Source organism: Stenotrophomonas sp. 21LCFQ19, from assembly GCF_056861425.1.
On the sequence record NZ_JBSPUF010000011.1, the window covers coordinates 114,617 to 171,859 of the forward strand.

General features: G+C 59.3%; 54 protein-coding genes (2 of these 54 only partly in view). 31 read left to right on the forward strand and 23 right to left on the reverse strand.

Translation table 11 applies throughout. The features are described 5' to 3' along the window. From AC13FW_RS13455 to AC13FW_RS13490, 8 genes are all read left to right on the forward strand, one after another. A protein-coding gene (locus AC13FW_RS13455) for a GntR family transcriptional regulator (RefSeq protein ID WP_482989397.1) crosses the window boundary here: on the forward strand, nucleotides 1-80 show its 3' portion. 718 nt of this gene lie to the left of the window's left edge; the window shows 80 of its 798 coding nt (coding positions 719-798); its start codon lies beyond the left edge, outside the window; the stop codon is at nucleotides 78-80. Next, nucleotides 77-1,372, forward strand: coding sequence for a 3-isopropylmalate dehydratase large subunit (locus tag AC13FW_RS13460; protein WP_482989398.1), 1,296 nt, complete (start codon nucleotides 77-79; stop codon nucleotides 1,370-1,372). Before AC13FW_RS13455 ends, AC13FW_RS13460 begins: the two co-directional genes overlap by 4 nt. Beyond that, complete coding sequence (locus AC13FW_RS13465; protein WP_296248532.1) at nucleotides 1,369-1,866, forward strand: LeuD/DmdB family oxidoreductase small subunit; 498 nt, start codon at nucleotides 1,369-1,371, stop codon at nucleotides 1,864-1,866. The genes AC13FW_RS13460 and AC13FW_RS13465 overlap by 4 nt, the downstream gene beginning before the upstream one ends. After that, entirely contained in the window at nucleotides 1,863-2,720 is an 858-nt protein-coding gene (locus tag AC13FW_RS13470; RefSeq protein ID WP_482989399.1) for a hypothetical protein, read from the forward strand. The genes AC13FW_RS13465 and AC13FW_RS13470 overlap by 4 nt, the downstream gene beginning before the upstream one ends. Nucleotides 2,721-3,525: 805 nt before the next feature. Beyond that, complete coding sequence (locus tag AC13FW_RS13475; protein WP_482989400.1) at nucleotides 3,526-4,260, forward strand: hypothetical protein; 735 nt, start codon at nucleotides 3,526-3,528, stop codon at nucleotides 4,258-4,260. A gap of 226 nt (nucleotides 4,261-4,486) precedes the next feature. After that, a complete protein-coding gene (locus AC13FW_RS13480) occupies nucleotides 4,487-6,412 on the forward strand; it encodes a CocE/NonD family hydrolase (RefSeq protein WP_482989401.1) in 1,926 nt (641 codons plus the stop codon). Between the two features lie 487 nt (nucleotides 6,413-6,899). Then, nucleotides 6,900-7,151, forward strand: a complete 252-nt coding sequence (locus tag AC13FW_RS13485; protein ID WP_296248526.1) for a hypothetical protein — start codon at nucleotides 6,900-6,902, stop codon at nucleotides 7,149-7,151. A gap of 179 nt (nucleotides 7,152-7,330) precedes the next feature. Further along, a complete protein-coding gene (locus AC13FW_RS13490) occupies nucleotides 7,331-7,636 on the forward strand; it encodes a BON domain-containing protein (protein WP_482989418.1) in 306 nt (101 codons plus the stop codon). 127 nt (nucleotides 7,637-7,763) lie between these two features. Here AC13FW_RS13490 and AC13FW_RS13495 read toward each other — a convergent pair whose 3' ends face one another. Then, nucleotides 7,764-10,034: an Ig-like domain-containing protein gene (locus AC13FW_RS13495; RefSeq protein WP_482989402.1), complete on the reverse strand. Its 2,271-nt coding sequence runs from the start codon at nucleotides 10,032-10,034 to the stop codon at nucleotides 7,764-7,766. Between the two features lie 419 nt (nucleotides 10,035-10,453). Between AC13FW_RS13495 and AC13FW_RS13500 the strand changes: the two genes are divergently transcribed. After that, entirely contained in the window at nucleotides 10,454-10,732 is a 279-nt protein-coding gene (locus AC13FW_RS13500; protein ID WP_482989403.1) for a hypothetical protein, read from the forward strand. A 92-nt stretch (nucleotides 10,733-10,824) separates the two neighbouring features. Beyond that, nucleotides 10,825-11,052 carry a hypothetical protein gene (locus AC13FW_RS13505; protein ID WP_482989404.1) on the forward strand — a complete coding sequence of 76 codons (228 nt, stop codon included), beginning with the start codon at nucleotides 10,825-10,827 and terminating at the stop codon, nucleotides 11,050-11,052. A gap of 68 nt (nucleotides 11,053-11,120) precedes the next feature. On the opposite strand, the gene AC13FW_RS13510 is transcribed toward AC13FW_RS13505, so the two are convergent. The 7 genes from AC13FW_RS13510 to AC13FW_RS13540 all read right to left on the reverse strand — a co-directional run bounded on the left by AC13FW_RS13510 (nucleotide 11,121) and on the right by AC13FW_RS13540 (nucleotide 18,740). Continuing rightward, nucleotides 11,121-12,515 (reverse strand): MipA/OmpV family protein, encoded by a 1,395-nt coding sequence (locus tag AC13FW_RS13510; RefSeq protein ID WP_482989405.1) that lies wholly within the window; start codon nucleotides 12,513-12,515, stop codon nucleotides 11,121-11,123. 6 nt (nucleotides 12,516-12,521) lie between these two features. After that, nucleotides 12,522-13,913, reverse strand: a complete 1,392-nt coding sequence (locus tag AC13FW_RS13515; RefSeq protein WP_482989406.1) for a DcaP family trimeric outer membrane transporter — start codon at nucleotides 13,911-13,913, stop codon at nucleotides 12,522-12,524. Nucleotides 13,914-13,943: 30 nt separating this feature from the next. Next, a complete protein-coding gene (locus AC13FW_RS13520) occupies nucleotides 13,944-14,078 on the reverse strand; it encodes a hypothetical protein (RefSeq protein ID WP_482989407.1) in 135 nt (44 codons plus the stop codon). A 305-nt stretch (nucleotides 14,079-14,383) separates the two neighbouring features. Continuing rightward, nucleotides 14,384-15,628 carry an arginine deiminase gene (arcA, locus tag AC13FW_RS13525; protein WP_282269453.1) on the reverse strand — a complete coding sequence of 415 codons (1,245 nt, stop codon included), beginning with the start codon at nucleotides 15,626-15,628 and terminating at the stop codon, nucleotides 14,384-14,386. Nucleotides 15,629-15,964: 336 nt separating this feature from the next. Next, nucleotides 15,965-17,392, reverse strand: a complete 1,428-nt coding sequence (locus AC13FW_RS13530; protein ID WP_482989408.1) for a basic amino acid/polyamine antiporter — start codon at nucleotides 17,390-17,392, stop codon at nucleotides 15,965-15,967. 110 nt (nucleotides 17,393-17,502) lie between these two features. Further along, nucleotides 17,503-18,150, reverse strand: a complete 648-nt coding sequence (locus tag AC13FW_RS13535) for a response regulator transcription factor (RefSeq protein ID WP_482989409.1) — start codon at nucleotides 18,148-18,150, stop codon at nucleotides 17,503-17,505. A gap of 323 nt (nucleotides 18,151-18,473) precedes the next feature. Then, a complete protein-coding gene (locus AC13FW_RS13540; protein WP_482989410.1) occupies nucleotides 18,474-18,740 on the reverse strand; it encodes a hypothetical protein in 267 nt (88 codons plus the stop codon). Here AC13FW_RS13540 and AC13FW_RS13545 point away from each other — a divergent pair. Continuing rightward, nucleotides 18,739-19,041, forward strand: coding sequence for a hypothetical protein (locus AC13FW_RS13545; protein WP_482989411.1), 303 nt, complete (start codon nucleotides 18,739-18,741; stop codon nucleotides 19,039-19,041). The genes AC13FW_RS13540 and AC13FW_RS13545 overlap by 2 nt on opposite strands. 402 nt (nucleotides 19,042-19,443) lie before the next feature. After that, complete coding sequence (locus AC13FW_RS13550; RefSeq protein WP_482989412.1) at nucleotides 19,444-20,952, forward strand: sensor histidine kinase; 1,509 nt, start codon at nucleotides 19,444-19,446, stop codon at nucleotides 20,950-20,952. Nucleotides 20,953-22,121: 1,169 nt separating this feature from the next. Here AC13FW_RS13550 and AC13FW_RS13555 read toward each other — a convergent pair. Further along, nucleotides 22,122-24,182: a hypothetical protein gene (locus AC13FW_RS13555; protein ID WP_152906988.1), complete on the reverse strand. Its 2,061-nt coding sequence runs from the start codon at nucleotides 24,180-24,182 to the stop codon at nucleotides 22,122-22,124. Between the two features lie 464 nt (nucleotides 24,183-24,646). Between AC13FW_RS13555 and AC13FW_RS13560 the strand changes: the two genes are divergently transcribed. Next, a complete protein-coding gene (locus AC13FW_RS13560) occupies nucleotides 24,647-26,695 on the forward strand; it encodes an SIR2 family protein (protein ID WP_482989413.1) in 2,049 nt (682 codons plus the stop codon). After that, complete coding sequence (locus tag AC13FW_RS13565; RefSeq protein WP_224328837.1) at nucleotides 26,688-28,442, forward strand: hypothetical protein; 1,755 nt, start codon at nucleotides 26,688-26,690, stop codon at nucleotides 28,440-28,442. The genes AC13FW_RS13560 and AC13FW_RS13565 overlap by 8 nt, the downstream gene beginning before the upstream one ends. Before the next feature lie 172 nt (nucleotides 28,443-28,614). Here AC13FW_RS13565 and AC13FW_RS13570 read toward each other — a convergent pair whose 3' ends face one another. The 7 genes from AC13FW_RS13570 to AC13FW_RS13600 all read right to left on the reverse strand — a co-directional run bounded on the left by AC13FW_RS13570 (nucleotide 28,615) and on the right by AC13FW_RS13600 (nucleotide 36,295). Next, the gene (locus tag AC13FW_RS13570) at nucleotides 28,615-29,391 is read right to left on the reverse strand and encodes a hypothetical protein (RefSeq protein ID WP_180883154.1); all 777 of its coding nucleotides are present in this window, start codon (nucleotides 29,389-29,391) and stop codon (nucleotides 28,615-28,617) included. Nucleotides 29,392-29,620: 229 nt separating this feature from the next. Then, nucleotides 29,621-30,439 (reverse strand): IS3 family transposase, encoded by an 819-nt coding sequence (locus AC13FW_RS13575; protein WP_224328700.1) that lies wholly within the window; start codon nucleotides 30,437-30,439, stop codon nucleotides 29,621-29,623. Further along, nucleotides 30,439-30,753, reverse strand: a complete 315-nt coding sequence (locus AC13FW_RS13580; protein WP_224328838.1) for a DUF1153 domain-containing protein — start codon at nucleotides 30,751-30,753, stop codon at nucleotides 30,439-30,441. The genes AC13FW_RS13575 and AC13FW_RS13580 overlap by 1 nt, the downstream gene beginning before the upstream one ends. A 243-nt stretch (nucleotides 30,754-30,996) precedes the next feature. Next, nucleotides 30,997-32,298: a TniQ family protein gene (locus AC13FW_RS13585; protein ID WP_224328839.1), complete on the reverse strand. Its 1,302-nt coding sequence runs from the start codon at nucleotides 32,296-32,298 to the stop codon at nucleotides 30,997-30,999. Nucleotides 32,299-32,305: 7 nt separating this feature from the next. Next, nucleotides 32,306-33,328: a P-loop NTPase family protein gene (locus tag AC13FW_RS13590; protein ID WP_224328840.1), complete on the reverse strand. Its 1,023-nt coding sequence runs from the start codon at nucleotides 33,326-33,328 to the stop codon at nucleotides 32,306-32,308. Nucleotides 33,329-33,383: 55 nt separating this feature from the next. After that, nucleotides 33,384-35,777, reverse strand: coding sequence for a transposase (locus AC13FW_RS13595; RefSeq protein ID WP_224328841.1), 2,394 nt, complete (start codon nucleotides 35,775-35,777; stop codon nucleotides 33,384-33,386). Nucleotides 35,778-35,986: 209 nt separating this feature from the next. Beyond that, complete coding sequence (locus AC13FW_RS13600; protein WP_171956733.1) at nucleotides 35,987-36,295, reverse strand: hypothetical protein; 309 nt, start codon at nucleotides 36,293-36,295, stop codon at nucleotides 35,987-35,989. A gap of 267 nt (nucleotides 36,296-36,562) precedes the next feature. Between AC13FW_RS13600 and AC13FW_RS13605 the strand changes: the two genes are divergently transcribed. Beyond that, a complete protein-coding gene (locus tag AC13FW_RS13605; RefSeq protein WP_224328842.1) occupies nucleotides 36,563-36,955 on the forward strand; it encodes a hypothetical protein in 393 nt (130 codons plus the stop codon). Nucleotides 36,956-37,359: 404 nt separating this feature from the next. Here the strand turns inward: AC13FW_RS13605 and AC13FW_RS13610 are convergent, their stop codons facing one another. Continuing rightward, nucleotides 37,360-37,815, reverse strand: a complete 456-nt coding sequence (locus AC13FW_RS13610; protein WP_482989414.1) for a hypothetical protein — start codon at nucleotides 37,813-37,815, stop codon at nucleotides 37,360-37,362. Between the two features lie 37 nt (nucleotides 37,816-37,852). After that, a complete protein-coding gene (locus AC13FW_RS13615) occupies nucleotides 37,853-38,323 on the reverse strand; it encodes an NIF family HAD-type phosphatase (RefSeq protein WP_171956731.1) in 471 nt (156 codons plus the stop codon). Nucleotides 38,324-38,846: 523 nt separating this feature from the next. On the opposite strand from AC13FW_RS13615, the gene AC13FW_RS13620 reads away from it, so the two are divergent. From AC13FW_RS13620 to AC13FW_RS13680, 13 genes are all read left to right on the forward strand, one after another. Then, complete coding sequence (locus tag AC13FW_RS13620) at nucleotides 38,847-39,131, forward strand: helix-turn-helix domain-containing protein (RefSeq protein WP_224328844.1); 285 nt, start codon at nucleotides 38,847-38,849, stop codon at nucleotides 39,129-39,131. Nucleotides 39,132-39,435: 304 nt separating this feature from the next. Next, nucleotides 39,436-39,624 carry a hypothetical protein gene (locus AC13FW_RS13625; RefSeq protein WP_021204008.1) on the forward strand — a complete coding sequence of 63 codons (189 nt, stop codon included), beginning with the start codon at nucleotides 39,436-39,438 and terminating at the stop codon, nucleotides 39,622-39,624. A 280-nt stretch (nucleotides 39,625-39,904) separates the two neighbouring features. Continuing rightward, nucleotides 39,905-40,330 carry a hypothetical protein gene (locus AC13FW_RS13630; protein WP_224328845.1) on the forward strand — a complete coding sequence of 142 codons (426 nt, stop codon included), beginning with the start codon at nucleotides 39,905-39,907 and terminating at the stop codon, nucleotides 40,328-40,330. A gap of 736 nt (nucleotides 40,331-41,066) precedes the next feature. Then, nucleotides 41,067-42,260 (forward strand): acetyltransferase domain-containing protein, encoded by a 1,194-nt coding sequence (locus AC13FW_RS13635; RefSeq protein WP_482989415.1) that lies wholly within the window; start codon nucleotides 41,067-41,069, stop codon nucleotides 42,258-42,260. Between the two features lie 167 nt (nucleotides 42,261-42,427). Then, nucleotides 42,428-43,222, forward strand: a complete 795-nt coding sequence (locus AC13FW_RS13640; RefSeq protein WP_224328847.1) for an SDR family oxidoreductase — start codon at nucleotides 42,428-42,430, stop codon at nucleotides 43,220-43,222. A gap of 23 nt (nucleotides 43,223-43,245) precedes the next feature. Beyond that, nucleotides 43,246-43,587: a carboxymuconolactone decarboxylase family protein gene (locus AC13FW_RS13645; RefSeq protein ID WP_224328848.1), complete on the forward strand. Its 342-nt coding sequence runs from the start codon at nucleotides 43,246-43,248 to the stop codon at nucleotides 43,585-43,587. A gap of 94 nt (nucleotides 43,588-43,681) precedes the next feature. Continuing rightward, entirely contained in the window at nucleotides 43,682-44,245 is a 564-nt protein-coding gene (locus tag AC13FW_RS13650) for a TetR/AcrR family transcriptional regulator (RefSeq protein ID WP_224328849.1), read from the forward strand. A gap of 112 nt (nucleotides 44,246-44,357) precedes the next feature. Continuing rightward, nucleotides 44,358-45,041 carry a DsbA family oxidoreductase gene (locus AC13FW_RS13655; RefSeq protein ID WP_224328850.1) on the forward strand — a complete coding sequence of 228 codons (684 nt, stop codon included), beginning with the start codon at nucleotides 44,358-44,360 and terminating at the stop codon, nucleotides 45,039-45,041. Between the two features lie 117 nt (nucleotides 45,042-45,158). Continuing rightward, nucleotides 45,159-45,713: an OsmC family protein gene (locus tag AC13FW_RS13660; RefSeq protein ID WP_224328851.1), complete on the forward strand. Its 555-nt coding sequence runs from the start codon at nucleotides 45,159-45,161 to the stop codon at nucleotides 45,711-45,713. A 75-nt stretch (nucleotides 45,714-45,788) separates the two neighbouring features. Continuing rightward, nucleotides 45,789-46,910 carry an alkene reductase gene (locus AC13FW_RS13665; RefSeq protein ID WP_224328852.1) on the forward strand — a complete coding sequence of 374 codons (1,122 nt, stop codon included), beginning with the start codon at nucleotides 45,789-45,791 and terminating at the stop codon, nucleotides 46,908-46,910. Between the two features lie 40 nt (nucleotides 46,911-46,950). Then, complete coding sequence (trxA, locus tag AC13FW_RS13670) at nucleotides 46,951-47,280, forward strand: thioredoxin (RefSeq protein ID WP_224328853.1); 330 nt, start codon at nucleotides 46,951-46,953, stop codon at nucleotides 47,278-47,280. A 57-nt stretch (nucleotides 47,281-47,337) separates the two neighbouring features. Beyond that, nucleotides 47,338-47,703, forward strand: coding sequence for a thioredoxin family protein (locus AC13FW_RS13675; protein ID WP_224328854.1), 366 nt, complete (start codon nucleotides 47,338-47,340; stop codon nucleotides 47,701-47,703). A 115-nt stretch (nucleotides 47,704-47,818) separates the two neighbouring features. Further along, nucleotides 47,819-49,261, forward strand: a complete 1,443-nt coding sequence (locus tag AC13FW_RS13680; protein ID WP_224328855.1) for a dihydrolipoyl dehydrogenase — start codon at nucleotides 47,819-47,821, stop codon at nucleotides 49,259-49,261. 91 nt (nucleotides 49,262-49,352) lie between these two features. Here the strand turns inward: AC13FW_RS13680 and AC13FW_RS13685 are convergent, their stop codons facing one another. From AC13FW_RS13685 to AC13FW_RS13695, 3 genes are all read right to left on the reverse strand, one after another. Further along, nucleotides 49,353-49,895 (reverse strand): HEPN domain-containing protein, encoded by a 543-nt coding sequence (locus tag AC13FW_RS13685; RefSeq protein WP_224328856.1) that lies wholly within the window; start codon nucleotides 49,893-49,895, stop codon nucleotides 49,353-49,355. 228 nt (nucleotides 49,896-50,123) lie between these two features. Next, complete coding sequence (locus AC13FW_RS13690) at nucleotides 50,124-50,609, reverse strand: isochorismatase family protein (RefSeq protein WP_224328695.1); 486 nt, start codon at nucleotides 50,607-50,609, stop codon at nucleotides 50,124-50,126. A 10-nt stretch (nucleotides 50,610-50,619) separates the two neighbouring features. Further along, nucleotides 50,620-51,489 (reverse strand): MBL fold metallo-hydrolase, encoded by an 870-nt coding sequence (locus tag AC13FW_RS13695; RefSeq protein WP_224328694.1) that lies wholly within the window; start codon nucleotides 51,487-51,489, stop codon nucleotides 50,620-50,622. A gap of 99 nt (nucleotides 51,490-51,588) precedes the next feature. Between AC13FW_RS13695 and AC13FW_RS13700 the strand changes: the two genes are divergently transcribed. Continuing rightward, nucleotides 51,589-52,554 (forward strand): helix-turn-helix domain-containing protein, encoded by a 966-nt coding sequence (locus tag AC13FW_RS13700; RefSeq protein WP_224328693.1) that lies wholly within the window; start codon nucleotides 51,589-51,591, stop codon nucleotides 52,552-52,554. 299 nt (nucleotides 52,555-52,853) lie between these two features. Next, a complete protein-coding gene (locus AC13FW_RS13705) occupies nucleotides 52,854-53,210 on the forward strand; it encodes a hypothetical protein (RefSeq protein WP_224328699.1) in 357 nt (118 codons plus the stop codon). An 841-nt stretch (nucleotides 53,211-54,051) separates the two neighbouring features. On the opposite strand, the gene AC13FW_RS13710 is transcribed toward AC13FW_RS13705, so the two are convergent. Beyond that, nucleotides 54,052-54,894, reverse strand: a complete 843-nt coding sequence (locus AC13FW_RS13710; RefSeq protein ID WP_414608845.1) for a hypothetical protein — start codon at nucleotides 54,892-54,894, stop codon at nucleotides 54,052-54,054. Nucleotides 54,895-54,909: 15 nt separating this feature from the next. Beyond that, nucleotides 54,910-55,746: an OST-HTH/LOTUS domain-containing protein gene (locus AC13FW_RS13715; protein WP_224328697.1), complete on the reverse strand. Its 837-nt coding sequence runs from the start codon at nucleotides 55,744-55,746 to the stop codon at nucleotides 54,910-54,912. Nucleotides 55,747-56,618: 872 nt separating this feature from the next. Between AC13FW_RS13715 and AC13FW_RS13720 the strand changes: the two genes are divergently transcribed. After that, nucleotides 56,619-57,243 carry the 5' portion of an abortive infection family protein gene (locus AC13FW_RS13720; protein ID WP_224328696.1) on the forward strand. 107 nt of this gene lie beyond the right edge of the window, so 625 of the gene's 732 nt are visible here — the first part of the coding sequence; it begins with the start codon at nucleotides 56,619-56,621; the stop codon falls past the right edge of the window.

The window sequence follows — 57,243 nt, forward strand, 5'->3', positions numbered from 1 at the left end:
AAATCCAATACCGCCCGGACCAGCTGCGCTACCAGATGCGCATGGACTACGAAACCGATCACCCGGAGGCGAGCGCTTGAGTACCACCGTGAGTGCAGGCCCGGCTGCAACCCTTGCAGAAAAGATCCTCGCCCGCGCATGCGGACGCGAGGCGGTGCGTGCTGGTGAGATCCTCACCGCCAGACTCGACCTGCTGATGATGCATGACTCCGGCGGTCCGCGCCGGGTCGCCTCACGGTTGGAAAAGCTTGGTGCCAAAGTGTGGGACCCGAACAAAGTCGTGGTGGTCTCCGACCATTTCGTACCGGCGGTGGACATGGAAAGCGCCGACATCCTCGCACTCACCCGCAAGTGGGCGCAGGCACAGGGTGTTACCCACTACGACATGCTCGGCATCTGCCACGTGGTGCTGCAGGAACACGGCCATGTGCAACCAGGCATGTTCTGTGTCGGCGGTGACTCACATTCGCCAAGCGGTGGCGCCTTTGGCGCCTTCATGGTCGGCATGGGCGCCACCGATATCACGGGCGCATTGGTCACCGGCGAAGTCTGGCTGCGCGTGCCACAGACTACCCGCGTGCAGTTGGACGGCGTACTCGGCCACGGCGTCAGCGCCAAGGACGTGATGCTGATGCTGTGCGGCCAACATGGCATGGGCAACGAAGGCCAGGTGTTCGAATACGGTGGCAGCGCGGTGCAAGCGATGCCGATGCACGAGCGCCTGACCCTGTGCAACATGGCCGCCGAACTCGGCGCCGAAACCGGTATCGTCGAACCGGACGCAACCACCCTGGCTGCGCTGGAGCGGGCCGGCAAGCCCTTCCACGGTGAGCTGGCGCAGTGGCGCAGCGATACCGGTGCCAACTACCTGCACCACTACCGCTATGACGCCACGCAGATCGCGCCGCATGTGGCCGCGCCGCACAGCCCGGCAAACAGCCGTCCGGTCGGCGAACACGGCAAAGTGCATATTGACCAGGCATACATTGGCGCCTGCACCGGCGCCAAACTCACCGACCTGCGCATGGCTGCCGAAGTATTGAAGGGCCGCAAGGTCGCCAAGGGAACGCGCCTGCTGATCGCACCAGCCTCGGTGGCGATGACGGCACAGGCGGCAGCCGAAGGCACCCTGGCGACGCTGACCGAAGCCGGTGCCATCCTGCTGCCGTCCGGCTGCGGCGCCTGTGCCGGCATGGGCGCGGGCATGCTCAGCAGCGGTGAAATCTGCATGTCCACCACCGCGCGCAACTTCAAGGGCCGCATGGGCTCGGCCGAGGCACAGGTCTACCTGGGCTCGCCATACAGCGTCGCTGCAGCTGCGGTGAAGGGCGAAATCTGCGATCCGCGAGAGCTGCTGGGAGAGAAGGTTTGAACGTCCGTGGCAAGGCCTTCGTGTTTGGCGACCGCATCGATACCGATGTGCTGGCGCCCGGCCCCTATATGCGCGAACCGATGAGCGTGCTCGCCAGCCACTGCCTGGAAGCGGTGGATCCGGCATTCGCCAGCGAGGTGCGCCGCGGCGACATCGTGGTCGGCGGCGACTCCTTCGGCATCGGTTCCTCGCGCGAGCAGGCGGTACAGGCGCTGGCCGAGCTTGGCGTGGGTGCCATCATCGCCAAATCGTTCGCACGGATCTTCTATCGAAACGCGCTCAATCTAGGCGTTCCCGCGCTGGTTTGTGCGACGCTTGAAGCATCGCGCGGCGACGAACTGGAAGTACGGCCGGTGGAGGGACGCATCATCAATCACAGCACGGGTCGCGAATTCGACTGCGAGAAGATTCCCAACGAGTTGATGGCCATCGTTGCCGGCGGCGGGCTGATGCCGTGGCTGGAGCGCAAGCTGGCGGCGGAGCGGCGCACATGAACGCGCCGCATTTAAAACAGGGCATCATCCACGCGACCCTGATTGCACCGGACCTGCGGCAGGTCTGCGATGCCTATGTCACGCAGTTGGCTATGCAGGTGCGGCAGCGCGGGACACTGAGCTCCGAGGATGCCGCCGCACTTGATCTGACGGACCTGATCGGCGCGCCGCTGGCCTGGCTGGCCAACAGCGCAGGCGAGCCGGTGCTGCGGGTGATTGAAGACCCACAGGCAATCGTTGCCGAACCCATGTTCCGCCATGGCTGGTTGTCGCTGGAAGTGCTGGTTGGCGATATCGATTCGCTGGCCGCCGGCTTGCAGCCGCCATTCAAGGTTCTGGGTCCAGCCGCCAACCTGGAGCTGAGCGATGCCATCCGCGCCGCGCAGGTGCTTGGACCGTGCGGCGAACTGCTCTACCTCACCCAGATCAAGGCGCCGGTGCCGCCGTTCGACCTGCCGATGACGGACGCGACGGTTGCAAGCACCTTCATCGGAGTGATGACCACGCCGGATCGTGATGCCTCGCAACGTGCCTGGTCTGCGTTGCTGGGCGCCAAAGGCTGGGCCTTCGATACAAAAATCACCGTGCTCAATCGTGCCTATGGCAAGACCTTGGACGGACGCTACCCGGTGGCGGTGGTGCCGATGCCCGGGCAGTGCATGGTGGAGATTGACCAGGTGGATCTGCCTGTTGTCTCCAACGTGCGATATGCAGGGCAGTACAGTTTGGCGCTACGTCTTCCGGCAACGAGTGACAACATGCTGCTCGCTGTTGGTTGGCAGGTGTCGGTTGTCGGTGAACAACGGAGCCTGCGCGGACCCGCCGGGGAGCATGTTCAACTGCTCGCGGGGTAGTCGCCGATACTACACATCAACACGATCGCTTCGCCTGCGCTGTTGCGGGCTGAGCCACGTCATGGCTGCGGCATGCCAATAAGGGTGGCTTTCTGCAGTTAACGAAGTTTCCCTACCATTGAGCCAACGTTCGACCAGCCGTCGCTGTGGCAATTTCCTGAATCCAAACAAGTCTCTGAAGTCATAGATTCCTTTCAGCCCTATTCGTGGGTTCGGAAAGGCTCTCTCATGTGCTTATGGATCAGAGCAAGCGCGTTTCTTTTGGTTCTCATACCAGCAACAGCATCCGCCAGATGCCCAACCGTGCGCCCGGTATCTGCGTCGATTCCCAACACTCCTTTGTTCCTCGCACCCGCAGCGAGCCCGCTCCCTGGTTATGACGCTCCCGAAAACTTCAGCGTCTATGATGCGCCAACTCTGATGATATGACGCGAAAGCTTGCTGCTCTCGAGAAGCTCAACGGCATCAGGCCAAAGGGTTCACTCTGGCTGGTCCGCTACGGTCACGGAGACTGGCAGTTGTGGCAGGTAACCAATCCCCTCTTCTCGGACAAAGGACTGATGCCTGCCAGCCCATGCATGAGCGCAAGCTGATTCTTTGATGTGTCCTCCTGATGACCTGCAGAAGATCACTTATGCGAGCGTGCCTTTTCTCCGTGTTTCTTACCTGCATCCTTGCCTGCCTGGCAATCTTGCTCGGCGTCCACCACCAACATGTCGGGGACATGCAGACTGCTGCTCCAGCGGAGGTAGCGGCATCGGATGGATTGAACGTCGCACCCAGCTCCCCCCCCAAGGACGGGACGGTGCAGCAAGTGCAATCAAGCGCAGATCCGGCAGACAACTCAGCTTCGCAGGTATCAATTGCCAACATCGACAGAGTGATGGAAAAGGAGAATCTGGCAGATATATGCGGTTACACAAAACAACATCACAGCACGTCCTTTGAAGAAATCGCCAAGCGCAGCCGGTCACCGACTACGCGGACATTGGAATCTGCCTACATACTTGACGCCTATGCTTCTTCGCACTGCGCCCGGTCACGCGCGCAACCGATGAGAAACTCACCTCCTTTCGATGACAGCGTAAGGACATTGGCCCACAACGGCGATTCGGAAGCCAGACGCATGGTCTTTGCAAGCGATGTGCTTGGTGATGAGCAATCCTCCCACCAAGCCCAGGAGCGCGCCCTCATGATCCTGGACGAACTGATGGCAACCACAATGCACGCTTCAATGTTCGAGCACGCAGGGGTATTGCTGGCATCCCACGCGGCAACCGAACCTCTGTTGGCCGCTGACGGAGCCGCAATGGAGCCAGAGCAGCGCCTTTCTGCAGGAACAGTTGGCACCCTCATCGCCCGCTGCCGGATCTTCGGCGGCTGCGCTCCAATCAGCGTTCTCACACTGCGCGCCTGCATGCCAGACTTGTGTACGGCGGAGGGCATGGATGGGTATCTACAGCAGATTCTCAGCGCCAACGAGATGGAGAACAGTCATCGCCATGCTGATGATCTTGTGGCCAGGCGCCAGACGCGCTGATGCAGTTCACGACCTCGCCGCTCGATCTGCGACCGTCAAGGGATCGACAACGAACCTGCCTGCGGCACCTCACCGTTGGCGCCGAGGCCTGTTGACCTGACAGAGTCAGGCAGTTGAGGATCAAGTGCATATTGTCTCTGTTGGGCAGCCCATGACCTTTGCCATGTGTAACCCGCACTACACAGGCATAGCGTCAGCGTTCACCCAGGCACTTGAGGTAGGCGCAATGCGGACCCTGACGCTGGCAGCAGCCATCGCTACCATCACCTGCCTGGGCATGACGATGCCGGCCAGCGCGCAGGTAGCGCCGATGACGCCGGACATCACCGGCAAGAAATTCGTCGCCCCGCTGCCAGCCCGCGACTTCGACAAGCGCGAGGTGATGATCCCGATGCGCGACGGGGTCAAGCTCTATACCGTCATCATGATCCCCAAGGGTGCGCACAACGCACCGATCCTGTTCACGCGCACGCCGTACAACGCGGCCGGCCGGGTTGATCGCACACCGGGCGCGACGCGCCTGGTCGATGCCCTCGCCCAGGGCGACACGGTGTTCGCCGACGACGGCTATATCCGCGTGTTCCAGGATGTGCGCGGCAAGTACGGCTCGGAAGGCGACTACGTGATGACGCGGCCACCACGTGGTCCACTCAACCCAGGCAAGATCGATCACAGCACCGATGCCTGGGACAGCATCGACTGGTTGGTGAAGCATCTGCCCGAGTCCAACGGCAAGGTCGGCATGCTCGGTTCCTCCTACGAAGGCTTCACGGTGGTGATGGCCTTGCTTGATCCACACCCTGCACTGAAAGTCGCCGCGCCGGAAAGCCCGATGATCGACGGCTGGATGGGCGATGACTGGTTCCAGCACGGCGCCTACCGGCAGGTGAACCTTGGCTACTTCAGCGGGCAGATGACTGCACGCGGTGCCGGCGCGAAAATCGCCATGCCGACCGGCGACGACTACAGCAGCTTCCTGCAGGCAGGCTCGGTTGGTGCCTTCGCCAAGACCTTCGGGCTGGAACAGATACCAGCCTGGCACAAGGTCAGCGAGCATCCAGCCTACGACGCCTTCTGGCAGCAACAGGCACTGGACAAGCTATTGGCCAGGCTACCGGAGATCAGTGTTCCCACCATGTGGGAACAAGGCCTGTGGGATCAGGAAGACATCTATGGTGCGCATACCGCTTGGGCTGCGCTGGAGCCCAAGGACCACGACAACACGCGCAACTTCCTGGTGATCGGGCCGTGGCGGCACAGCGGTGCCAATTACAACGGCAGCTCGCTGGGCGCACTGGACTTCAATGGCGACACCGCCCTGCAGTGGCGACGCGATGTGCTCAAGCCGTTCTTCGATCAATACCTCAAGGACGGTGCGCCGGTCGCCAACACGCCGCCAGTGTGGGTATACAACGCCGGCAGCAACCGTTGGGATACCTACAGCAAGTGGCCACAGAGCTGCCCGCAAGGCTGCACCGCCAACGCACGCAGACTCTATCTCAACACCGATGCGCACCTGGGCTTCAACAGCGCCACCAACACTGCGCAGTATGCAGAGTACGTTTCCGATCCGGCCAAGCCTGTTCCCTTCGTGCCGCGCCCGGTCAACATGGGTGATCGTGATGTCTGGACGACTTGGCTGGTGCGCGATCAGCGCTTCGTCGATGGCCGCACCGACGTTCTCACCTATACCGGCCCGGTGCTGGACAAGCCGATGAAACTGGCCGGCATTCCGAAGGTACAGCTCAGCGCATCCACGTCCGGCAGCGACAGCGACTGGGTGGTCAAGCTGATCGATGTCTATCCAGATCAGTATCCCGACAACCCGAAGATGGCCGGCTACCAGCTGCCGCTTGCGGTGACCATCTTCCGCGGCCGCTACCGTGAGAGTTTCAGCCAGCCAAAAGCAATCACGGCGGATGCACCGCAGACCTACAGCTTCGATCTGCCCAACGTGAACCAGACCCTGCAACCGGGGCACCGCTTGATGGTGCAGTTGCAGTCCAGCCTGTTCCCGCTCTACGACCGCAATCCGCAAAGCTATGTGGACAACATCTTCTTCGCCCAACCCGGCGACTACCGAAAGGCCACGCAGCGCATCTGGAACAGCAGCGAGCATCCGAGCTACATCACGCTTCCGGTTGTTGAGTGATGGTGTTGGCGTAGACGCCTTGTGGACGACGATCGTGTTGCAGGGCCCGAACGACGACCGCGCATAGCAATCTGGTGATGCCGGATTCGGCTGCAACGGAAGCAGCGCGAGCTTCGCGGCTTACGCCGCTCCCACAGGCAGCTGTTGGCTCCTGTTTCGCTGCCGTTGCTCATGGCCGTGCTATAGCAATAGTCGGCATCACTGCCTGCAATGCAATGGAGCATGTATGAAGCGCAGGAGGCTCAGCCAGCGCAGCATCATACTGATCGGCATCGCCGTCCTCGCCGCCGTCATCGCGTTGTCGGTCGTGCCTTGGTGATTGTTAACGCTGCGTGGCACAACGCGACGCAGCACACAGCAACGCCACAATGCAGTTCGCGTAATGCGCAGCATTATCCGTTTATGCGTATTCACGCATTGCTGCCTGTTCACGATCCCGGCTATAGCTGTACAGCCAGATCAGGGGATCACCTACCGGAGAAGTCCATTGGACAAGATCAAGTTTTTCCTTGAAGGGCCCGGTCGCCAACGTCGATTGGTGACCCTGCTGGCTACCGAATCCAGGAATATCGCCAAGGGCAGCAGCGATGGCCGCCGCGTCGCCACCATGGGGCTTAGCGATGTCTGCTTCCACACGATGGTCGATGAGCACGGCAACATCGCCAAGCAGATCGATTTCGATGGCTACCGTTTCAAGTTCCGTGACTCCAACCTGCCCTGGGATCTGATGATCGCCTGATCCGCGATGCGCAGCAGGACTCCTGCGTTACGCGACCTTTGCGTTTCCTGCACCTGCTCATCACCGGATACAGGCATCCGCTTAATCGCCCGGGGTGCAAGCTGCAGTTGGAGCATCGTTGCTCTGATCGGAGACACGACATGGATACCCGCAAGATGAAGCAACTGCTGTTCGCAGGCATGATCGCCCTTGGCTGCGCAGGCACTGCCCTCACCGTGCAGGCCGCAGGTCAAACCGCCGAGGGTCATGAGTCCGAACAGCCCGGCACCGATACCTGGATCACCACCAAGGTGAAGGCCGAGTTGCTGACAACCAAGGATGTGTCCGGCATGGAGATCAAGGTGGAGACTGTCAACGGCGTGGTGGCATTGAGCGGCACCGTCGCCAGCAAGGTCGAAGCGGACCGCGCCATTGCCGCTGCCAAGGCCATCAAGGGCGTGAAGAGTGTGGACAGTTCGGCGTTGATGGTGGCTGCCGCGCGTTGATGCGCTGGCAAGGGCACAATCCTTCGCTTGATCGAATACACGGAAAACGGCACCTTGCGGTGCCGTTTTCCTGTTTCATTACAGCCTGCCGGTCGTCTTCGCCGAGGGCAACAGCTCGCAGCACGCCTCAGATCAGTTCAACACGAACCGTATCCTGCACCAACAACTCGGCATCCATACCAGAGTGCTGATAGACAACGTAAGAAGCACCACCGATGTACTGCTTGCCCATTGAAGCCCAGTCGCCGAGGTCCGGGCCACCGGCACCAAGCAGATCATCCAGCCTGACCACGTCGCCAGCGTTTCCCTTCACCATCATCTGCACAGTCTGCTTCGCACCTTGGTGGAACAGGTCAACCTGGCCATTGGCAAGCACATCCTGCAACGACAGGCCCAAGCTGTTGTTGCCGGTGCCGGTGATATCGAAAATCTCGATCGAATCGATCCTGTCCTTCAACGTCGCAAGATCCAATTGCTGATTGGCGCCAGTAAGCTTGATCGTGTCCACACCCGCGCCACCGGAAACCCCGCCACTGCTGGCCGCCATCAGGTTGGCGACATTGGCCAGCGAGAACACGTTGTCCTCGTCACCACCATGATAAGCGCCAAGCTTGCCATCGATCGACTGGTTGGTGAGCACATTGAGCTCACTGGCACCGCTGCGTATCTGGAAATCATCCAGACCAATCCAGTCCCACGAACCAATACCCGTGTAGCCCGGCACCTTGTAGCCGGTGCTCACCACCATGTACGAGAAGTCCTGCCCGGCAGGCGCCTTGAATGATGCATTCAAGGAGTTTGGCCAATACGCAGACAGCGACAACTGCCCGACCAACGCGCCACTGGCCGTGTAAAACTTGACCACCGAGGGATCGAAGTAACCGGCCTGCAGGTTGGTCACAAGGAACGAGAGCTCGGAAACCGGACCTTCGGTGAAATCGATGCGGGTGCGCCCGGTGACGCCGATCTTCATGCCGGTATAGACCGCAGGGTCGTAGCTGGTCAGCCCGGTGACTGCATCAGGTGTCTGCCATACATCATGATCGACCTCGGAGGTGATCCGCAGCCCGTTGTACGTGGTGCTTTGCCCCGTGTTGAGGTTGACGTAGCCGGCACTGTTGAAGTCGATGAGCTTGTTGTCGCCCATGTCACGGTACTTCGAGCTGTTACCCGCCTTGTCGATGATGGCGGCCATGACATCACCATTGGCGACAGAGAATCCAGGCGCGATCCGCACGCTTCCCGCAGCCACCTCCTTGATGGTGAGTGCGTGTTCGAAGCGCTGTCCATCCAGTACCACACTAACGATATCGCCAGCGGACACGCCTGCCGGTTTGAAGGCCACGGTCAAGTAAATACCGTCGACGCTGAGCTTTGTCGGTGCATCCGGCGCCAGGGTATCGAGAAACACATCTCGCGATTCCACTTCACCGCTGCGCCCCGCGTCATTCACAACCTTGGTCTGGATCGACCAGTCGCCGATGTGGCTGTTGTTGTCCTGCGCGACCCAGCTGAGGCCACTCACCGACGCCACGCTCCAGCTCATGCCGCCATCGGTGGAAACCAGCAGGCGCTCATCGGCAGCCAGCTGTGCGCTGAGTGAACCCTGCATCAGGCGTCCCGCACTGCCGTCGTTGGTGAGCCAGTCACTGCTGCTCGCGCCCGAATCCTTGCCCATCGCGGCGACGGTGGCGATCTGCGTGGGCACAGCTGCCTTGACCATGATGGTGTGCTTCTCCGAAAGGTCGGACGCATTGCCAGCCTGGTCGGTCATTACAGCTTCGAACTCATGCTGACCATCGGCAAGCTCGACATCGGGTGTGAATACCCAGCTGCCATCGTCGGCAACCAATGCCTCACCAATCACCTGACCGTTGTCGATGATGGTGACGGTAGCGCCAGCCTCACCCTTGCCCGACAATGTAGGCCGGGTGTCATCCGTGCCGCCGCCATTGCCAATCGCGCCGGTGTGCGAGCCAACATCATCCAACACCTCACTGATGGACGGCGCCTCGGGAGCAACCTTGTCGACGAAGATCAGGTAAGGTTCGGACAGATCGCTGACATCACCATCCTCGTATTCGTGCAGGATGCTGATGCTGTGCCTGCCGTCAGACAGCGGGAAAGATGGCGTGAACGCCCAGATACCATCTGCTTCAATCCGGACACGTCCCAGCAGTTCGTAACCATCGTAGATATGGACAAGATCACCGGGGTTGCCCTTGCCTGTAATCTCCGGACGGCCATCATCGGTATAGCCACCATTTCCGATATTTCCCGTACTGCTGCCCTGATAATCGATGATCGCCTCGATCACAGGTACGCTGCCAACGGCATGCACATCGGAATGGCCGACGCTTGCCGTCTGCCGCATCCCGCCATAGCCCACTGCCTTCATTTGTTGCCTCCATCTACTTGAATTGACCATGCAACCGCCTTGAAGCAACTGTGCGTCTGGCGTCAGGACGCAGCGTATTGGTCATGCACTGCCTCGCGCGCACGGTGATGCGGCCTCCAGCACCACTGCTGGGGTCGTTGCCGACAAGGGTCTGTCTCATCGCGAGAGGCTGGGCAAGACAGCGTCAATCGCCGACCCTGGCCTTTCGCCGGAACGTCCCAATCAAGGGAGTGGAGACGTTCCAACTTGTTGTATTCAGTTCCCGCTTGATGTTGCCCACAGGCCAATACCATCTGGCGATCCATGTATCACGCAAAGCCTCAACCTCCAGCTCAAGGTTCGCGTTCCTGCTGCATCGATCCGTGCCAAGGGAACAGCCCCGTGACGTACTGGTTCCGTGTTTTCAAACGCCACCCTACGTGCGCCTGCTTGCATTGAAGGCTTTGGCCCGGCGGATCCAACACAACATCGGTGACAGGATTATCGGCATCGCTCCTGGGCAGAAGAATGGGATTGATCCTGAAGCACGGGCTTTGATTACCACCATGAGCATCCGCTTTTCAACTGAGAAACCAGATAAGCGAAAACCGCAGAAAATCGCCGCTCCCTTCATCGCTGATGAAACTCCTCGGCGAAGCATCGGCGCTGTTGGCATGACCATTTCCCTTGAAGGGTCAATGCGAGCCGCCAGCGCGTGACAGCCAGGCTCGCAGAAGAGCACGGACGAAACCCCATTCACACGCTTCGTGAACTGCTGCAGGTTCATGCATTGCACCTTGAACGGCTTGGCATGCTTCAAGCTTTCGCATCGACCCTGGTCGAAGTTCTGGCAGTGCAGGTGCTCCCACTGATCGGGCTGGCACTGCACTTCGATGCCGGCGGCAAGCGATGGGCGCCATTGGTATCAGGCCTGTTCGTACCGGTAGCCGCCTTCATACCGATGGTCGGCGTGGCGTTGGCCAGACGTGCATCTGCATCGTGTCGCGTTGGAGCTTGGCCAACGTTTCTGGTGATGTGAACGGCCAATGTCGGCATTGCTTTGCTACAGCGGCGTGATCACACCCGTATGGTCGGCACATCTGACGGTCATAAAGCGCCTTCCAGGTAGACGTAGATGTAGTTCGAACCACCGTCGACGGTACCGAGCATGCGCGCCGAACCAAAGATGCCCGAACGGTGCGAGATCCCCACGCCGAGGTAGAGGTCGTGCAATCGCGGGTTGCCGATGATATCGCCTACACTGACATCGATGCTTGGGTCCAGGTAGTTCAGCAGCTTTGAGGTGTTGCGTTCGCGGCGCGCCTGTGACTCCACTTCGGTATGTGGCACGCGCTCGGCGTACGACAGGCCGAAGCCGAAGCCGATGCGGGTATCGACGCGATGCGACCACGGGAAGCCGTAGTAGAAGGCCTTCATGTAGGCATCAATCTGCCAGGCATCGGGCTGGATGCCACGCTCCTCATGGCGCAGGAAGCCGACATAGCCGACCAGGTCCAGCGGCCAGCCATTGAGGCGAGAGACAAAGGGGCGGCCGATGTGCACGCCCCAGATGTCGGTAGGGTCGTCGGAATTGAGGCGGGTGCAACTGAAGGTCATGATCTTGATCATGTGGCAGCCGTCCGCCGAATCGCGACCGTAGAATACCTTCACCCAGGTCGGGGTCTGCGGCTTGTGCCAGGCGACATCACCATTGCCGAAATCGTAGGACGCGCCCAGCATGGTGCCCCACTGCCCATCGTCCTTGGCCAATGGGCTGTTGCGGATAGCGCTGGAATGCCTGGTCAGGTAAGCACCACCGAGCACGCTCCAGTTCTGCAGCACGCGCCTGCGACCGTATAACCCGGCGGTGACGTCCAACCCGGAACCGGCCGCATAGGCAGGCCTCGGGATGTCCGCCTCGTCCTGCTCCACGTCGAAGTAGTAGTCATTGAGTTTGGCGCTGCGCCATTGCAGGCTCAGCACCGGCTGCAGCGCCCAAGCCTCACCGCGCCAGATGTAGCCATAGGCAGAGCGGACTTCGCTGCCCTTGGAGGTGTTGGAGATATCCTGCCGTACCGTCAGGTCCAGCGAATGTGCGTCGTGCTTCCAATACAGACGCATGCCAAGATCGGCCTCGCTGTTCCGCGGGCGCATGCCATCCAGGATCGGCGGCGTCTCGTCCTCCGGATAGCCCTCCAGCCTGCGCTCCACGAACAACTCCAGCCCCCGGTCCTCGCGCTGGGTCAGTTTGATACCCGCACTGTTGGAACGCAGGAAGAAGCGATCCCCTTCGTACAGATACAGCGGCAGCAGGTCCACGCTCTGATCGCCGCCCTTGTAAGGCGAGGTCTCGACCCGCACCAGGCCACCCAATCCCGCGCTTTGTGGCTCATCCAGCAGCGAGCCGAGGGTAGCGTTCTGGGCGGTCGCCAGGGGCGAGGCACATGTTGCCGTGGCCAGCAGGGTGAGACGCAGGAGAGCAGGGCGAAGAACTGGATGCATGGTCGATCACCGTATGAAGTCGTATTTCAGCGCAGTCTGCACGCGGAACACATCGGCGCTGGCACCATCCTGTTGCTCCAGCTTTCCGTACAGCAGTTCCGCGCCCCAGCTCCAACTCGGTGCTGGCTGCCAGATCAGGTTCACCGCCGCATAGTCACTACGGCGGAAGATGCTCGCGGCAAGCAGGTTGTCGCGCTGCAGACGCAACTGGCTATAGGTCAGGGTTGAGCGCCAGCGGGCGGACCATTGATGGTTGTAGCCCCACCAGCCACCGTATTGCTGCAGCGTCTGCAGGTCACCGCGCGCATCCACCACGCCGTCCAGGTTCAAACCGCCCAGATCACCGAGATAGGAGGCGATGCCCTGCCCGCCGACGACGCCGAACACGAAGTAGTCGCCGCTGTCGGCATTCCACGATCCGCTCAGGGCCAGGCCGCCGGCATAGGCACCACCACTCCCCTCGACACTGCCGCGGGCGGAGTCGTAGGCCAGGTAGCGCATCACACCTGACAGTTGCAGATGGCCCCAGTCGGCCTCGTGGCGTGCGGCAGCGACAAGGCTGGGCGCGGCGTTGCGGGGCTGCTGGGTAGCCCCGGGCAGCTGCAACTCGGGGGAATGATGCTCGGCGGCCAGCAGGAGCTGGTTACCCCTCCCCAGCGGGAAGTACTGGCGGATGCTGGCCACTCGGGCAGACGGCGATGCACCCGGGCCAGCGAAGTCGATCAGGTCCGGGCCCGAATCCAGATCCATGAATGCCGACCACCCGAAGCCAACATACGTATTCCCGAGTTGGCCCCAGGCGTGGCGCAGGCGATATCCGTAGCTACCACCGGAGCCGAAGAAGTCGTTCTGCAGCAGCATGCGCAACTGACCTCGGTCGGTGTCGCGGCGCGCTTCAAAGGTAAAGCGGGTCTGTCGCGCATGCATGTTGAAGCGGCTTTTGCCACGACCGCCATCAATCGGGATGTCCGAGGCAATGAACTGATCGTCGTCCCCGGCATCGCCACTGTCCCACATCGCATCCAGCTTGGCGTAGCCGTCCAACCGGATCCACGTAGCGGTACCGGGGATCGGGAAGAATCCTTCGAGGTCTGATCCCGTCGGCATATCATTGTCGGCGCGGGCCGTGGCTTGATCGTCCTCGTCAAACGACTCACGGGCCGGCAAGGGCGAAATGGCCAGTTTCAGCGCCGGCGGCATCGTCAGCGCAGGCGATGCCTCCGCCGTTGGCGTTGGTGCCTGCTTGGCTTCCAGTGCATGGATGCGCGCGGTCAGAACCTCAACCGTCTCGCGCAGTTGTTTCAGCTCGGCATCCTGGTCGGCATCGCGGCTCTGCGCCAGCGCACAGGCGGGTGCCAGCGAGGATGCAAAGCAGATGACGCGAACAAGCGTGTGCATGGCAGCATGCCTCAGGTGGAAGAAGGGCAATCAATCTGCGTGGAACGCTTTCGAGCCTGCCCTCCCCAAGGCGACATACAGGTTCACGGCATCCTGCAGCGCATCAGCACCCAGTTGCAGCAGGCGCTGTTCGACAATGAAGTGGCTGCGCTCGAGATCGGGCATGTCGAGGCACGGCCTGGGTCCGACGCCATGGCGATCTTGCGCACACACCACCAGCGTGGCCTGGGCGATGCACGGAACAGCAGCGCGTGCCTGGCACCGATATCGGCATCGGCAGCGCGCAGTGGCTGCTCGGCCATGCGGATGTCGGGCCGCAACTCCAGAGACGGTGGTGCTGCGATCGCACGCAACCGGCAATGGCGCGGCCAGCATCGGCGAAACCACACATCGCAGGCTATGCATCACCGTGACCTCCATATCGCCCCGCGCACAGGGGCCAGTCGCGGAGCGCCCTGGCCGGCCCAGGACTACACCGGATCGCGAATCAACGGACAGGTCATGCAGTGCCCGCCGCCACGTCCACGGCCAAGCTCCGCGCCGACGATGCTGATCACCTCGATGCCTTCCTTGCGCAGGCCTGTATTCGTGGCGGTGCTGCGATCATAGGCCACCACCACACCGGGCGAGATCGCCACAAGGTTGTTGCCGCTGTCCCACTGTGACCGCTCAGCTGCATAGCGGTCACCACCTGACTCGACGATGCGCAGCTTCTGGAAGCCGAGCGCCTCAGCCACAACGTCATTGAAGTGGCGCTTCTCGAACACCACCTCGAAGCCGGGCTCCTTGTCGCTGGGATACAGCGACACCGGATGTATCTGATCGACGATGCTGGGGAACACCGTCACCACGTCACGGTCGGCGAACGTGAATACCGTATCCAGGTGCATGGCCGAGCGCAGCTTGGGCATCACCGCCACGATGATGCGTTTGGCTGCGCCACTGCGGAACAGCGACCGCGCCAGTTGGGTGATGGCCGTGCGCGAGGTACGCTCGCTCATTCCGACCAGCACAATGCCATTACCGGCGATGAGTACGTCTCCCCCTTCCAGGGTCGCATTGCCATGGTCAACGGTAGGGTCGCCGAACCAGATGGGAAAATCCGCCTTGGCGAAATCCGGGTGGAACTTGTAGATCGCCGTCGTCAAGATGGTTTCTTCGCGACGTGCGGGCCAGTACAGCGGATTCAGGGTCACACCCTGGTAGATCCAGCATGTGGTGTCGCGTGTGTATAGGGTGTTGGGCAGCGGCGGCAGCAGATAGCCCACCAACTCGGGCAGCGCGCGCATCGTCTGCAGGGTTGGGCCCGCAAAGTCCTCGGGCAGGTCCAGCACGCTCAGCCCGCCGATCAGCGTTTCGGCCAGCCTGCGCGCCGGCAACTCCTGCAGGTAGGCGCGCACCTCGGCCATGAACTCCAAGCCCACCTCGTTGGCGTTGACCTGGTGGTCGAGTATCCAATTGCGGGCGTCATCGATCTCCAGGGTCTCGGCCAACAGGTTGTGCATTTCCACTACGTCTACACCGCGGTCGCGCATCTTCGACATGAAATCGAAATGATCACGCTTGGCGTTGTCCACCCAGATCACATCATCGAACAGCAGGCTGTCCTTGTTGCGTGGCGTCAGCCGCATATGTGCCAGGCCCGGAGAACACACCATCACCTTCCTGAGAATGCCAACTTCAGAGTGGACGCCATACACCGGTGCGCTGGACATGGAAGACTCCGCATCAACGATAAGGGGTGGTTGCATCCTAGTCGCCTCTACACGAATGAAGGCTTGTTTTAGGTAAAAAGCAGTAGAAATACCTAGCTCGAAATCACCAGCTTCGTGCAGGCACTCAAGTATCGTCGGCCTTGATGCAGGCCTGCGCGCATCGCGGCTTCCTTGATGCCGCGCAGGATTAACAGATGAAAGCCCGACAGCAGCAGTGATGCAAAAAGGCCGCAGGCAGGTCAAACACGCCCGAGCCGACCACCGGAACGGTTGACTCAAGGCGGGGCAGCCGCCGGACCTCCAATGGGACGATCGCTCACTCCCCTTCCCGTAACCTCATATCTCGATATACCCCGTGGCGATCCAGTACACGCCGACCAAGGCTGCGATGATGGCCAGCGCCAGAATCACGGCGTCGGAAGGCCTTGCGATGAACTTCCGCCCCTGCTCGTGGCGCGCCCACAGATACAGCAGGCTGCCCGGGGCGTAGAGCACGGCCGAGAGCACGATGTACTCGATGCCACCAGCCCATAGCAGGAAGATCGTGTAGATGGTGGCAGCCATGCACAGGAATAGATCCCTGCCCCTGTCCTGTGGCCAGACATCGTAGGCCTCACCCTTCCGAGTCAGTTGCAGGCCATAGGCGGCCACCAGGAAGAAGGGAATCAGGGACATCGCGCTGGTCAGGTTCAGCATGAGGCTGAAGGCATCGCGCGACCAATAGGTGCTGATCACAATCAGCTGGACGATGATGTTGGTGGCCCACAAAGCGGCCGAGGGCACACCATTGCCGTTCTCCCGGGCAAACACCTTGGGCATGTCGCGGGTGCGCGCCGCGGCCGACAGCACCTCGGCGCAGATCAGCGACCAGGTCAGGTAGGCGCCCAGTACAGAAACCAGCAAGCCGACGCTGACGAAGATCGCGCCCCACTGTCCAACCACCGCTTCCAACAGCGCGGCCATCGAGGGCTGGCGCATCGCGGCGATATCTGCGCGGGGCACCACCGCATACGGCAGCAATGTCACCAGCACCATCAGCGTGGTAACCACCAGGAAACCGGTGATAGTCGCCGAACCAACGTCGCGTCGATCCTTGGCGTAGCGCGAATAGACGCTGGCACCCTCGATGCCGAGGAACACGAATACGGTCACCAGCATGGTGGCGCGCACCTGGGAAAAAATGCCGCCTTCCAGGTCCCCACCGTAGAAATTGAGGGTAAACATATCCGTGCGGAACGCGAATACCATGATCGCCAGGAACACGAGGATCGGAACGACCTTGGCGATGGTCACGATCTTGTTGATGGCCGCTGCCTGCTGCACGCCGCGCAGGATCATGAAGTGGAACAGCCAGATTCCGATCGACGCGACCAGGATCGCCACCACGGTGTTGCCATTGCCGAACACTGGAAAGAACGCGCCGAGCGTGGACTTGATCAGCACCCAGTAGGAGACATTGCCGATGCAACTGCCGATCCAGTAACCAAATGCGGAGAGGAAGCCTGGATAGTCACCAAACCCCTCCTTGGCATAAGCGAACACACCGGCATCCAGGTTGGGCTTGCGTTCGGCCAGCAGCTGGAAGACGCGTGCCAGCGTGTACATGCCCAGACCGGCGATCAGCCAAGCCACCAACGCACCCAGTGGGCCGGTTGCACCTGCAAATGTACGTGGGAGGGAGAAGATGCCCGCACCAATCATCCCGCCGACGACCATCGCAGTGAGTTGGGCGCGCGTCATCTTGATCAGATGGGAGGAAGACATGGGAAACGCTCCACCAGCTGGCAAGGTCGGTGGGCGCATGATGACCCATTCGCTTTCGCCACGCCTCAGTACTTCTACCGATCATGCGGCGGCTGCTTCGCCCGAAATCTCTACAAGTGGCGCGTGGCGCTTTCTACCAGGCCAAGCTCGTGTGCACGGCGCACCAGCTCGATGGTTCCGTGCACGCCGAATGCCTGCATCAATGCATATTTGTGCGATTCCACCGTGCGTACGGAGATTCCAAGTGAGTAAGCGATCTGCTTCGAGCGCAGACCCAGTGCCACCTGGCTCAGGATCTGCCGCTGCTTGTCGGTGAGCGATGGCATGCGGCACGAACCGCCAGCGATGACCGGCGCCGCCAGCGTGGGGCTTACATAGTGACGGCCGGCAATGACCTCCTCCACCGCGCGCAGCAGTTCTTCGCCCGCCGCGGACTTCAGCACGTAGCCCATCGCGCCGGCCCGCAGCGCGTCCCGGGCCAGCCATGGGTCGGCATGCATGGTGAGGAAGATGAAAGGCACCTGCAGGCCAGCTGCGTACAACTGACGCATGGCATCGAGACCGTTCGATTGCTGCATGCTGATATCCGAGATGACCAGCGTAAAGCCATCGGACTGCACCTGCCGCAGCAGCCGCTCAGCGGTATCGACTCGCACCACCGGGTAGCCGGCCGCGCGCAACAAGCTCTCCACGCCTTCGGCGACGAGCACGTGGTCGTCTGCAACAAGTATTCGCTTCTGCACTTGTGGGCTGGACATCGTGACTCCGCATGGAGCAGGGACTTCCTTCGAATAACTGGACGTCCGTTGGTCAATGACAGGTTGGCGCGAATTCTTCCGCCGCTTGATCCCCAGTACCGAGTGTAGGCGCTGCTTATTGCAAAAATCTACACACCTGCAAATAGCCACCCGCAGCTAAAAAGGCAGTTCTTCGAACAGATGCCGGCAATCGGCAGAGAAGCATTGCCGGCAGAACCAGGCTCCATCGTGATCCCGGCGCCCCGGTGCGAGGCACGTCAGCGGGCAAGCTTGCTCCAACAGCACGTGCCCATGCCATGCATCAGCTTGATCGGCAGTTCAAGTTACCGTGACTGCAGTCCAGCTCGGTGCAGCAAGAATCCAGCTTCCTGCTCGCCCCGAAACGCCACACCTTCGATGATCCACTCAGTCTGGGCTGACGCGCTCGAACGATGCTGGAGCTGCAGGTTCACGTCGGAGACATCGGTGATGCAGGCCACCACCACGTCCACGAATGCCACGATCAGCTGCGGTGCCGCACTGGCGAACGGCAACTGCTGCACCGTAGCGCCCCAGCACAACGCGCTGTCAACAACGGACAGGGTGCGCATGCTGTTGCAGGTATCGGCGGGCTTGAGGTGCCAGAAGCTGTCAGCCCAAGATCCGCAGGCGAGGTCCGGCATCCAAACATCGTCGTGCCATGCCACGGCCGACACGCAGCACCTGCCAGTTGGCGGAAAAGGAAACATCCATCGCCAACTGCTCGGCAAGCTGCATCAATCGGCCACACGCGACCACATGGCGACTTCGCCACCGACGCTGATCACGAAGAGCGAGCATCGCGATGGTCATCACATGGACTTCACATTTTCCCGGGCATGCACCGCCAGCGATTACGTGCCGCGATCCTGAGTGAACCGCCCCAGGTTTTGGCTTGCTGCCCATCTTACGGACCCTCCGTCGTCCGCCGTATAGCAGGCTGCTGGCCCGCACTCCTGTGATGGGCCACGCTCCGGCCATATCTCTGAATCAACATCGCGCATCGCGCATCGCGCATCGCGAAGACGCTGAAGCCAAAAACTGAGGCACTGGTCTCCATCTGCCACTCCGTCAGGTGTCGGAAAGTGGATAGCACAGCTTGGATTGCGTGTTAACTTCATCCGCGGTCCAACATAACCGAACTCCATGAGCGAGTTTACTGACTCAGCGCGTGCGCCAGCCCCGGCTCACGCACGCTTGGACGCTGGCCCGTTGCCCCAGACAGATCCCAGGTCTGTCGTCCTGGTGCCGGCAGTCATAGCAGTGTCCGCGGCCATGGGGCAGCTGGTCACCATGGACCTGTGGAATGCATCTTCCAGCCCGCAGGGGCTGAACTTGCCGGGCGCCATGTTCCTGTGTGTACTACTGTCCACCCATGGCAAGCGCGCCATCGTCTGGGCCATCGCGGTCCTGGCCGGCGGCATTTCGGCACAGGTCGGGATGGATGTAGCGTTTCTTGCTCATCTGCCGCTGCACATCACTTACTGTCTGCTGCTCATCCCCGTCGGCCACTACTTGGCTCTGCCGCCGCGCTCGCCCAACCCACTGCAGCGTTCGGCATGGTTACTGCGCTTCGTGGTGTGCTGCGGCCTGCTGTTGCCGGCCCTGATCGCAACCTTGTTCTGGCTGGCGGGCAATGCTCTCGGCCTTCCGCCTTGGCAAACCTACTGGCATTCCAACTTCCTGGCGCAAGCGCTCGGCTTCCTGCTGTTTGTCCCCATCTGCGTCAGCCTCAGGTATCGCATTACGGCCGGTGGCCCGCGGTTGTCGCCACGCCAGATTGCGCTGCCGGCAATCTTCATCGCCGTGGCTGCAACAGCGTGGGTTAATCTCAGCTCCAGCGGCACCACCGTGCACACGCTGCTGGCGATCGGCCTGCTTTTCATGTTGTTGCTTGTGCAGTTTCTATGGGGTGCCGATGCGGCATTCCTGTCGCTACTGATGCTGACCCTGGGCTGCCTGCAGCTTGGTTTCGCCAAGGGCGGGCACGCCACACCCGGGGAAGAAATTACCGTTACCGTCATCCAGATTGGTGCACTGGTCGCGGTGTTGAGCCTGCTGATGATGGTCGTCATATCTGAGCAATGGCGTCATCTGCGCACTACGCTGGAGCAAGTAGACGCTCGCATCGCAGTAATGGCCGAGCGCCTGATCAAGGTGCAGGAAGACGAGCGCGCGCGCATTGCCCGCGATCTGCACGATGACATCAACCAGTCGATCGCAGCGGTATCCATCCAACTGAGCAATGTCAGGCGGCAGTTGCCCGGGCTTTACCAAGGCAACCTCTCCGTTCTTCAGTGGAAGCTGGGCGAGGTTTCCGAACGTGTGCGGCAGATTTCGCATGACCTGCACCCCAGCATCCTGCACTTCAGCACCCTCTCCTCTGCGTTGGAGAGCCTGTGCCAGTCCCATTCCGGGCCGCCACGGGTGACGTTTATCGGCTGTACCGAGACCGAAGACAGCCTGACCCCCGAGCAGAAGATCAATCTGTTCCGCATCACACAGGAAGCCCTGCACAACGTGGTCCGTCACGCCCAGGCCGAGTCGGCGACGATCTCCCTCAGTACCGATGCACATCTGGCTGTGTTGCGCATCTGCGATGACGGAGTGGGGCTGCCACGGCGGGAGCGGCACTCGCGTCGGCTCGGGCTGGGGATGATCACGATGGAGGAGCGCACGCGAATGATGCGAGGCGTGCTGGTGCTGGAAGAGGCACCTGAGAGTGGGACATGTGTGGAGGTGCGGATACCACTGGAGGCGAGTCCAGGAGCCGCCGGGATCTAGTCGACACTTTCCAGGCGATGGCGATGCGCTGCTTCGAATTGGCGCGACTGCTCATGCTTGGCTCAAGGCGAATGCCTTTGCAGAAGCGCTGCCGTGCGGCGCCCCCCCTATTTGTAAGGCTGATCCAATTGGATCAAGGCAGCGCGTGGGCATCAACCACGCACTACTTTCCTGGTGGCCCTCAGAACAGGTGCTCGACGGACCTGCCCTGCCGCAGGTTGATCTTCCTGATCCCTTGCGGAGAAAGACGAGCGCCATTTGGGCCTTCTTCTCTGCAGACCACGCAGCGCACGGCGTCGGAAGCGCCCACATGATGCCCCGGGGATTGTCAGCGGCCCGACACCATGGGTGTTGCCGCCTCGACCTTTGAATCGACGACCAAGGCTTCAACCGAGGCAACGGCTTTGCTTGCCGGTCGAACTAGACGGGCAACCATAGGTTGATCCTGCTGGGCAACAATAGGTTCAGCCAAAAGCGCTCTCTGCAGATCAACCTATGCTTACCCAGCAACCATAGGTTGGCAGTGTTTTTCGCAAAAACTATTTAACATCAATAATTTCCGAATCTTCCGTTTGCGTCGGGGCTTAGCGTTCAGACTTTGGTTGCCGCACTCCAGACCGAGCCGTGCTCGCGAGGGACGCACCGCCAGGGAAGCACAATGTGGGCACTCAACAGCTACCTGCGCTGGCACCGCCTTGCGGCGGGCAGTGGACCTTTCGCCGCGCAACGGTCGAGGACAAGGGACGCGTTAGAAGAAACATGAATGGGAGAGTGCTTTCCCATTGTTCCGGCGAGTAGTAGGTTGGTTCCATGCTCTCATCACATGAAAGCACTCGGCGCCGGGGATGCTGCGTACGACGTTAACAGCGCGCTCAACTACTAAACGCCAAGTAGTTGGACACCGGCAGCCAAGATTCTCGAAAACTGGCGCCAAATCAACTGGACAGCAGCGCCATGTTAGTTGGACACCGCCGCCAGCGTCGCTGGACACTCTGGGATTAGGCTAGGCGCAACCGACGCTCCTCAAGAATATGTACGTACTCAAGCGCATGCTGCATGTGAAGCGGGCCGCCGACGTGGGGCCCTTCGACCCCGAGAATCTTTTCCTACGGCCACGGGATCCGTGGTCCACTGAAGCGCTGCACCGCGAGTCGCGCCTGCACAAGCCATCAGGAGACAATGGGCTCGGCTCTGTGGGCGTAACGCGCCTGGACGAGTTTGTGGTACTTCTCCACGCTGAAGCGCCAACTCTCGAAGACCAGCGTTCTCGCGCCGAAATCATTCGCGTAGTTGATCGGCTCAAGCGCCGCGAACTGTTCGCTCGCGAGGCCATCGCCGCCTAGGTAGCGGTCCACATCTGCCGTCGACAGCGAATCGCCTTCCCAGAAGCGATAGACCGCATCGGGACTGTGAATCCTCCCACGTGCGATCACGTTGATGAACTCGTGTGCCTGACGCACCGGGTGGCCTTGGATCGTCGACCCCGTGAAGACGCGATTGGCGGTCAGCACGAGCGTTCGAGTGGCGGTAGGAGCGGCAACGTTCCACTCGAGCGCCTGCCAGACCTTCTTCTGGTAAGCAGGATCGGCAAACATCTGCTGCCGCAACGAGAGCTGCTCGCCGGCCTTGCGAATGTGGTCGTAGCTGTTACGCATCTCGTGCGCATTGCACGGATGGTAGGCGTTCTTGCATTCGATCAGGTACAGCGTGCCATCCCGATAGGCGATCAGGTCCGTGTCACCAGCCTTTCGGGTTGGTTTGACCTCGACGCCGACATGGAAACCCGCGTGGCGCAACGCCTGTTCCACGGCCGATTGCATGGGGTCGGCCTCGCCTGCGAGACGCTTCTCATTGAGGCCATTGGCAAAGGCGATGTTTCGCACGAGATTGGCGTGCGCGATCACCGAAGGGGCGAGCAGGTAGTAATCATCGACCTTGAGGAACGGCGTGTACTGCAGGTCTACGAAATCGCGGGAGTCATCGAGCACCAGCAGCGAGATTATCTTCTCGGCCGTCTCCAAGGGAAGCACGTTACTGAGGAAGGTCAGTAGCTGCTCGTGCCGGAACACGGCGATGATAGAATGCAAGGCGAGTTGCGCCCGCTCCGCTGAGTCGGCGATTTTTACCAGCTCCCGCTGGTACAAAAATTCTAACAAGGCGAAGAGACGGCTGACGCGGAACAAGTCAATGGAGCGAACGCCGGGGGACACCTCGAAAGGTTCGAGCTCGAGGTCCTCGTAGTCATCCACGTCCAGCTGCAGCAGTGCTAGGTAGTCTTCACGGAAGGCCTGCTCTTCGGCGAGCGGATCAAACAGACCGGGCATGTCGGGGATGCCAAACGTGATGCGGCGGAGGGGCTTTTCCTTTATCTGCATGAAGCGCGAGATGATGGGCGCATAGAACCCATCAAACACCTCGGTTAGCGACATCGGAGGAGGCGATTTGGCCCAAACCTCTTCGATACCCAACCGGCGGACCAGCATCTGCGTCTCCATTTGGGCATAGCCGAGGCGTACGGACTTTTCCAGGTCCGGATCGATGGACCGGACGACAACCCGGCTATCTAAAGTGAGCGCGCGGTAGGGCAGCCCGTCAATCAGGGTCTCCGCGCGGCACAGTTCATCCAGCCTAAAGGCGGTATGCAGGTCCGTCAGGTAGGTGCTGCTGTCGGCGCTGAGCGCACGCTCGTCCGTGTAGGAGAAGTCGGTGATGCGCAGTCTGCCCGCCTCCCTGACGACGGTCAGCACGCGCGACACCGCGCTGGCAATGTCTTCCGCACTCAGGCCATCGTGGTCAGGCGCGATACTCGCTTCGTCGATCTCGGCATCGGTCAGCACCCGGGTGCGGGAGGAAAACGCCTGGTTGGCGATGACCAGGAAGGTCTTGAGCGCGCGACCCCGTCGCTTCGACAGCCGCGTCAGCAGGGCGTCCCGAAGTCGCTTGGCGTCCGCCGCGAGGTCGTGGAGGGCATCTACGGATGCCAGGTACTCGTGCCAACGAGGTTCGAGTCCCAGTGCGTCGTGCAGGCGGCCCAAGAGGCGCACCATTTCCCGCAGTGCTCCTATTCGAAAGTCGTATCGAGAGGCGCGCAGCAACCCCTTGCGGCGTAAGTCGGCCACCAGAGAATTGCCGCCCGCGCACACGGCCATAGCGAGCAACAGCGCGGCCGCGTCATGACGACGGTTTTGCCGGATCAACTCCTTGAGGCGCGCGAAGTCGTCTCGGGACACCTTCGCAGGTCCAATGGAGCAGGCATTCGAGCGCACCCACGCCTCCTTCTCAACTAGCGTGGGACAGCCCTGCAGAACTCGTTCGATCGATTGGACGCTCATTGGTGCGGAAAGTGGGTGCGTGAAGCCTTTAGATAGGGTCGGCTTCCACGCGCCGCAAGTGGACTTGGCACGACGGCGCTGTGTCTCAGTCTGCGAGAACGTCTTGGTCGAGAACGCAAGATTATCCCTCAGATGCTGTGATTCCCATGCCCCGTCGAACAGTTTCCTGTCGGGATTGTTGCTTCCTTCAACGCAAGCGTGATGAGACCTACGAGTGATCCGGCGTGGAGACCGAGCAGTCCAGGCGCCACTCAGCAACTGCTTAAGCCGCGACGCGACGTGGCACTCGACTGCCAAGAATTCTGTGGCCTGAAAGGCCAGCTATCAGCTTACTATTAGCATCAACGCCTCAGGAGGTTGATATGCCAAAATTCGTCAAGGGAGGTCCCGTCGTTCCGGACGAGCTGGTTCAGTCGCTCGAAGATGATCGTGTAGTGATCTTCTGCGGCGCGGGCATCTCGATGGGGGCCGGCCTCCCGGACTATGTAGGCTTGGTCAAGTACTGCTATGACGACCTTGCCGAGACTCTCCCTCCGTCCAAGGCATCTGATTGGCTCTGGCCCGACCGTATGCTGGGTAGCCTTGAGGGTAAGTTCGGGAGAGCTCAGGTGCGAGACGCCGTCAAGAGATGTCTCTCTGCAACGCCAACTTCGCTAGACATGCACAAAGCCATTCTACGACTCGCAAAATTGCGTGGCGAGACTGGAGTTCGGCTCGTTACGACGAACTTCGATACGCTGTTTGAGCAAGCCAGCAGCGCATGGCATTTCGGCAGAGACTTGCACTCTGGGCCCATCCTGCCGATTCCGCGCAACGATAAAGCAGCGACTTGGCGCAGCGTGGTCTACTTGCACGGCAGGCTGGACGAGGCGGGTGCTAATGAGCATCTAGTCATGACAAGTGCTGACTTCGGGCGGTCCTATCTGACCGACGCATGGGCTGCAAGGTTCGTAGCCAGGCTCTTTAGCGACTTCACAGTACTCTTCATTGGATACAGTCTCAATGATCCCGTACTTCGTTACATGACAGATGCATTCGCCGCTGAGAATTCATCGTCGCGCGTAGCGGCCAAGCGCTCTCCAGCCTATATCTTTGTGCCGCACAAGGGGAAAGGTGATGGCGATGGTGCGCCCTATAGCCACCGCAATCTCAGGCCGATTTTCTACCGAGAAACCAAGGACCATCGGCATCTTCGGAATACGATCATCGGGTGGGCCTATGCCCGGGAAGACTACCTTAAAAACACGATAGATCTGATCGCTCGAACTGCCCCGAAGCGCCCGTCAACCATCAACCCAAGTGATGTGGCGAACCTCGTATGGGCTGTGTGCGGACGTCCTAGTGACGCGGGCCATGGGGCCAAGGTGTTCGCGGAAATGAGGACGATCCCGCCTATCGAGTGGTTTGACGAGTTCGAGCTTCGTGAGATTGAAATTATTGCGATCCACGGGGAGGCGGAAAAGGCCGCGCGAGACGAAGGCGACCACCCACCTCCTCACCCGCATCTGATAATTGAGCCGCTGTTCCCTCGGGTACATGATGCCCGCCTCACGCAACTGCCGCCGCAATCGGAGCACTTGGCACGCTGGCTTGCACAGCACATAAGTGACTACGGTCTGGCGTCACGTGTGATCCAGAAGCTCGCTAGTCACAGGATCTTACATCCGTTCCTAGCTCGGCAGATCCGGATGTCTCTTTCTCAGACCGATGACGTGAAGCCCGGACTGGCGAAGCTCTGGAGACTGATCGTATCCACATCTGAGGACACCTTGGCGCTGGGGCGGCTGTTCCCCTTCGAGTTGAAGGTGCCCGAGAGTCTCGGTGTGGGTCACGAGGCTGTCGCGTTTAAGGTCGATCTGCTCGCAGCACTGCGTCCGTCCGTATCGCTCTCCCAGCCATTCAAGACGTCGCGCCCTGACTTCAATTCGAATGCCGATGGCGAGGAGGAGAAGGCGCGAGGCACACGATTGTCCGAAGTGGTCAATGCGGAATTAACCATCCCCGGGGATGCTCAAGTCAATCATCTTGTTGAGCGAATTCTGGCGCACAACGACTCCGCAGCCTTTGTAGCATCTATCCTGCCAGAGCTAACGGTGCTGCTGAGGCGGACTGCCGACCTGTTCACCCTCATCGAGAAAACATCCGCTGGGACCGACATCTCCGTCTTTCACCGTCCCTCTATCGTCCCGCATGCGCAGAACCGCAACTACGAGAATTGGACTCTGATGATCACGCTGATCTGGCACGGCTGGAAGCACATTGACATGGTTGCTCCTGACGATAGCCGCCGATTCATTGGTGAGTGGCTTGGCAGCGAAATCATCGTACTACGTAGGTTGGGTATCGCTGCGCTGAACCACACAGTTGGGCTAACTTGGCACGAAAAGATGGAGCATCTCCTCAATGGCTAATGTACCTGCACTTTGGGAGCCCTCGGCAAGGAAGGAGGTCTATGACCTTTTGGTTGCACTATGGCCACGTCTGGACGACGACGATCGCGTTGTCTTGGTGATGCAGATCGCGGGTGGCCCACCTGCATGGATGTCCGACCATCTATCCGAGACTGATCGAGATCAACTCTGCGCGCGCCGCGTATTCGAGCGCTTGCGGATCATGCAGCGCTCGGATCCTGAACGGCCAAATGCCGCGCTGGAAACTGAGCTTGCGCGTCTGCGCGGTATCTATCCTCATTGGGATGTCGCTCCAGGCGATCAGGCACACTTCTCGTTCTACAGTCAGTCTCGCTGGCGCACTCTAGACTCGGTGGACGACGAGGTGCGCCTGCAATCCATGACTGCGGCTGAGATTGTCGAGGAAATTACTACAGGTTCGCGGGAAGATGCGCTGGACGACTGGCGGCAGATGGTGGCGAGCGACTGGGACAGGATGATGGCAGTGCTTCGAGGCGTGGCGGAGCGAACTGGGCCCGACCCCGAGCTCTGGGCCGCGACGCTCTGGGGTCTTCGAACTAAGGCTGCGAGCCCAATACCTAGTGAGGATGTGCTTAGCCTGGTCGCAGGTATGGACGCTCAGCTGGCACTTGATCCCGGCGTTGCCGCGGCCGCCTCTTACTTACTGGAGTCGGCGGCGTCCTCCGCGCAGTTCTCCGAGATGTCGCAGGAAGGCTTTTGGCGGGCATTTGATGCTGTGTTGCCAGGCGTCGCTCAGGACGACTCTAACTCGCGCCTCCCAGATGATCACGACTGGGTCGCTGTCGCTATAAACACATCAATGGGCAATTTGGCTCTTGCCTTTCTCAACGCTTTGTTCGCCCGGCGCCAGCTTGTAGGCGCAGGTATCCCGGCAGATCTGATTGCTCGATTTGTCCAACTAATCGGGACTGGGGAGGCCCGCCACCTTCCTGCCCGCGTCGTGTTTGCTTCACGCCTTTCCTACATCTTCGCGGTTGATCCCGAGCTCGCGCGCTTGCACCTGCTACCTAACTTCGTGTGGGGCCGCGACGAGACTGAAGCCCTCGCATCTTGGCAAGGTTTTGGTTGGCAGCCGCACCTCGACCCATTGCTATGGAACGAGATCAAGACCGACTTCCTTGCGTGCTTCCAACAGGAGAGGATCCAACAGTTGGGCAAAGCCGTTGGCCCTCTGGCCCAGGCTTTAGCTGCCGCTGGGCTCTACATCGGTCTTGACGATTTGCCGCGCCAAGCGACGCAAGGTGCTATCAGCCGGATGAATTCTGAGACCCGTGCGAGCATGCTGCATTGGATCGTTGGGGCGCTTTACCGAGCGGACAACGGAGAAGTTGATCCGGATGCGGTTTGGGCTGAGAAGGTGAAGCCATGGATACTGAAGTTCTGGCCGCGTGACCCGCAGATCAAGAGCACTGCAGAAACTCGCCCCTGGGTAGAGATGGCGCTTGCGACGAACGAAGCATTCGAAGACGCCGTAGCGACAGTGGAGAAGTTCATTCGACCGGACGACAACGACTTCGTACTCGGTGAGCTGGCGGCCTCAGAGCACGTGGATGTGCACCCGCGGCCGGCGCTGAGACTTATGGATGCGTTTCTATCGCCGAATGGTCATTTTTGGTCCTTCGAAGAATTGAGAGTTGTGCTAGATCGCATCTTGGCTTCGGACCCTATGCTCCGCGAGGATCCAGCTTTTGCTCGGTGGGATGGCTTTGAGCGAGCACGCGCCTAGGGTCTACAACCGCTCTTGACAGGCTAGGAGATGTCTCACACCGAATGTGGAGCTGATGAGGCTACTCCGTGTGCGGTGTGCGCCGTGCGTCGCAAGCAGAGCTAGGTTGCCTCTCACGTACCGGAATTGGTCCGCTATCGAGCAAAAGCGGTCTGTCGCAGCCGTCGAACGGTTACAAAATATCCTCTTCTACCGGAGCCTTTTTTGACTTGTCCTTTTTAGAAACGGGCCACTCTGCGCGACTCAAATTAATCTCTTCTACCCCTAGAACTTCCCAAGCTATCGCCTTGAACTTCGCTGGGGATGGCGGATAGATACCGCTACTTGTTGCAGAAAATCCGATAGGCACATTGAGGTTTGATGAATGAAAAGCCGAGATGAGTCCGGAAAAAGCCTTCTGATGCTCTGCGTCCCTATGAAGGAACTTGAACTTCTTAGATGAGATAGAGCCATCAACAGGGAGAGTGTCGCGACGCTCACCCTTGAACGGACGTCGCAACAGTACAGCATCAATATTCGTCACGTGACCAGCCAAAACGAAAAGGCACACGGCGTCTGGATGCGCTCTTTTCATCAAGGAAAGCCTTACGAAGTCGGCCATCAAATTCGACACAGTGCAATGTGAGGAACCAGCCCACTTAGCTTCGATCAGGACTTGCGGCTCAGATACAGGCATCCGCTTATCGTCATATATCAGCGCGAAGTCCACATTTTTTTTGCGCCCGCCGCCACTTTTCTCGCCGACAACTGGCACCCGCTGTATCGCAGGAAGTGGGTAGTCCGCGTGCACACGAGCTGCCTTGTGATCTCCGTGTAGCGAGCTAGCAACGCTCCCTATTGCAGCCTTGAAAGAACTCTCAGAGAACAGCCCTGCCCTGAAGCAACAAGCCTCAAAGTGCATCCAGCTTCCCAAAGCTTCGGCGAATCGACGTGTGTGTTTCATGCGCATGTATTGGTCCTTCATCATTCTCGGAGCGAACAGGCAATAGCTTGACGTAGAACAAGAGGCTGAGCCAGCGCTTCGAGGCCAGAAACTTCGAAGGCCCTCCTTTTCCGTTGTCGACTAAGCCAGCTTCGCCAAAGCCGCTCAGCATCTCAGCCTGTCCCAGCCAGATCATTCGCCAGCTCTAATAGAAGCTCAGCGCATGCCTGTAGTGACCCAGCGGTTTCTGCACAGGTCAGGCCGCTAAAGCATAAGCCTCAGCGGGTGTCTTCATGCCCAGCGCCTGGTGCGGGCGCCGCTGGTTGTAGAACTGGATCCAGTCGCCGATCACCCGCATCGCGTGCTGCTGGGTTTCGAAGCGGTGGCGGTGCGCGCACTGCTCCTTGAGTGTTCGGATGACGCGCTCGACCATGCCGTTCTGCTGCGGGCAGTGCGGGGTGATGAACTCCTGCTTCAGGCCGTAGCTGCGGACCAGGCGCGTGTAGTGCCGGCTGGTGAACACAAGACCGTTGTCCGAGCGAAGCAGGAACGGCACGGGGACGCGCCCGAGCGTGCCGTAGCGGGTGATCAGGGCCTGCTCGAGAGCGGCGGCCGCGGTAGTCGCGCGACCGCTTCGCGAGAGCTGCCAGCCCAGCAGCTGCCGGGTGTGGCAGTCGATCACCAGGGCCAGTGTCAGCCAGCCGTCCCGGCCGCTCCAGATCCGGCACAGGTCGGTTGCCCACCGCTGGTCCGGCGCGGTGGCCACCGACGGCAGCGCCTGGATGCGTGGCCGGTTGCCGACGGTACGTTTACGAACCTGCCAGCCCTTGAGCTGGAAGATCCGCTGCACTGTGTTCTTGTTCATGCCAAGCAGCCCAGCCACCGTGCGGTAGCCGAACGACGGCTCCTCTTCGATCAGTGCCTTGATCGGCTCCGCCAGCTCCGGCTTGACCGCCGGCGGCGCCTTGGTTGGCCGGTAATACACCGTGCGCCGCGCCACACCGAACCAGCGGCATAGCTTCACCATCGAGACTTCAATCCCATCGGCCCGCAGTCCCTGCTGGATCGAGACCATCAGGTCTCGTCCTTGCCCAACAGGGACGCCAATTTTTTTCGGGCGCGCAGCTCCAGCATCGCCTCGCCATAGGCCTCCTGCAGATCCTTGAGTTGCCGCTCGTATTGCTCCCGGACGTCCTCGGGCTTCGCCCGAAGGGCGTTCTCCATGCCGCGCTTCGCGTCGTCTACCCAGCCCTCGATCTCCGACGGCGTCAGGTCGAACTGCCGACTGGCCTCGGCCACTGTCGTCTTGCCCTGGATGATTTCCAGCACCAGCGCCGACTTCCGCCGGGCCGTCCAACGCTTGATCTCTTCTTCCATCACTTGGCTCATCGTGCTCTCCGTGAAAAGGTAGCACCTGAGCAGGAAATCACTGGGTCATTACATGCCCGCTGAACTGCAGCACGCACAGCGCCCTCCCAACCGAACCCTGACAGCACCCACATGAGCGAGCGGCACGGCAGGACCAGAAGGTTGCAGCTCTTTTAGAGCCGTCCGTGATATCGGGGTAGAACCCCGCGCAGTTGAGCAACCCGCTCGGCTGCGCAGGGAAGTGATTTCTTCTTCTGGCCTTCTTCAGCGGCACGGGACGGGATCACCGGAAGCTCGGAACGCCGGAGAGAGCATGGCCTTTGTAATAACAACTGCGGTCCGGGCGCACTCTCTAGCGATCTCTGCGGAAATGGCGAATCTCTTCAGAACTTCAGTTGCCACGCCCCGCTCGCGCATGCCGCTCTTAAGCAGGGTCATGGACAGGGCCATAATTCTGCTCGACATGTTCCGACGCGCAAGAAGGTCCTGGCCAGGTTGCCTCTGAAGATCTAGGTAGACGCTGAATGATGGCGCACGGTGGATAGAACTTTTTCGTTTAGAAACCAACAATAGGCTAAGGAACTGCTGGCTAGGGAACACACGCGTATTGGCCTTGCAGAGCGCGTGGAGCACGACTTCGAATTTCCTCGCCTGAGCCCCCCAGTCCTCTAGATCAAAGGCGATCTCACCGTCCACCTCATGGCCTGGAAACAATGAAGTCGACGAGGCCGGAACTGGTTCGGTCAGAATTCCGATGATGTCAACAGATTTGATGGCGGATAGGTTGAGTAGCGTTCTGAAAGTGGTGGTAGTTCGTCTGAAGCGAATTGCATCCCTCCAGAACCTGTTATGAACGCTCTTCAGCCTATCCAATGTCCCATCTTGAAGGAGCCCATCAAAGAAGCGTTGATAGTTCTCCGCAGGGATAACCACATCAGGGTTGGTTGCGGTCCAGCGTACGACCTCCTCGATCGAGGCGTTGGCCCAGGACTGAAGTGCGCTCGGCCTCTCGTGCGTAGTCGCGCGCGCTAGGCTGCAACCGCAATAGGCGCACGAGGCCGCGTTGCCCCTTCGCAACTGTTGAGTGTTGCCGCATTCTTGGCAGCGATCAATGATTCTGACTGAGTGCAAGGAGCAATGCGAGTAGTGAAGGAAGTTCCAGATGAGCCTCTCACTTAGACCGTCACTCTCGCCAGCCTCCAGCAGGCACTCAGGACACCAGCGGCGATTGATGCCAGCAAGGCCGCCATCCCGCATCTGCAGGACATTAATGAAAGGCGAGAGCGTGCAGCCGACAAGCCGTTGGTTAGTCAGCTGCTCTAGCGCGCGCGCGCGGTTAAGGCTCACCTGCCCTGGTCCAACGAAGCTATTTCGCTCACTCAGTCCATTTCTTGGCTGACCCGCAACTTTGTCAAGCACTCCTGCGAGGTGTGTCTTTGTAAACCCGGTCGTTTCGCACATCCTCTGGAAGTACCCTCCAAGTGACTCAGTCTGGGCGGTGCCTCCATCGATCGGTGCAATTGGCGGCAGTGCTGTCCACCGATACCGAATGTGTGCCGTAGTCATTATCGCTCTACTCCCCCGTACCCATGCGCTTCAGGAAGTCAGCAATTCTCTTCTCACCATTCAAGGGCCTCTGATCCGCAAGCTTGTTGAAGGCCAGCACGCTGCTCCACACGGTTCCAAGCTCCTTCTCGCTTGAGGAGCTGGCGTGCAAGTGCGCTTCAGTGATGCTATTCGCTCCCTCATTCTTTCGGCGGAGCTCAGCCCTATGGACGATGTCGATAGTGGGACCGAATACGCCAGCACCATTGGCGTACATCAAATCAGTATTCTTAACGAGGAGCTTGGGATCGGACAGCTTGAAGCTCTGCCCGATACCCTTCAGCACTGCAACGAAATCGCGCTCGTCTTGGGAGTTCTTCAGGTTATACGGCCGGATGTAGACGAACCGGGATCGATTCCAGACGTCGGGGTGTCCCGCCCACAAACTCTCCGCAGTGTGGGTAGCCAGCATCACTATTACGCAGCCGATTTCTTCAATCAGTCGCACAAGGTTCGACATGTACCCATAGCTGGTTTGATGAAGATGCACCATCGTCAAGGTTGCCGCTTCTTCTAGGAAGATGTACTTAAGTTGACGTTGCTTCGCCACAGATTCGAAGCTGTGCTGCAATCTCGGCTGCGACTGTGTTGCCCTCACTCTCTTCCACAGCTGATTGTTTACCTCTGCCTCCGCCTGGACATGGTGCGCGTCAGTACTGACCGATCGGTCCTTGTTCTCCAGCCAGCCGAAGTCGGGCTCCACCACGGCGTGATGGAGGCGCAGCGTGAGATCCTTGGAGTTGAACTTTCCCCGATCATTGGCCATTGCACGCACCGATATTAAAGGAAGCGTGCCAGCTGGCCAGAGGCTCTGCTTCCCGGCAAGGGCGGGGAGAATAGCTTGTCTGATCTCACTCTTGCCCGAGCCAGAAGGAGCCAATGCCCAGACGAACGTACCTGGGCGCGCACCTTGGATGGCATTCAAGAGTTCGGAGTAGGCCGTCCTCATGCGGCTATGATTCACAAAGGGAATTCCAGAGTTGCTGTCCACTATCGGTTCCTGTGAATGTGAATGACTGGCGCGGGCTTGCCCCTAATTGCACAAGCTACGGCGACTCAATGTCGTCGAAGTCATCCATGGCTCGCTTCTTGATTTCGCGCAGAGCAATCTCGTCAAGAGCGTCATTTGATTGCGAAGGGAGCCTACTGAAGTCCGCCTCAGTCAGTACGGGAAGAGCGGTAGTGACGGGCTTTGCATTTGCGGCCGCCGTACGAATGGCCTGAGCGTGCCTCGCACTCTGCCTCGCTTCGCGGAGCGATGGCGCGTAGAGCTGATCATACATACCCCTGAAAGACCGCTCAATCAGGGTGGAATTAGCTAGAGGCCCGATCAAGTTGCAGAACGCCTTGAACAGTCCACGATTCGTCCTAACCCAGATGAAGCTCGGGTCCTCCGGGTCTGTTCGAAGCTGCTCAACATCGAATGACGCGTCGAGCTCCCTCAGTTCATTGGAGTGAAAGTACCGACCATTCACCTCGAACCCCCGTCCGGCTATATACTTGTTATTGCTATGCGGGATCGCGGTTCTGAAGAGGAATTCTTCGTCAACCACTACGTGCAGGCCGGCATTAGGAAAGAGAAGATCTGCGTGGACCGCCCGTTCGGCCGGACTTGCGAAGCCTTGTACAGGAACGGTCGGGAAGTGCTCATAAAGCGTTTCCTTGGCCACCTTATGAACGGTTTCAAAGCGGTGCTGGGCAGTTTTGTAGCTCTTGAACTTCCCGTCCACGCCCCGGCCCGCCTTGTCGGGATCGGTGCTACCGACAAGCTCATGGCTGACCTGGGAATTGAACCTTCCAAAGTATCGTTCTACGTCCGAGTTGAACCTCGAACCTGCCGTTGGGCAGATATGGACTGAGAACTGATATCGCAAAGCCAGATCAGTGAGAAAGTGTGACTGATTCTCCGTTCCTCGATCGACAAAGATGCTGTTGAACAGTCGTCCATGTCTGCGGACGTAGTCGCGTATCAGGATGGCCAAACCATCGCGCCGCGCGGGCCCGAAGACAATGGAATGCGCCATCGGCAAATCAGTCGCCTCATCTGTCCCTAGATAGATCAGAGGGGACTCTGCGCTTGCTCCCATTCCATCGTCGCGCACCACCCTGACGTCAACTTTGGTACTGTCCACGTGCAGGACTGCATGTTTGGCTAAGGCCCTACCGGACCGGTCACGCGCGTCCGAGCGTGGCCGTTGCTTTTGGTAGCCACGCATTCCCTGCGTTGCCAAAACCTTACGCAGCTCTAGGCGCGGATCAGCGAGCCTGCGTTCGAAGGCCTGGCGGCTCTGTGGCGACTCGCCGTCAGATTCACAGGCGTTCTTGTGCGCAACGTATGCGTCCTTCTTCTGTGGATACTTGCCTGCGGCGTATGCGCGAATTGCCTCAGCCGTCCTCTTCTCCTGAACAGGGGTAAGCCGGCTCATTCGGTTTCCGCTTGCGTGAAACCTGGTAAGGCACTGCTCGAGTTCGTTGTCACCTCTGCTTCGCGCCTCGGCCACCTTCCGCGCTATCTCACGCAGGTGTCTGGGGACGGGTGTACCCTTCGCATGCGCGGATTGAATCAATGCGAGCCGCTTTTCGGCGTTGGTGGCGTCGACTAGCGTCGCCGTTGCGAACGCCGAGTTCAGTTGATTGCGAGATTGCCTGGCAACCTCAAAGAAGTTGCTCCCTATCTCAATAGCCTGAGCCCGACTCAAGGTCAAAAAGAAGTTGCTCGTGTCCGTGAGCGGAACATGCTCAACTGGACCGAAGGCCCAGCGGGTTCCAAGCAGAAGTGCCGCTTGGCTCACGTTGAATCCCTCGATAGTCTCGATCATCCAATCGAGGCTCTTGGGGCCGTCGGCGAGATGCGCATGGATGCGCCTGCCCAAGGCTTGCGCCTCGTTGGCGGGTACCATGCGCACCTCGTTATAGATGACCTGCAGGTTCCGGAGTAGCGTGTCAACGCGGCAGGGACTGAGCCACAGGACGTACTCCATGCCGCGCTGCCTTGCCCAAGGACCATAGGCAAGGTTCTGAAGATTTCCATCGACGTCGACCCATTCACCGGACTTTGCCGCAAGCAAGCTGTCGCGAGCGGAGCCGGCCTTGCATTCGACCAGCTCGACGCGACGGGTGCGGACGACCAGAAAATCCAAGGTGCCGCTCCTTACATGATTGCCAAGTCTCACTCCCTTACAGGCGACCTGCGGGAAGTAGCCAAGCACATCCGGATCCAGCTCCAGAGTCAGCGCGAAAAGATGTTCAACGGTATGACTCTCCAGCGTGATGAGCTGGTCACATTTGACTGAACTGAAGTGGGTCACAACGTTGTTCAGCGCGCCCTTTCCTGGCTTCCGCGCTGGACTCGAGCTAGCCATCTCAAGGATGTGCTGTCGCTGTTCGACAGTTAGGCCCTCCTGCTCCCGCAGACGCTGGGCCAGTTCTTCTTGATTCATGGATCCCTGCCTATCTACTGGGAGGCGGGCAGCCGCCTCCCTCCCGGAATGCCTAGGGGTTGATTCTTATCGGGGTAAGGGGGTAGATTCGGCATAGCGGTTCTCATCGCTGCGCCTCAAACAGACCCCGGCCTGCAAGCCGGGGTTTGTCTTTTCTGCCCCAGAAGGTGCCTTAGCTCATCTGGAGGCCTCCATGTGGAAGATCGGGATCATTGAGTGGCCTGCCGATTGGTTACGGGATCCGCGCCGCGTGATGCATTGAACAACCATTGGGCGAGATCCCTGGATCGGATCATGCGCCCCTTCCTGCCGGGAATGGTTGAGGTTGCTATTCCCAGTCGGTTGTCATATGCCGCGCGCCTGGCAGCGCTGACGCTGTTGTAGCCAAGCAGCATCCAGACTTCTGAGAGCCGGACATAAAGCCCGTACTCCTCCGCCACCTGCTCGGCGAGCTGGTCAGGATTCGTTGCGCGAAGTGCGAGCGTTTGCATCGATAAGGGCACCATGTAGGCGAGCATCACTCACTCTCCTTCATATTGCAAACAGAGAGAACATTCTCTTATTTGTGGCGCATAAATTTTCTGATTACGTATCAGATAATCTGATATGCATGCCGCTACAGCGGTTACCATGTCAGAAGATTCAGCACCAAATGCAGTTCGTGGATTGCGATAGGATCGGCATGCTGCCGGCTGTTGAAAGAGATGACGGAGCACCTGTGTGCGTGGGGTTGTGGCATGCCAAGATGTTCCCCTAAGGGAGGTCGATTGGAAGATGAGCACATGATGAGCATCCCTAAAGATCCGCTCAGTCGCGACGAGCTTTCAGGCGATGCGTTAAGAGCCTTCTTCAACCTCGCTGCGAGCTGGGAACTGTCGGAACTTCAGCAGAGAGCGCTGCTTGGAGGTCCACCTGATGCTTCTTACGAGGCATGGGCGCGAGGGGCTCACGAGCATATCGATGACGACGTATTGATACGGATTAGCTATCTACTTGGCATCTACAAAGCTCTTCATATCCTTCTGCCTGACCCCGTTCAGGCGGATGGCTGGATAAGGCGACTAAACATGGCGCCCATGTTTGCTGGGAACACCGTGCTGGAGTTTCTTTGCCGCGGAGGCTTGAGCGAACTTCGGGAGGTGCGATCTTACTTGGACGGGCAGGACGCCATCACCTAGACAGGTGAGGCCATTCACCTTGAACCGCGTAACAAGTCGATGAGGTAGCCCGGGTTGATGCAGACCTGGACCTATCAGTCTCTGTCGTATGAGATCACGGGGGTGAATAAGAGCGGCTGTTCTTGCAATAGACCTGGATTCAACTAAGGGGTAACTTCGACATTCGCCCTATGATTGTCCTCGATGTGCGCGTTGCAGGAACTTGGCTGAGCCTGTGTCTCGCCGGTTGGCGACTGCTGCATCGTCACCAGGTGAGCATAGCCATAGATTGCTGGAGGCCTGCAAGCCGACAGACTGTAGGCTTCCGGGTATTCGCTCTCAATTGGTTCCGGACTGCCAGACTCAATTTCAATTGATGGATGTCGGGTAGACGCTAGTGTTGAGTCATCTCGGTAAGGCCCCTATCAGACATGCTCTTCGAACTCGCACTGCACTGCATGCAACACGCGGGCAGGGTCTACACTCAGCATCGCGGCCGGTGCCGCGCCCCAAAGCAACGCGTGCGGCGACAAGAACCACTCGGCCTCGCCCCAGCCGGTACTGCGACGCAGACCATCCGGCTCACGCTGGAAAGGACCAAAGTCCCGCAACACTGCTAGGATCTCGACTAATCGCTCAACGGGCTGGCCATCTGGGCGAAACTGCCAGATCGGGTAGCGGTAGCTGCCGTTGGGGTGCGTGACATACACCCCCAGCAGCTTCCCCTGACGTCGCAACTCGCTTGCACTGTGGCAGCCTCTGCCGAGCTTCAAGTCCAGCCCGGCATTGACCTGTGCTGCACTGAACCACTGTGAGGCGAGACTTTCGCGCCGTGCTGCGGCGGCATCCGGGATTTCTCGTGAGGGCGCGAAGCGAGTCACGCGAGCTTGAGCTGAACCAAAGATGGATTACGCATGGCTACGCGTCTCCGCTCCGGGCTAGGGGGCGCAAGTCAGCGTCCGCATTACGGGTGCGATCAAGTAAACGGTGGAGTACCAGGTTGAGGCCATCATCGTCTGATGAATAGGGAGAACCGAACAATGGGGCCTGGACCCAAAGGTGCTCCTGCCCGGGATGGACATAGGGGCCGTGATCATCGAGTAGTAGTGCCTCGCCCAGATTTGGCGAGGCGAGACGTAGGTCTTTCGTCTTTCCCGACCAACTGATGTAGGGCAGCTCCACGAACCAGGCCGGGGCACTGCCTTCGTGAGCCAACAGCGTGGCGATGCTGCGAAAGCGATCTTCGGGAACTGTTGTAAACATCGTCAGCTGATCAAACAGCGCCTGGATTTCTTCAAGGAACCGGTAGAGTCCGGGCCTGGGAATCTGGCTGATTGCGTTTGAGATGAGCGTTCCCTCTAGGTCAAGTGCCAAGATCGTCGGCTTCATATGCTGCCTCTATCGTTGGTGCGAGCGCCCAACCTTGCTCTCCTGACTCATCGCTGTCTATCGTGTGAGCCTACTGGTACGCACGGGAGTGCGTCTCCCGGCGCGAGCGTGGCGCGCACAGCCAACAGGTGTACCGCAGGAGCCACAAGTTTGCGGGCATCGTTGTTACTCTCATCCAGTCGTCGAGATTGCTAAGTTCCGCCCGCGACCGTGGCACAGTTCCGAGCGGTTCGCGCAACGTAGCTGCAGCCGACTGACGACGATCAGTTGCTCCAGAACGGCAACGCCGAACATCTTCGTTGGTCCGACCGCGGCAATGATATTTACCAGCAATTGAGCGTAGTCTGGTGCCAGTTGTGCGCATGACACCTGCAGGTATGTAGGATCTGTCTGTCCAGGCTTCTATTCTGCGGGAGATCTCGCGTCATTACGATGAGTTATGGAAGTGCCAGAGTTGCGCGCTTTTCCGCGCACAACGGGAGAAGACACCACTAATGAGCACATTTGCGCGCAAATGAGTCACATGCCAATCCAGTCCCCTGAGGAAATTGCCGAGGCCCTAGGAAAGCGGATCAGGGCGCGCCGCCTCCTAGCCAACGTGTCGCAAGCAGCGTTGGCCGACAAAGCAGGGATCTCTCGCAGGGCATTGGTGCAACTGGAGAGCGGGCAAGGATCAACTGTCCACACGCTGATCTCCACCCTTAAAGCGTTGGGCTTGGAGCAACAGCTGACTTTTCTCGTTCCTGTCCCAACCGTTAGCCCAATGGTCATGCTGAAGGCTAAGCGGCTACGCAGGCGAGCGTCCTAGAGTCAAGAGAGGCACTTGGTAGCCTCCCATGACGCGAGCGTAGCCATCTCTTGCCCACGTCCAATTCGGCAGAGGCTCAAACTTCTCGCGAAGGTGTTTTGGGCTTTAGTGCATAGCTATTCGATAGCCTACAGTAGTTGGGGGTACAGAGGGCCTCCATGTGGTGGCGGGTGTCTCCTCCCGGTATCGTTGTTAGCAACGTCACATCCGCAAGGTACGGCCTATGCCGCGTCAGCCAACCATTTCGTACAACACTAGCCTCGGAGCTGATGGAAAGCCAAAGGCAATTACAGCTGACTACTACTTGGCCACGACTCAGGATGTGATGCAGTTCTATTGCTTCGATGAGCCGGCAGAACAAGGCAGCGAGGGCAAGTGGCAGCTCATCGATCAGTTGGATCGAACGCGTCTACTCGGCGCCGGTGACAAGGCGACGGCCAAGACTTGGGCTAAGCGCCTGGGCCTCAAGTCCTGGACCTATGTCCGAGTCTGACCTCATAGGCGGGCCCCCTGAGTAGTCGTTTCGCCATGGCGGCATCCGACCAAAGCGGACATCCGGCGGCGGGGGGGGGGCGCTGCGCCCTGCTGGATCCGGTTATACATCGGCTTGTTAGCCGGACCGAGCCGGCCTAAGATCGAGCCGTACCAAGGGGATAGCCCACCCTAAGGTGCGCTGTGTGGATAAGTCGTATAACCGGACCCAGGGATCCGGCTATTAGGTAGTTAGGTTGCACATGAGGCATTTAGCAGCATGACGTACCCTAGGAGCGCTATTGACTATTGAAATTCCTCGGCACACCTCGCCCGACTCTCTGTTCGAGTCGTTATGGCTTGATTCGCCTGGCCGCATCGGGCGCGGCACCGGCCGTGATGTGTACGAAATTGCAGGCCATCCAGACAAAGTTCTTAAAGTATCTAACGGCGAATCTAACTTTTCTAACTGGATGGAAATACTGGTGTATAGCCAGTTCAAAGACACCGGCGAGTTGGCTGAGCTATTTTCCTGGAGCTGGTCGGGCAAGTTCTTGATCATGGAGCGCCTTGCGCCGCTCGATCCGGGCGGTCTCAGCTCGCATCGCATCCCTAGCTATCTCACAGATCGCAAGCCCGAGAACTACGGCAAAGACGCTTCAGGAAAAATCAAGGCCCTCGACTATGCTGCGTTGGCCATCGCCAACCCCAGCAGCGATTTCCTTTAGGTTGCGTGTGGTGCAACCTAACAATTCATTCAAGCCGAACCCGCTTCGCGGGTCGGCTTAATTCAGGCGTTTGACCCTGCAGGAGAAATCTATGCGCAGTCGAGGAAAGGTGGCTGCTATCAATCCACGCCGTGGGATGGTGGCAATAGCTACAGACGATGGCGGGTTTACCATCATTGAACTCTTGTCCGATTGGTCTCTAGAAGTAGGGGATGAGATCACTTGGACAGACCGCTACGGACTCGGTCACGAGATGTACCGGAACGTCACGCAACAAACCGAAGAAGAAGTGTTTGTGCAGAACCACGACGTTAGTCGGTCAAATCTACAGGCTCAGCTTCTTCTCTGAGGCGTAGGGTCTAACAATTAATTCAAACCGAACTTCCCCGCTCGCGCTGTCAAGTCGGCTTTATTCAGCCGTTGAGTGTCCGCTCCTGGCCGAGAGCGGACGCCTGGTCGCACGCACCATCATGCTCGGAAACTTACGAATGGCCAGCTGTCAGGCAGCAGGCAGACGTCCTGAACCAAAGCAGCCCGCGGCATCTCGCTCCCCGGTGTCACTAAGCGGCAAACGTGGGCGCTTAGCTCTCCATCTGCACGACGAGGGCGCGTCAAGAACGGTCAACGTTTGCGGCATTTATGGAAACGTTATAACATCGCAATCTAGTGCGCGGTGCCGTCACCGTGCGCGTAGCGAAAGCTATGGCCTGCTGTTGTGGAAATCGTTGGAGAAGAAATGCCTGCTACGCCCAGTTCAAGCCTAGAGGGTCTCCATTCTTCTGGGGCTGTTCGGCAGCGCACTTTCCGCCTACAGAGCATCGATACGCTCCGCGGCTTTGTCATGATCGTCATGTTGCTCGATCACCTCCGCGAGACCTGGTTCCTACACGTACCGGTTGCGGATCCCATAGACGCCAACACAGCGATGCCACTGCTGTATCTGGCTCGCTTGGCCGCCAGCCTCTGTGCACCAATCTTCGTTGCGCTGACCGGCATTTCGGCCTACTTGTTCAGCACGAAGCACACACTCGCTGAGACACGGATGTACCTGGTCAAACGCGGTCTGGTATTGATGGCGCTTGAAGTCCTTTTCATCTCCGAACTTTACTGGGGCGTCGCTATCCCCACGTTCTGGCTCCAGGTGATCTGGTGTATCGGTGTCTGCATGATCGTCCTGGCCATGCTGATCGGCTTGCCGCGGAAGCTTCTGCTATTGGCTGGGCTAATTGTGGTCTGCGGGCACAACCTGCTTGATGTCGTTCATCTGGAGCAAGGCCAGCCGCTCTTCACCTTTTGGGCGCTGATACACCAGCGCGATGTGATCGAGCTGCCCTTCGGCTTCGTTGCCAAGACGACCTATCCGGTTCTGCCGTGGATCGGAGTCATTGTCCTAGGGTACGTGATGGGTCCTTGGTTCCATACGAGCGTTGATACCGCAACCAGAACGCGACGCCTGCTTGCACTTGGTAGCGCGATGCTGCTCGCCTTTTTCCTGCTGCGCTCTTGGAATGGCTACGGCGACACGCCTTGGTTTGCTGTCGAGGGCGACCTCATGCGCACGACGATGAGCTATCTGGCTCTGACCAAGTATCCGCCTTCACTCCTGTTCCTGTTGCTCACCCTAGGAGTGGGGGCCTTGCTACTGGCAGGGGCTGAGCGCCTGTGCGAAGGGCGCCTGACAGCCACGCTGGCGGTCTTTGGCGGTGCGCCCATGTTCTTCTATCTGGTCCACTTGACCGTGCTGCGGCTGCTCTATCACTCGGCCTTGGCGATATGGGGACCCACGCAGGGAAGTGTCTTCGGTGTGGAGAACTACGGTTGGGTGCTCGTTTGGTATGTGGCGCTGATCATCCCGCTATACATCCCCACGTCCTGGTTCTCCAGATTCAAGGCGGCGCGGCGCGATATCACCTGGTTGAAGTACTTCTGAGCCGCAGCTTTCAGTTATTTCTGGACCCCAGTGGTGCCGGCTTTCCCGGGCACCCAAAGCCCCCCTTTTGCTGAACAACCTGAATGAACCGGGCCACTGCGCTTGTTGACTCCTGAAACAACCCGGCGTAGCCTCCCTACTAGTCGGGTGGCTAAAGGGGCCATGTAATGGACACGAACGAATTCTCAGGTCGCAAGCTCTTGGTTGTAGGTGGCACCAGCGGAATCGGGCTGGAGGTTGCACAGATGGTCGCCCAGCAGGGCGGTGCGGTGGTGGTCGTGGGTAATCGCCCCGAAAAGGCGGAGGCTGCACGGCAGCAGCTTGCAGCTGTAGCCGGTGAGGACAAGGCGTCGGCGCTCGCCGCAGATCTGTCGAATCCGGAAAGCGTGCAGATGCTGCTTGCAAAGCTGGCCGCGGAACACAGTGACATTGACCTCCTCGTCAACACGGCAGGCATCTTCTATCCGAAGGCGTTCTTGGAGCACTCGATTGAGGACTACAACAACTTCCTCGATCTGAACCGCTCGCTGTTCTTCATCACCCAGCAGGTTGCAGCCTCGCTGGTCGCGCAGAAGAAGCCGGGCTCCATCGTAAACGTCACTGCTGTGGCGGCACGCCAAGCGATCGAGACGGTAACAGCCCCGGCTTACTCGATGGCCAAGATGGGGTTGGATGCAATGACCAGGCACGTTGCTGCAGAGCTGGCAGAGCACGGCATCCGCGTGAACGCAGTCAGCCCCGGCATGGTGGAAACCAAGATCTTTGAGCGCTTCATCCCCGGCGAGCAACTCACTGGGGCTTTGGATGCATTCAAGAGCTTCCACCCGCTGGGGCGCAATGGCACACCGCGCGACGTTGCGGAGACCGTCATCTTCCTGCTGTCTGACAAGGCCTCCTGGGTTACCGGCGCGGTCTGGGACGTTGACGGCGGCGTCATGGCTGCTCGCAAGCTCGGCAATTAAACCAACATACAAAGGTGATCGAAATGGAAAAGAAGTGGACCGAAGAGCTGAAGTCGCTCTTGAAGCGTGTCAGTGGCTTCAACAAGGCCAATGCCCCTGTGGCCAGCGCCTTCCATAAGCTGGAGCTCGCTACCCGTGAGGGCAACGTGCTGGACGCCAAGACCCATGAGCTGATCTCGCTCGCGGTGGCTGTGACCACCCGTTGCGATGGGTGTATCGCTGCACATGCCGGCGCGGCCAAGAAGGCCGGGGCGACCAAGGAAGAAATCGCCGCTGCCCTGGGCACCGCCATCGCACTCAATGCCGGCGCCGCCTATGTCTACTCCTCGCGCGCTCTTGAGGCGTATGACGAGATTGGTGCGTAACCGCAGCCCAACGACGGCAATGAGGTTGTCGTTGGGTATTGACTAACTACCATGTGGTAGGTAGATTTGATCTCATCAAAGTGGAGGTATCGAGATGGCCGTTGGCACACGCGACGCCCTGGTTCACACCGCTGAAAACCTGATGCGAACGCGCGGCTACAGCGCCTTCAGTTACGCGGACCTCGCTGAGGTGGTCGGCATTCGCAAGGCAAGCATCCATCACCATTTCCCGACCAAGGAAGACTTGGGCGGGGCGATCGTGGAGGACTACATTGAACGTGTCCGCACCGAGTTCGATCGTGTTGAGGTTCAGCACAGCGATGTGGTTGCCCGCCTTGAAGGCTTCTTCCAGATCTTCAAATCTGGTGACGACGGCAAGTTGCTCCCTCTATGCGGGGCGCTGGCTGCAGAGATGTCCGCATTGCCACCGAGCATGCAGCAATTGACTCAGCAGTTCTTTGAGATGCAGCTGACCTGGCTGACCCGGATGCTGGAGCAAGGCATCAAGCTCAAGCAAATCCCCAAAGGCAGTGGCGCCAGGCAGAAAGCATTCCTGCTTCTCAGTGTTCTGGAGGGCTCCAGCTTCATCAACTGGACCACCAAAGACGCCGACGCGTTGCAGCCAAGTGTCATCAGGCTGATCGTCGAAAACGCCTGACCTTATCGCGGTGCTGCCCTCAAGCACTGAGGGCTCGCACGACATTTCTTACAGACGCTTAGCCTACCGACTGAATGGTAGTTAGCATCTACTCGGATTAATGGAGAGCTTCATGAAAACGGTCAAGGTGGACATCTGGTCGGACTACGTCTGCCCGTGGTGCTGGATTGCGAAGAAACGCTTTGAAAAGGCGGTTGTCTCGCTCGCAGGGCAGGTCCAGGTTGAGGTGATTCACAAGGCCTATCGCCTTGCGCGAGGGGTCAAGCCCATGGACTACAAGACCGCGTTGTATCAGAAGCTGGGCGGTCCGGCGGGCGCAGATCGGATGATGGCGGCCGTCAGCACGAATGGCATCTTGGAAGGCTTGGTCTACAACTTCGACACCATGCGTTTCGGTGATACGACGGTTGCGCATGCGCTGGTCAAGAGTATCCGCTCCCCGGTGGTGGCTCAGCTGCTGAGCGAGCGCATCTACAAAGCAGCGACCACCGATGGCATCGACATCTTTGACCAGGACGTCCTGGCATCGCTTGCCAAAGAGGTCGGCGTGACGGACACCTTGTTCGAGTTCGACTCTGAGCGCATCGCCGCTGAGATCGGACGCGATGAAATGGATGCAAACCAGATCGCCAATGGCGTGCCGTTGTTCTTGTTCAACAACAAGGTGTTTGTCTCCGGCGCTCGAGAAGTGGACGTATTTGAGCGCGCCATCCTTGAAGCGGCCCGTGAGATGCCAGCTCCAATGATCATCGCCGGCGAAGGCGAAAGCTGCGGCATCGATGGCTGCGCGCACTGATTCCTTGACCGTCAAAGCAACAGAACTGCTCAGCCAAATCCCAATTCGGTCATGCCCCGGCCTTTAGCGCCCGGATGACCCATCGCGCGTGAGCGCACTCAGAAAGGAACTACGAAAATGACCAACAAGCCCAATGGTATCGACGTCGCCGCTCTTCAGGAATTTGCCAAAGGCGTCGCTGAAGACGCATCCAAGCGCAACGCCCGCTTCAACGTAAAGACGAAGTGGGACGGCCAGACCCGTTCTGTCGCCACGGTCAACCATTACTCGATGGCCGGGGTGAAACACGAGCGCCAGTTCGAGATTGCTGCTGATGAGCCGACCGAACTGCTCGGTCAGAACTCGGCTCCCAATCCGCAGGAGCTGCTGATGGCAGCACTCAATGCCTGTTTGACAGTGGGCTACGTGGTGAACGCAGCGGCCATGGGCATCACCGTCCACAGCCTGGAGATCGAGACGGACGGCGAACTGGACCTGCGTGGCTTCCTCGGTTTGGACGAAAGCGTCAACCCGGGCTACGACGAGGTCACCTACGTGGTGCGTCTGAACACGGACGCCTCGCGCGAGCGCCTGGAAGAACTGCACGCGGTGGTGACCAAGACCTCGGTGAACCTGGCCAACTTCTCCAAGGCGATCCGCATGGTCTCCAAACTGGAAGTGGTCGAAGGCTGAGCCTTCAACTGGTCGGACCCTGCCCAACAATCAGCAGCCCCAGCCCGGGGCTGCGCACCCATTAGAGATGCCGCTATGAACAAGCTGTTTACCTCCTTCGATCTGTCCGGCCTGCCGCTGGCAAACCGCGTCGTCATGGCACCAATGACCCGCACGCGCACCCCGGAGAACATCCCCAGCGAGCTGACTGCGCTCTACTACGGGCAGCGCGCCTCGGCCGGCCTGATCATCACCGAGGGCCTTCCGGTCTCCGACGAGGGTCGTGGATACCTGTATACCCCCGGTCTCTACACCGATGAGCAGACCGAAGGCTGGCGTAAAGTCACCGATGCGGTGCATGCCAATGGCGGCAAGATCTTTGCCCAGCTATGGCACGTCGGTCGGCTGTCGCACGTCTCGCTGCAGCCGGGCAACGTCGCGCCGGTGTCGTCGGGCGACGTGCCGGCGACCACCACGATGGTCTACGCATGGGTCGAGCCTGGCAAGGAAGGCCCGGTGCTGCCGAGCAAGCCGCGTGCCCTGACCACCGACGAGGTCAAGCGTGTCATTCAGGACTTCGCCTCGTCTGCGCGTCGTGCGATGGATGCGGGCTTCGATGGCGTCGAACTGATGGCCGCCAACGCGTTCCTGTTCGACCAGTTCCTGAGCAGCAAGCTCAATACCCGCACCGACCAGTATGGTGGGTCGATCGAGAACCGTCAGCGCCTGTTGCTGGAAACCATCGACGCGGTCGCGGCTGAAATCGGCGGTGAGAAGGTGGGCGTTCGCGTCTCCCCGTTTGGCCGCATCTACGACATGGAGGCCTTTGAAGGTGAGGCCGAAGCTTGGGCAAGCATGGCCTCTGCCCTGAACGAGCGGACCCTGGCGTTCGTGCACCTGAACTATCAGACCACGATCTCGGCCGCGGGCACGCCGGCTGGCTTCGGCGCCGCGTTCCGAAAGGCTTACCAGGGCACGCTGATCGGTGCAGGCGGGTTCACCCAGGAGCTGGCCGAGGCGGAACTGGCCAAGGGCGAGCTCGACCTGATTGCATTCGGCACCAACTTTATCTCCAACCCCGACCTGGTGGAGCGGATGAAGAACGGCTGGCCGCTGGCAAAGCCTGATCCGTCCACCTTCTACGGCGTGATCGGAGCCAAGGGTTACACGGACTATCCGACCTACGATGGCACTAGCGCGGCCGTAGAAGTCGTCTGATCAACTACCCCGCCAATGCGGGCCACAGATGAGGTGTGACATGGCAACCCGTAGCACGACAACCTTCGACTTCGAGTCCGACGTCATTGAAAGCAAGACGCCGGTGCTGGTGGACTTCTGGGCCCCTTGGTGTCCGCCTTGCCGAGCCATCGCCCCTTCCTTGGAAGAGATATCCGATGAGCTCGAAGGCAAGCTCCACGTGGTCAAGGTCGATATCGATCAGAACCCGGAGTTGGCTCAGCGATTTGGGGTGCGGTCCATCCCTATCTTGAAAGTGTTCGTGGATGGCAAGGTCGCCAAGGAGATCGTCGGCGCGATGCCTAAGCAGGCTTTGCACGAGCAGATCGCTCCGTTCGTAAAGGGCGAGTAAGCCACAACCAAGCGGGCGCCCTCTATGGGGCGCCCGCCCAGCAAAGAAGGTGAAGCGATGAACACGTCCGTGCCTTCATGGGCTGGGAAGGTGGAAGAAGTGAACGCCATGGGATTCAACCGCATTGCGCGCTCCACATCCGATCCTCTTCTGCTCTACATAGGGGCACCATGGTGTCCGCCCTGCAAGACGATGGAGCCTGCTTTCGCTACCGCCGCCGAGGCAATGGGCACAAAGGCCCGATTCCTCAAGGTGAATGCAGCGACGGATCCGCAGCTGTTGGACTCGTTGAAGGTCGCTGCTGTGCCGATGCTCCTGATGTATGACGACCAAGGTCAAGAAGTGGGCCGGCTCCTGGGCTCGTTGTCCGCACCGCGTATCGCGCAGTGGGCTCAGAAGCGACTCGATAGCGCACGCCAATAGTCGACAATCGAGTACTCCCAAATGTTCGAATCGGCCGTTCACAAGCTGAGGTCGATTCAATCTCCGCCGATCGTGCCGCAGGCCACTGCAATGCACTGGCAAAAAGAGGTCTCAGATGAATCGTGTCAAGGTTGATGTCGCCATCATTGGCGCCGGCAGTGCCGGAATGACAGCCTACCGCGCGGCCAAGGCGCATACCGACAGCATCGTGGTGATTGAAGGTGGCGTCTACGGAACCACCTGTGCGAGGGTTGGCTGCATGCCGAGCAAGCTGCTCATCAGTGCCGCAGATGCTGCTCATATGCTGGCGTTGGCGCCGAGCTTTGGCGTCATGCCTGAAGCAATCAAGGTCGACGGACGGAAAGTAATGGATCGGGTGCGCCGCGAGCGCGATCGCTTCGTCGGCTTCGTTGTGGAGTCGGTAGAAGCGTGGCCGGAGGAACACCGCCTGCGCGGCAAGGCGACGTTCCTCTCCCCTCATGAGCTTCTAGTCGGGTCATCCACCATCGTTCAAGCTGATCGCATCGTTGTAGCGACAGGGTCCAGCCCCTTCGTTCCGGAGGGATGGCGTGAGACGCTGGGCGACAGGCTTCTTGTGAACGATGACGTTTTTGAGTGGACTGATCTGCCCAGCTCAGTGGCCGTTGTTGGCAGCGGGGTCATCGGCCTTGAGTTGGCACAGGCCCTGCATCGCCTTGGAGTGACGGTTCGCCTTTACGGTCGCAGTCGCTTGATCGGCCCGCTGAGCGACCCAGTGGTTGCGGCGGAGGCCACGCGCATCTTCTCCGAAGAGGTTCCTGCAAGCTTGGGCGCAAAGGTCACACCCTCGCTCACCGAGGATGGTCGCGTACTAGTGGTCTCCGAGAATTCAGAGGGTGTTCGCAGCACCGACACATTCGACTTCTTGATTGCCACGACAGGTCGTAAGCCCAACATGCTCGGAATCGGCTTGGACAAAGCCGGTATAGGCTTGGACAGCTACGGGCTGCCCATCGTCGACCGCGCTACCGGCCAGAGCACCTGCCCGCACATCTTTGTTGCCGGGGATGCCAATGGGATGGCCGATATCCTTCATGAGGCCGCAGACGACGGCCGCATTGCAGGCGACAACGCGGGCCGCTATCCAAACGTGCGCCCACGTCCGCGCAGGGCACCACTGGGGATCGTGTTCTCCAATCCCCAGATCGCGATGGCGGGCGCCACCTTCCGGGAGTTGACCGAGAGTGGCGCGGCCTTTGAAGTCGGAGAGGCATCGTTCGCTGATCAGGGGCGCAGCCGGGTCATGCTCGAGAACCACGGGGCAATCCGTGTCTACGCCGACAGCGCCACAGGAACCTTCTTGGGGGCAGAGATGGTCGGCCCATCGGCTGAGCACATTGGCCATCTGCTTTCGTGGAGCGTTCAGAGACGAGATACGGTCCAGCAGATGATCGATAGCCCCTTCTATCACCCCGTTGTCGAAGAAGGCGTGCGGACAGCGTTGAGGCTACTGCACCGGAACTTGAATCTACCGCTTCAAGCCCCAGAAACCTGCTTGGATTGCGTGCCTGGGGCGTGACCACTAACCACCGTTGCGCACATCACCGCATCGTCGCCACGAAGCATCTGGATGAGTGCAGCGACGCCGTGTGTGGACGCCTTGGGGGCCACTAGAGTTGGCTGTCCAAGACCGCGTCCGTTGCAGCGACCAGTTGTCGGATGAAGTGGATGTGCCGGCGCAGATCGTCCCGTGACACTGCATGCTTGGCAGGTGACCCGCCAGCCGGCCGGCCTGAACGGTGGGCAATGTCACCACGCTTCTTGGCCAGGGCATTTAATTCCGATCGCGCCGCGGCCATCTCGGTCTGGTTCCAGTGCCAGCCCTCTGTGATGTCCAGTCCCAGATACTTCTGGAACATCGGTCTGACTCGATCAGTGCTAGGCGTGTGAAAGGTCTTGAGGTCGTTGGTCAGGCTGTTCTGCATGAATCTCGCCAAGTCTGACTTCCCTCTCCCGATCAACACGTCCACCGCCTCCACAAGTCGATCCTCGAAGTAGGTTTCGAGTGCCGCCAGAGCCATGACCAAGCTAGCCCTTTTCAGGACCTCATTCTCTGGCGGTGGCGGCAAGGTGTTGAGACGATCAAAGTGGTTGACTAGGTCGACAGCGTCCTGGATCGCGTGGTCAAAGGTCAGGCTGGCTTTGGACGGCATTGGGCTACTCTTTTACTGGATTGTGGCACCTAGTTCGAGCTGCCAACAACTGCCCAGATGGGAAGAATGGCCAATGCCGCGTCATTTGTCCGCTTATGGCCGGAAGCGGACATGGGAAGTTCGTTCCCCAGAGTGGTGAATCCATCCGATGCCACTCCGTGAAGTCCTAGGTGCTTGTCTCCTCTGCGCGCGCCCTGGACCGTGACGTGCCAGGGCGCTTCATGCCTATCAGACGACCGAGTGGCGGGCCTTCAGGCCGCTCAGTGCCAACGCACTCAGCGCACGGGTCGGGGCGGCGCACGCCTCAGCGTGGATCGTCACCGGATAGCCCACCGCCTCCGGCGAAAGGGCTGTGTGAGTGACGCAATGCTGGGTCATCATGCCGACCAGATCGATGGTGTCCACCTTGTGCTGCCGGAGCAGATCGGCGAGGTTGGTTCGCAGAAAGCTATCCGCCTCATGCTTGACCACCAAGTGGGAATTCCGCATCGCCGATTGAATGGACGGATGCAGATCGGCGCCGACGCTGCCGGCCTCGAAGAAGGGCGCGCCAGCGGGTGCCTGATGCTGTACGACCACGACCAGATCGTTGTTGCCGTGCGCGGTCTCGATCAGTACCAGCGCATTCTGGAGTGCTTCCTCTGCGCCGTCCAGGGGAAAGCGGCCGTCAGCAAAGTATTCATTCTGGATATCAATCACAACAAGCGCTTTCATACATCCTCCCTCAGAAGTCGATGACTTCGCCATCCTGCGGAATGACGACACTGCTTTCGATGCCCTTTTCGATGACGTAGTCCTGCAGGTCGTAGCGGCTGACGCTCATGTGATTGACCGCATCCATGTGCACCGCCACGATCCTGGCGTTGGGAGACATCTGGTGCACGCGCAACGTATCTTCCTTGCCCATGATGATGCCGGTATTGAATCCATCGATCCGCGCATCGCCTGTGTTGAGAACCACCACGTCAGGCTTGAAGGCCTCCAGCGTGCTGCGGACCTCGGCTTCCCATACGGTATCACCGGCCACATACACCGTCTTCAAACCCGCCTGCTGGAAAACAAAGCCCATGGTTGCACCGAGCCGTTTGCGCAGCTCGGGGATGGCGTACATTTCCTCCGACCCGTGACGGGCGCCGGCCTTGCTGATCCTGACGCCGTTGAATACGGTGTGGGCGCCCAGAATTCGAACATCCTTGAAACCCTGCTTGCGCAGCAGGGTCGCATCCGCTTCGTCCTGGACGAACATGGGCAACGACTTGGGGATTTCCTTCTGGGCAGCATCATCCCAGTGGTCGAGGTGGGTGTGGCTGACCAGCACTGCGTCGACACCGGCCAGCACGGACTCAACGGATTCCGGAAGCTCCACCAGCGGGTTGCGCAGGTGGCTGCGGTAAGTATTGGCAAAACCGGGATAGGCCCCCTTGCGTGCAAGCATGGGATCGACCAGGAAGACCTGGCCGCCATACGTCACCTTGATGGTGGCGTTGCGGATCTGCTGGATGGATACCTTGTGGCTGGCCTCGGCACTGACTGCGTGGAGTGGGGCGCCCATGGCCAGCATCAGGCCCAGTGCGACGGGAAGTGTCTTGCTCATTGAAGTTCCTTGAGGGCTTATGCGATGAGGAAAGTCTGGGCGTGGCGCCTTCCGTGAGATACTGGCCCAGATGTCAAATCACGATGGAATCGGGCCAAAATGACCATCCACTCAGAATCTGCGGGTACGACGGAGGTCGTGCTGCTGGCACAGCCGGGCGTCAGCGCGTTTCACCTGTCAGTCCCGCTGGCGATCTTCGGCATGTGTTTTGAGGGGCGAACGGAGTTCCGCGTGCGGGTCGCCGTCGAGGGCAGCGGCGGGCCGACTTCGCACTGCTTGATGATCAGGGGTGACGGCGGACTGGAGCTTCTCGACGAGGCCAACGTCGTTGTGGTCGCCGGTTGGCCGGAGCTGGGACAGGCGCCGTCCGAGGCGCTTCAGCGTGGACTGCGCGCTGCCCATCAGCGCGGCGCCTACGTCGTTGGCCTCTGCTATGGCACCTACGCGCTGGCCTACTCAGGCCTTCTGGATGGAAAGCGCGCTGCGACCCATTGGGCAGGCGAGTCTGACTTCCAGGGTAGATTTCCAAACGTAAAGCTGGACGTGGACGCACTTTATGTAGACGAGGACAGGCTCGTCACTTCGGCCGGCACCGGCGCAGGACTGGACTGCTGCATCTACCTGGTGCGAAAGCTCTACGGATCAAAAGAAGCCAATCGCGTGGCGCGGGTGATGGTGTTGCCGCCGCACCGTGAGGGTGGGCAGGCCCAGTACATCGATCAACCCGTCCCAGACAACTCACGGGACGCCGCTCTCAGTAGTCTGATGGACGAGGTCCGGCGCAATCTCGGTGACGATCATTCCATCGACAGCCTTGCGTCAAAAGTGGCGATGAGCCGGAGAACATTCACACGCAGGTTTGCAAAGGTCACCGGCATGACCGTTGGTGACTGGGTTCAGGCGGAACGACTGCGCCGGGCCAAGGAGCTGCTTGAGAGTTCAGCGCTGCCGATCGATGTGGTGGCAGAGAAGGCCGGGTTTCAGACCGCGGTTTCATTCCGTCAGAGTTTCAAGCGGGCAATGCACGTGAGTCCCTCAGACTGGAGAAAGACCTTTGGGGAGTGACGCGCGTGGATGAAGAAACACTGGATTCGCCACTGTTGAGGGTGGGCCGTGCCATGCCAAGTCGAGTGCCTTCGAGCACACCGTTACGCTCTCTCGATGTCCGCTTCTGGCCGGAAGCAGACATCAGCACTGCGTCAGCGCTTGGTCCGGTTATAGGCTGGCTTGTTAGCCGGACCCAGTCACTTTAAGATCGAGCTGTATCAAGGGGGGGGGAGCCCGCCATACGGTGCTTTCTGGATAATTCGTATAGCCGGACCCATGGGTCCGGCTATTAGGTAGTCAGGCATCAGAAACAGCTTATGTCGCACGGAAAGATTGAAAACAAACACTTTGAGAAATACGGCTTGTTCCTCGTGGAAGAGCACCGGCCACCCAGCCGTGGCGGCAACACAGGCGCGCTCCACTCTCATGTCTTGACCATCGACGGTGAGCGATACAGCTTCCTAGGTCTTGGGTCACAGCAGTGGGCATACAAATCTGACACCGTGTCTTTTGAGTATGAGGTCAAGAATGGCTACAAGAATATTCTCTTGGAGACCCTTGTTGTCATATCCAAATTCGGTGAGCCAATAGTTCGGGGCAACCGTGGTTTCAAGTCCACGTTGCGCACGGCAGGCTCCCGTATGCCTGCCAGCCGCCGTGAGCAGCGCGACTGATGGCTAACAATTAATTCAAGCCGACGCAGCTTCGTAGCTCGCCTTAACTCTGGCGTTGAAGGTCCGCTGCTGGCCGAAAACAGACGCCTTCGTCAAGACAAGTATATTGCAGCCCTCTGACTGATCAGGAACCCTGCCACTTCAGCGATGGCTGGCTCCAGTCGACCAGCGGCGCTGCTGCTAAGCGTTAGGCGGTTGTAGCCTCGGCTGCCCAGACCGAAGCTGTTCGGCTTTGATGAAATACGGATCCTAGGCTGGTCTGTGCACTGTAGGGGTTGATCTGGATGCCGATATCGCGGGGCTTTTCACGCGATTACTTTGGCGAGCACTTGCTGCTTGGTTGCTAGGAACGCTGCGGAAGTTTGCATAGGTCCCGAAGATAGCGCGACTTGGATGCCGGTTTGCGCAAATGCCCCGCAATTGGCGTTCTAACGCGACCCAGCTGTGACGGGCCGCACCTGGGTCCTTTTCCCCGTGGTCATTTGGGCTGCCGATTCGATCCCGTGCAGATGCTGGCAGCCTCGAATGGTCTGCCGCCTCGGGTGATTCTATAGGCGTCTTCATAGGCGAACCCAGGAAATCCAACGCAATAGTGGTCCTCCAGAGTCACCACCCCGATCACTTGATCCCCCTTAGATAGTTCTTGAGTTAATGGCCGTCGACGTTGAGTCGTCCACATCCATAGCAATGCGCAAAGCTGTCTAAGTAGAGTTCCTGGACGCTATCAGGGCTTGCTCCCCTTACGGCAAAACCCTTGGAATAGGGCGGTCAGTGAGTGATGTCGGCAATAGGCCAGGGACCGCCTCGCCATGGGCCGCTGCGCTGGGTTGGATCGACACCACTAATTGTGATGCCATGCCACCATCCTATCGATGTCTTTGCTGGGGTGAGGGCCGACGTACAGCAGGAACAGCCTGAACTGATCGCTCCTATCGAGGTGCTGGAAGTAGATCCTTGCGGCAGCAGCTTCTGTCGTTGCGTCACCTTGCTTAAGGTGCAAGTTCGAGTCGCAACGCGCAATCTGCTTGGCGCCCTTCATCAGGCGAACGCAGGTATTGATGCCACCAGACTGGGCTAGCTCGATGTTCTTCTGCCTAAAGAACGCTTCCAGGGTCATCTCGATCCGGCCCTTTTTCTTGCAAAACTTTTCAAGAAGGTCGGCAGAGGTCTTTACAAAGCTGTGCCGCGACGGATCGATTTCATCGCACCGCTCGAGCGCATCGCCCACCAGGATGTAGTCGCTACATCGCTTGGCCGCGCTTTCAAATCGTTGTGCCAACGACGCTACGCCGGTCCAGCCTAGCTCTCGGCAAACTTCTTGATATACGCTGTTGAGTGGATCGTCGTCGCCGTCGATGCCGCGCAGTGATGTAGGCCAGTCACCGTGGCCCGCTGTGGGGCGGATGACCCGCGCTCCATCTTGGGCATACAGCCTGACGGCTTCTTCCATTTCAGCCGTAAGTGCCACGTAAGGCAGCACAACGATAGTCATCGAAGACCATTCGATGTTGTCACCAAACGCCTCAAGATCAGACACGGCTTGACCATTTGGGGGGTGGAACTCATATCCCCCACGGTTCGATTTGACCGTCAAGCACAGGCCTACGTGAACTCCATTGCGTGCCGCCTCTGCGACGAGCCGTGCCCTGATGAGGCTGGGTAGCCCAACTACGAAGATTGCCATCCCTGTGCCGCTCCGTCACTGACGAGACTTCACCATCAAGACCGATGCCATCAATGGGATGACGTAATTGGCGATCTCATCTTCAGAGAGCGTATCGATGAGCTTAAGCGCTCTCTCTTTCGCTGAAAGCGCGCGCGTATCAAGGACAGGGGTGGGGGCGGGTCCAACTGAGGTATGAACGGGCTGCGCTGGCACAGAGGCAGGCGCAAGCCTTGAAATAGGCACCTCTACTGACGTTGCCCAGGAATGGATCTGCTGGGTCATCTTTCGCAGCCGGAACTGTGTCCAAGCTTTACCTAACGGACCCAGTGACCTGGTGAAGCGGACATTGAGAGGGGTCGAGTAAGTCTCCTCAAGCATAGGAGGGATTGACGGAGGTACGTCCGGATGCTCAGACACAAATTCCTTCATCCAGGCCGACTGCAGCTCTGCCCCGATTTGTTCAATGCGCACCCAGTCGCCTGGGGGCCGAAGGCTGTCGGGTGACTGACCTTCTTGAATCAAAGTGTGGAACACGCGGCCGTCCAAGCGATTGAAGAATCGCGCACGGCGCGGATCCGGATTGGAGAAAGCAATCCAGACTTCATCTCGGATCGCCGGCGGCGGTTCACGCCTGGCCGACGCAAGGGCCGCATCTACAGGCATGCTCTGAGAGAGTGATCGAGGGCACACAATCATCTCCCCGCCCTCTCGCGTGCGCAGCTCGAACAAGTCAGGGAAGGCCGCGAGGAAATCTTTGAAACGTCGATAGCCCATGGCTTGAAGATCAAAGCTGCCAAGGCCGCGGTTCTGGCCTTCACTGATCAAAAGCTGCCGTAAGCGAGCGGCGGGTTCTTCGGTCTTGCCCTGCATCAACTCAATCAGCAGGGGTCTCCATGCACGAGTACTGTCCACACCAAATCCTTGTTGGAGCGCTGAAAAAAAGAAAAAGCCGTTACTGATAGTAACGGCTTTTTCTGATGATCAAGTAGTGCTAATCGCTAGGTTCGGTACCTTTGATGACGTCGTCCGGACGAGAGAACTTAGCAGCACTCTTCCGGCCCTTGGGCGCCATGAAAGTCCTGCCTGAGCAGCATCGATCGATTCGGTGCTCTGGGCAGATCTCGACGAGTGAGCTTGCGTGCAGCACTCCAGCCGAGTGGCACCAGTATCACTGAAGCGCCAGCTGGTGTCAATTTGCGGACCCGGATTCCGTTCAGTGTTTGCTGCGGCCAATTTAACGTTAAATTTACGGGCACTAGCGCTCTGACCACAAGGTATAGGCACGCATTTCCCGTGCCCCTTGAGAAGTAGGTTCTCAGGGCCCGGGGCGGCCTCGAAGCGCCCCCAGGCCACATGGCCAGAGGGCTGTGTCATCTCTAGGCTTGGTGACGTAGAAGGGCCAGAGAGCGCTAGGCGCACTTTCCTGGAGTCCATGCGCCTAGGTCTAGTACCCGGCCCGTGCCTAGGCTTGGAAGTCTAGGCGTTGTGTCGCTATGGCCTCGAGGATCCAGCTTTCAGGGTCCGCACAACCAGATCAACGGCTGGTGAGGACTTCACGCGGATGGAAGTAGACATGGAGGCCTTGGTAAGTTGGGAACTAGTCTTCCAACACTCAACGCAGTGAGCCTGCCTCAACTTGAGGCTGCGCTATGTCATGGGGAATCAGAGCAGGACTGTTTAGGCGCAACGGAAAGACTATCCTAGTGGGCATGATTCCTTGTAACCCTTCCAGTTCGACGCCCATGTCTCATAAGGCGCAGCTCGCCCTCATTGAGGCATTGGAGGCATGCTTCGATGCTTCAGCCTGGTCCAAGCTAGGTATGGAGATGGGGTTGCCGCACCTGACTCACTCTGAAACCCGATTGCAGAAGGCATTGCGGTTCAACGACAGCGACTACGGAACCGAAGTCGCACAGCTTGTAGCCTTCATGGCTATGCAGAAGCCTGACTTGTTGCGTTCCCTCCCCTCGCGACCAGTCCTGAAGGCGTGGCTGGAACAGAATGCTCCTGCTTTTGCACAGGAGCTCGGCTTGAGCGTCGGCCACGTGCCGGCACCCATTCGACGTCTGAGTGCTAGCGAAGTTGTCGAGCGAGCGTTGAAGGACGCTGATCAACTGCTGCAGACGAATGGTGCAGTTAGCGCACTAGATCGAGTGCATACAGCGTTACATGGTTATCTGCTCGATGTCTGCGCTGCAGCTGGCCTAAAGGCAATCCCGGCCGCGCCAATTGGATCGCTATTCAAGACAATCAGGAATGAACACCCGAGTCTTGTGGCAATGAACAAGCATGACCCGCAGGTGGACGTCGTACTCGGTTCGTTGGCTGGGGCGGTCACCGCGCTAAACACTCTGCGCAACAACGCAT

Excerpts from the sequence above, each read along its gene's own strand:
- AC13FW_RS13470 (WP_482989399.1), top strand. The coding sequence starts at position 1,863 with ATGAACGCGCCGCATTTAAAACAGGGCATCATCCACGCGACCCTGATT.
- AC13FW_RS13480 (WP_482989401.1), top strand. The coding sequence starts at position 4,487 with ATGCGGACCCTGACGCTGGCAGCAGCCATCGCTACCATCACCTGCCTG.
- AC13FW_RS13490 (WP_482989418.1), top strand. The coding sequence starts at position 7,331 with ATGATCGCCCTTGGCTGCGCAGGCACTGCCCTCACCGTGCAGGCCGCA.
- AC13FW_RS13495 (WP_482989402.1), bottom strand. The coding sequence starts at position 10,034 with ATGAAGGCAGTGGGCTATGGCGGGATGCGGCAGACGGCAAGCGTCGGC.
- AC13FW_RS13505 (WP_482989404.1), top strand. The coding sequence starts at position 10,825 with ATGCTTCAAGCTTTCGCATCGACCCTGGTCGAAGTTCTGGCAGTGCAG.
- AC13FW_RS13510 (WP_482989405.1), bottom strand. The coding sequence starts at position 12,515 with ATGCATCCAGTTCTTCGCCCTGCTCTCCTGCGTCTCACCCTGCTGGCC.
- AC13FW_RS13515 (WP_482989406.1), bottom strand. The coding sequence starts at position 13,913 with ATGCACACGCTTGTTCGCGTCATCTGCTTTGCATCCTCGCTGGCACCC.
- AC13FW_RS13520 (WP_482989407.1), bottom strand. The coding sequence starts at position 14,078 with ATGCCCGATCTCGAGCGCAGCCACTTCATTGTCGAACAGCGCCTGCTG.
- arcA (WP_282269453.1), bottom strand. The coding sequence starts at position 15,628 with ATGTCCAGCGCACCGGTGTATGGCGTCCACTCTGAAGTTGGCATTCTC.
- AC13FW_RS13530 (WP_482989408.1), bottom strand. The coding sequence starts at position 17,392 with ATGTCTTCCTCCCATCTGATCAAGATGACGCGCGCCCAACTCACTGCG.
- AC13FW_RS13535 (WP_482989409.1), bottom strand. The coding sequence starts at position 18,150 with ATGTCCAGCCCACAAGTGCAGAAGCGAATACTTGTTGCAGACGACCAC.
- AC13FW_RS13545 (WP_482989411.1), top strand. The coding sequence starts at position 18,739 with ATGCTGTTGCAGGTATCGGCGGGCTTGAGGTGCCAGAAGCTGTCAGCC.
- AC13FW_RS13540 (WP_482989410.1), bottom strand. The coding sequence starts at position 18,740 with ATGCGCACCCTGTCCGTTGTTGACAGCGCGTTGTGCTGGGGCGCTACG.
- AC13FW_RS13550 (WP_482989412.1), top strand. The coding sequence starts at position 19,444 with ATGGGGCAGCTGGTCACCATGGACCTGTGGAATGCATCTTCCAGCCCG.
- AC13FW_RS13560 (WP_482989413.1), top strand. The coding sequence starts at position 24,647 with ATGCCAAAATTCGTCAAGGGAGGTCCCGTCGTTCCGGACGAGCTGGTT.
- AC13FW_RS13565 (WP_224328837.1), top strand. The coding sequence starts at position 26,688 with ATGGCTAATGTACCTGCACTTTGGGAGCCCTCGGCAAGGAAGGAGGTC.
- AC13FW_RS13570 (WP_180883154.1), bottom strand. The coding sequence starts at position 29,391 with ATGCGCATGAAACACACACGTCGATTCGCCGAAGCTTTGGGAAGCTGG.
- AC13FW_RS13575 (WP_224328700.1), bottom strand. The coding sequence starts at position 30,439 with ATGGTCTCGATCCAGCAGGGACTGCGGGCCGATGGGATTGAAGTCTCG.
- AC13FW_RS13580 (WP_224328838.1), bottom strand. The coding sequence starts at position 30,753 with ATGAGCCAAGTGATGGAAGAAGAGATCAAGCGTTGGACGGCCCGGCGG.
- AC13FW_RS13585 (WP_224328839.1), bottom strand. The coding sequence starts at position 32,298 with ATGACTACGGCACACATTCGGTATCGGTGGACAGCACTGCCGCCAATT.
- AC13FW_RS13595 (WP_224328841.1), bottom strand. The coding sequence starts at position 35,777 with ATGAATCAAGAAGAACTGGCCCAGCGTCTGCGGGAGCAGGAGGGCCTA.
- AC13FW_RS13600 (WP_171956733.1), bottom strand. The coding sequence starts at position 36,295 with ATGCTCGCCTACATGGTGCCCTTATCGATGCAAACGCTCGCACTTCGC.
- AC13FW_RS13605 (WP_224328842.1), top strand. The coding sequence starts at position 36,563 with ATGAGCATCCCTAAAGATCCGCTCAGTCGCGACGAGCTTTCAGGCGAT.
- AC13FW_RS13615 (WP_171956731.1), bottom strand. The coding sequence starts at position 38,323 with ATGAAGCCGACGATCTTGGCACTTGACCTAGAGGGAACGCTCATCTCA.
- AC13FW_RS13620 (WP_224328844.1), top strand. The coding sequence starts at position 38,847 with ATGCCAATCCAGTCCCCTGAGGAAATTGCCGAGGCCCTAGGAAAGCGG.
- AC13FW_RS13635 (WP_482989415.1), top strand. The coding sequence starts at position 41,067 with ATGCCTGCTACGCCCAGTTCAAGCCTAGAGGGTCTCCATTCTTCTGGG.
- AC13FW_RS13640 (WP_224328847.1), top strand. The coding sequence starts at position 42,428 with ATGGACACGAACGAATTCTCAGGTCGCAAGCTCTTGGTTGTAGGTGGC.
- AC13FW_RS13645 (WP_224328848.1), top strand. The coding sequence starts at position 43,246 with ATGGAAAAGAAGTGGACCGAAGAGCTGAAGTCGCTCTTGAAGCGTGTC.
- AC13FW_RS13650 (WP_224328849.1), top strand. The coding sequence starts at position 43,682 with ATGGCCGTTGGCACACGCGACGCCCTGGTTCACACCGCTGAAAACCTG.
- AC13FW_RS13655 (WP_224328850.1), top strand. The coding sequence starts at position 44,358 with ATGAAAACGGTCAAGGTGGACATCTGGTCGGACTACGTCTGCCCGTGG.
- AC13FW_RS13660 (WP_224328851.1), top strand. The coding sequence starts at position 45,159 with ATGACCAACAAGCCCAATGGTATCGACGTCGCCGCTCTTCAGGAATTT.
- AC13FW_RS13665 (WP_224328852.1), top strand. The coding sequence starts at position 45,789 with ATGAACAAGCTGTTTACCTCCTTCGATCTGTCCGGCCTGCCGCTGGCA.
- trxA (WP_224328853.1), top strand. The coding sequence starts at position 46,951 with ATGGCAACCCGTAGCACGACAACCTTCGACTTCGAGTCCGACGTCATT.
- AC13FW_RS13675 (WP_224328854.1), top strand. The coding sequence starts at position 47,338 with ATGAACACGTCCGTGCCTTCATGGGCTGGGAAGGTGGAAGAAGTGAAC.
- AC13FW_RS13680 (WP_224328855.1), top strand. The coding sequence starts at position 47,819 with ATGAATCGTGTCAAGGTTGATGTCGCCATCATTGGCGCCGGCAGTGCC.
- AC13FW_RS13685 (WP_224328856.1), bottom strand. The coding sequence starts at position 49,895 with ATGCCGTCCAAAGCCAGCCTGACCTTTGACCACGCGATCCAGGACGCT.
- AC13FW_RS13690 (WP_224328695.1), bottom strand. The coding sequence starts at position 50,609 with ATGAAAGCGCTTGTTGTGATTGATATCCAGAATGAATACTTTGCTGAC.
- AC13FW_RS13695 (WP_224328694.1), bottom strand. The coding sequence starts at position 51,489 with ATGAGCAAGACACTTCCCGTCGCACTGGGCCTGATGCTGGCCATGGGC.
- AC13FW_RS13700 (WP_224328693.1), top strand. The coding sequence starts at position 51,589 with ATGACCATCCACTCAGAATCTGCGGGTACGACGGAGGTCGTGCTGCTG.
- AC13FW_RS13705 (WP_224328699.1), top strand. The coding sequence starts at position 52,854 with ATGTCGCACGGAAAGATTGAAAACAAACACTTTGAGAAATACGGCTTG.
- AC13FW_RS13710 (WP_414608845.1), bottom strand. The coding sequence starts at position 54,894 with ATGGCAATCTTCGTAGTTGGGCTACCCAGCCTCATCAGGGCACGGCTC.
- AC13FW_RS13715 (WP_224328697.1), bottom strand. The coding sequence starts at position 55,746 with ATGCAGGGCAAGACCGAAGAACCCGCCGCTCGCTTACGGCAGCTTTTG.